This is a genomic window from Zwartia panacis (genome assembly GCF_030410395.1).
Taxonomy (GTDB): Bacteria; Pseudomonadota; Gammaproteobacteria; order Burkholderiales; family Burkholderiaceae_B; genus Zwartia; species Zwartia panacis.
On the sequence record NZ_JAUHHF010000003.1, the window covers coordinates 1 to 57,671 of the forward strand.

Here is a 57,671-nt window from a genome sequence, read left to right on the forward strand (position 1 = left end):
GCGGATGAACTTAAAATGATTCAAGATCGTATTAATCACCGACCACGTAAACGATTAGGTTTTAAAACTCCGTACGAAGTGTTTCACCAGTCCCTAAACCGTGTTGCACTTCGTACTTGAAACCACTAAATTTATTTAATCTAAAATCCCGTTTTTAGAGATAAACGCGCCCTAAACAGCAGAAAAACAATGATAACGACCTTGATATCCAGACAAGTCTCCGCCTTTTTCCTAGCACTCGCCCTGTCATTCGCTGTTCAGGCACAAAGTACTCAACCTGCCGCACTGACGCCCGCTCAACTCAGAGACATGGCAACACTATTGTCGGGGCAGGAGCCTTCGGGAGGCCTTCCCAATCCTGTACGCGACAACCTGAAATGGCAGATCTACACAAAAGAGGTTCAAAACAATTGGGCTGAGTACACCAAAAAAATTGGTGCACCGATGGTCAACTGGGCAAACCAGCATCTCGGAATGTCCACGGATACAGTGTTCTATCCATTTTCCGGACCTGATTTCACCACCGTATATCAACTGTTTCCGCAAACGAAACGCTATGTCATGGTCGCGATGCAACACGCAGGTCGTCCAATGGACCTGAGCGCACACTCTCCACTCATCACCGACCAGAGCCTCGAGCAACTCACCTCCGCCTGGAAACTATTCGGTACACACGGATTTTTCGTCACCGAATATTTGGAGCGTTACTACTACGCCAGCCAGGGCAAAATCGGCGCGAGTACTTTTCTTGCCATTTTTCTCAAACTGCAAGGTTTCGATATTGAGCGCGTCACACCCATCAAAGTCGACACGAATGGCGAGATCGAGGAACTCTCCACTGAAACGCCCCTTTGGAGTTCCGTTCGTTTTAACGCGACTAAAAATGGACAGCCCATCGTACTGGACTACCTCAGGATCGATTTGTCGAATCAAGGACTTCAAACCGTCCCTGACCACTACAAATTCATTCAAAAAATGTCTGTCCACCCGACCCTGTTCAAAGCCGCATCTCATCTGCCTCAAAACAGTAACTTCAACATGATCGCCAAGGCTGTTTTGGACAACGCCCCCCTGGTCGTGCAAGATGAAACCGGACTGAACTACACCGCGCTCAGTCAACAGTTCAACAGCACGTTATTTGGCAAATTCGTCATTGCGCACCAAGCCTTTCAAAACTATCACGGCGATCTCGCACGCGCGTTCGCCCAGCGACAGGATGTGCAACCCCTCAATTTCCGATTTGGTTACTACAAAGACGGTAATTATGTTTTGATGGTGGCTCGGCGCAAATAAATCGGCGACCTAGTCAACGACGATTCACACGGGAAATACCAGCGTAAAGCTGGTATTTTTTTGGTCAGAAGCGACACGAATTGTTCCGCCATGCGCGGTCATGAGCGACTGTGTAATGGAAAGTCCTAAACCTGTCCCGTTGTGCTCAGGGTGGGGCCGAGATTTTTCAGTCCTAAAAAAACGATCGAATAAGCGCGGCATCAACGCTTCGTCGATCGGCGCGCCTTCGTTCTCGACACACAATTCAACAGCGCCGGGCAAGCGTGTGATGATGACTTTCACGACAGAATGTTTGCGGGCATGCCGCAAGGCATTGGAAAGCAGGTTACCAACGGCCCGCTGCACCATCAAGCGATCACCCATGATCGTGGCGGCACCTTGCAGGGAAAGACCGACAGCAGACTCCTCGGCCACCGCCTCGTAAAAATCAAATAGCGCCTGCACCTCGCGCTCAAGCACGACGGGCTCTCGGTTTGGTAACTCAAGACCGTGTTCAGTTTTAGCCAGGTACAACATGTCTGACACCATGCGAGCCAAACGCTGAAACTCCTCGGCATTGGAAGCAAGAATTTCTCGATAGGCGTGCGCATCCCGATCTCGCGTCAGCGTGACTTGTGTTTGTGTGAGCAGATTGGTGATGGGCGTGCGCAACTCATGGGCCAGATCGCTGGAAAACTCGGAAAGTCTCTCAAAGTCACGCTCCAGCCGCTCGAGCATCAAGTTGAGCCCTTGCGCGAGTTCGGCAAGCTCGATCGAACTGTCGGCACTCGGCATCCGTACACTCAGTTGCCGTGCGTCGATTTTCCTCGCGCGCTCGTGCATCACTCTGAGTGGCGCTAGTCCGCGACGCGCCGCCCACCAACCCAACAACCCGCTCAACAAGGTGGCAAAGAGCAAATATACGGCAAGGCTGACATTCAGCTGCGACATGAAATGCGCATGATGGTGCGTGTCGAGCGCCAGCAATAATTGCTCTCCGTTTTCAAGAGGGACCTTGATACCGCGCAGTGTCCGGTCTGCGGATTGCCAGTCAAACGTCTCGGACCCGGACACTTTGGCGGCTCTCAAGGGGGAGAAATCAATGTTCTGAACAACGGGCCCCTGTGACGGGTTCGCATCGAGCGCGACATAGAGTCCTTCATGGCTGTCCATCTGCTGCGACAACAATGCATCCACTTTCGAAGAGTCAGTCACTTGAGCGAGGCTACCCTGCAGAAGGCTCGCCTTGCCTTGCAGGTAGGCCTGATCGAGGTCCACAAAATGCAAGTAGGTCGCCCGCGCGACCATGACACCCAAACCACAAAGTACCAATGCCGAAATCAGTGCATAAAGAATCGTCAGCCGAGTGACAAGAGAAAACCGTCGCATCATCCTTCGTCCTGACCTTTCTCAGTCTGCTGGGCCTCGAGCACATACCCCATGCCGCGCACGGTCTGGATCAATCTGACATCGAACCCCTCATCGACCTTGGCCCGCAATCTGCGCATCGCGACTTCGATGACGTTCGTGTCACTGTCAAAATTCATATCCCATACGAGCGAAGCAATCAGGGAACGGGGTAAGACCTCCCCCTGACGACGCACGAGCAACTCCAGCAAACCGAACTCCTTGGGGGTCAAATCGATGCGTTTTCCCGCGCGCGTGACACGACGCCGTAACAGATCCACCTCAAGATCCCTGACCTGCAACGTTGCGCTCTCCACCGCGGTGCGCCCCCTTCGCAAAACGTTGCGCACCCGGGCCAACAACTCGGCGAAAGAAAAGGGTTTGACAAGATAATCGGCCGCCCCTGACTCGAGTCCGCGTACACGCTCTTCGACTTGATCACGGGCAGTCAGAAAAATCACAGGCGTGGTGATCCCCGCCTGGGTCAAGGCCTGCAGGACACCCCAGCCATCCATGCGCGGCAACATGACATCCAGAATAATCAGGTCCTGATCACCCTCGATGCCGTGATGCAGACCATCCAGGCCATCCTGAATCAAATCGACGGCAAAACCCGCCTCGCGCAAACCTTGGCGCAAGTAATCACCGGTTTTCGGTTCATCTTCGATAATCAGGATTTTCAACTGCCCTCACCCCTTGTTGACCGGATCCTCATGCATCCGCTACTCCGGTCAATATACCCTAGCCCCTTGTGCGCGATCCGCACCAAAGCACGAACATGACAATTTTGTAATCTTCGCGTCACGTCGAATTTGCCCACCAAGCACTACAGTCATGTTTATCTTATCTTTCAATCCTGTTCAGGCAACGATGCGACTGATTCCCGACCGTCCCGGACACGTTCTTCTGCGTCCAGCATTCTTGACATGCGCCGCGCTTCTGGCCGCGATGCTCGTTTCGCACGCACACGCCCATACGCCCAGCGCTTCGGCGCAAGCCGATAGCCAACGCTGGCGCAATGCAAATAGCGATGTCGGACGCTACACACGCGGCCATATCGATTTACTCAAAGCCGAACGTGGTCGCACCGCCGGCGATCCCGCCTTGAATATCGGAGCGTTCAAAGAAGATAGCGCCGCGCCCGAACTCACGCAAGAAGCCGCTCGCAAAGCGTTACTTACCCTCCATGCAGATCTTTTGGCGGAACAGGCTATCAGCGGACTGGAAAAATCCGCCAGAAATATCCAGCTTCTTAGTCTGCAACAAGCCACCCACAAACTCTGGATCGAAGCAGTGGCGGCCAAGGAGCAGTTGAACATCCACAAGCGTCTCGCCGAGGCCTCGAGCGTCTCGCTTGAGCTTGCCAGGCGCATGGAAAAGGTGGGTAACTGGGGACGCAACCGCCTGGTTGAGGTTGAAATCAGTTATCAGTCCGCACGCAATCAACTTCTGCTGGCCGATCAGGCCGCATTCAATGCCAGACAAAAACTGTTCGGGCAGATTGGTTCAGATCAGTGGCGCCTGCCGAACGCCCTGCCCAAACCGACCCATGAAAGCGGAATACCCGAACTACTGATTCCGCTTGAGCAACAACACGCCGAACTGTTGGCCAGACACCCTCAGTTCAGCTTGCTTGAAAAACAAGCACAATATTACGAGCGTATTGTTGGCCCGGACATGCTTGAACAGTGGCGCCAGCAACTCGATCAACTTCTGGGCTCCAGCACAAGCTGGACAAGCACGATCCCGACGCTTGATCGCACCAAGATGCTTTGGAACCACGACCTGGACAAAGCCATCAAGGCACGCGCTGAAGTGCTGCGCATGCGGCTCAAAACGAATAGTGACTTACAACAGGCACGCGAGCACTTACGCGCCGCGCACACACAAGCTTCAGATATCCTGAACAAGTTGCACGCTCTTTACGGAACCGCCGAGGAAGAAGCACTGACCCGCTACAACGGAATGTTCATCAGTACCTGGGAATTGATCGCCAAAGCGCAGGCAAAAATGCAGGCTGAACTTGCTGTTGCTCAAGCCAAACAATCCTTCTGGATTGCTCTGGCCGACATGCGCGCACTGCTGGCTGGCGCACCTTACGCTGGCCCCGGAAGCAGTGCCGGCGGTCCCGAAAGCAACATCTCTTCAGGCAAAGGCCACTAAGACATCATGGAACGCAGAGATTTCATCCACAGTGCGCTAATTGGTCTGGCTGGCACCATGTCAGTCGCCGCAGTCAGCAAACACGCGCTCGCCAGCTTACCCGAGCCCATATACCAACCCAGTGCGGGTACAGCGCCCCCGTGGCGCGGCCCCGAGACTGAAGGCACAGAGGCACGCTACCGTCCTGTTGTCACGCTCAACGGCTGGACGCTGCCCTATCGCATGAACGAGGGTGTCAAAGAATTTCATCTGGTCGCGGAGCCGGTTGTGCGGGAAATGGCGCCAGGCTTCAGGGTCAACATGTGGGGCTACAACGGTCAAAGTCCAGGTCCCACGATTGAAGTCGTCGAAGGCGATCGTGTGCGGATCTTCGTGACGAATCGACTACCGGAAAAAACAACCATTCACTGGCATGGTCAGCGTCTGCCCAATGGCATGGACGGTGTTAGTGGCTTGAACCAAGCCCCCATCCCGGTTGGCAAAACGTTCGTGTATGAATTTATCGCGAAGCGTCCAGGTACCTTCATGTACCATCCGCACGCCGATGAAATGACGCAGATGGCGATGGGAATGATGGGCTTTTGGGTGACGCATCCGAAAGGCAAGCATCCGAACATCAGCGAGGTTGACCGGGATTACTGTTTATTGCTCAACGCTTTTGATGTTGAACCTGGTAGCAAGACTCCAAAAGTCAACACCATGCTCGACTTTAATATCTGGGCCTTCAACAGTCGTGTGTATCCCGGGCTGTCTCCCATGGTAGCCAAACTGGGAGATCGGGTGCGGATTCGAATCGGCAACCTGACAATGACCAACCACCCTTTCCACGTGCATGGAATCGAATTCGAGGTCACGGGCACAGACGGCGGACCTGTTCCTCCCTCGGCGCGCTGGCCAGAGGTCACGACTGACATCGCTGTCGGACAGATGCGGCAAATCGAGTTCATCGCCGATGAGCCCGGAGACTGGGCGGTGCATTGCCACAAAAGTCATCACACCATGGGTGCGATGGGGCATGACGTCCCCACTATGATTGGCATCAATCATCAGGGACTCGTCGGACGTCTCCAAAAAGTCGTACCTGACTACATGGTGATGGGCGAACGCGGCATGTATGACATGAAGGAAATGGAAATGGAATTGCCTCCCAATACCATTCCGATGATGACGGGAACGGGTCCGTATGGTCCGATCGGCATGGGTGGTATGTTCACCACCCTGAAAGTCCGCGAAGACCAAAAACCTGACGATTATTCCGACCCGGGCTGGTACAAGCAACCACCCGGTACTCAGGCCTATGAATACAAAGGCACAACGCCTCCCGTAAGCCGGGAACAAGCAGCAAAGGTCAGTCCCGACAACAACAACGCACAAGTGCGCAAACCGAATAGCGGCTCAGGTGGCGGCCACCAGCACTGAGGCCGCTTCTTTTCATCTTCAAACATTTGATCATCTTCGAACAGGTCACATCATGACGCGAAACATCCTGACACCTCTACTCCTTAGCCTGGCGATATCGGGCGTTGCTCTGCCGGCTGTCGCCCACCAGGCGAATCACCAAGCCCATCGTGCGATGGAGAAGGAACAAAAAGAATGGGGCATCGGCGGCGATGCGAGTGCCGTCACCCGCACCATCGAAATCAAGATGCTCGACACGATGCGTTTCGTACCCGATCAAATCACCGTCAAGCAAGGCGAAACCGTGAGACTCACGGTCATCAATACGGGTAAAGTCATGCACGAACTCGTGATCGGCACCAAGAAAGAACTCGACATGCATGCCGAAATGATGAAAAAACACCCCAACATGGAACATGATGAACCCTACATGGCACATGTCTCACCAGGGAAAAAGGCAGACATCATCTGGAACTTCAATCGAGCCGGGCAGTTTGATTTTGCTTGCTTGTTGCCCGGGCATTACGATGCCGGTATGGTTGGAAAAATCAATGTCACTGCGGGAGCACAACAATGAAGCCTCAACAGTCACTCATCAAGCTGAGCTTGTTTGTGGCAGCCTTGGGCTTCAGTAGCGTCTCTTTTGCTCAAGCAATGGCAGAAGGCGTCGTGCGACGCATCGATCTGGACAACAACAAAATCACGATTCGTCATGGCGATATCAAAGCCCTCGATATGCCACCGATGACGATGGTGTTTGTCGCCAAGCAACCCGCTCTTCTCAAAACACTTTCCCCCGGAGACGAGGTCGTATTTGAAGCGTTTGAATCAAACGGTCAATACTCAGTCGGAAAAATTCAAAAGAAACAGTAAAGGATGCTTTCAAGCATCAAGCTTGAGTGAGTGCGGGATCATCCAGAAAGGAACCCGACCTGAGAGTCATGACCAGGGTGTCACGCCAGCCGTTTCCGTCGAGAGGCTGAATCGGCGTCGTTTCGTGGATGACACGCTCATCATCCAGTAAAAGAACCGACCAGGGTTCGGTGAGGGTAAAACGCTGACCGAAAGGTGTGTTCATGTCGAATACCCTGGTCTCGCCCCCTTTGATGTGATGACGCCCCACCAAAAACACAGCCACAAGATGAACGCCATCCCGATGCGCACCTTCAGGGGTGGGTCGGCCGATGCCATCTGCCGTATCGATGCGAAACTGATGCGCTTCGGCATACCAAGTCTGCGCGCCATGCATCTTGCTGGCGACATGACCCAAAAAACGCAAGAGTGCTTGCCAAGCCGTTGATTGCGAGACATGCGATTCGACAGGCTCAAACCATCGATGCATGCCACCATGCAGTGCATTGTAGGAAAGCGGTTGCCAATGGGCGCGATGCGGCACTGACGAAATTTCCTCGCCACTGATCACATAACTGCCATGGCGTCTGTAGCGATAACGACCGCCGTCTTTGAGATACTGGTCAGGCGCCAAAAATTGCCAGGATGCCTCGAGCGCGCTCAGATCATCGAGACTCGCCCCGCTTAGTTGAGCCACGCTTTGCGGGCTCAGGACAGCAAAGCCTTGTTGTTGAATCGTCTCATTCAATGCAGAAGCTGGTGTCAGTGGAGGCTGTAGTGTTTGGATAGACATCTCGATCTCAAGGGATAGGGACACTCATCACTGAGCGTCTGGCTCGTCTGATGCCGGCGCTGGTGGGTCGAAACACATCTTTTCGCCATCCCAGCGCTGACCGCACCAGCATACCCCTTCCTCGTTGATGATGCAGGTACCCGAACCGCAGCATCGCTGATCTTCTTGCATAGGTTTCCTAAGTTTGATGTATGTCAACGAAATGTTTGTCAACGATGGCGAGCAGGCTGCCCCAGGCAAGCCGTGTGCCTGCCGGAGTCTTTCATCTCTGCGGGACGCCTCGAAGCGTGCTTGGTTCGGCGGCCTGTCACACGCAATCTCCACAGCTTGAATGATGAGAGCTTGAGGTGACTGCGCATCAGCGCAATCACTTGCGCCTCGCGCAACCCGAACTGAAGTTCGATGGCCTCAAAGGGCGTACGATCTTCCCACGCCATCTCGATGATTCTTGAGATTTCGCTCGGATTGTGCGTAGTCTTCATCTTCATCCATCGCGTTGAGAGCCAGCGTGTCCAGCACGGGCTTGAAATCATCCGCCGTCAGCTCCCATTCGAGAGAGAAGTCTATTTCACCTGGACGACCCAGTAACTTCACGAGTGGTACGGATTTTAAGAACTCGTTCTTGATGTGTTCGTATTCGGCTTCGAGCCAGGCCGTGACATGACCGTGCTCGCTGGGTTCAGCGGGAGGCAATTCGGCGCCTCCAAAAATCGACACCACATCCCATACGCTCAAACTATTCAAATCGCCGTCGAAACGATGCCCACCGCGTGGGCCACGATTGGACTTCAGCAGTTGGCGCGTACGCAAACCTTTCAGCAAATTTTCTACATAAGAAACCGACAAATCGAGATGTCGGGCGAGATCTTGCGTGGTCAAAGCCTCACCGTTGGGTAACCCGGCGAGCAATACGACAAGGCTCAGAGCATGCTTGGATTCGTTGGCGCTCATTTTCAATCCTTTGTCATGTGACGAGTAGGTTCAGAACCTTAATATACGTTAATTTCTATTCAATTCCTTCATTTATCTATATTAATCTAATATTTTTTGATAAAAATGTGCTGTAATCTATTCAATATCTATTCAATTATTGATTTTGCAGAGAATCTTATGGCCGTAGACTCAAAAAACCATTGTTATCGGATCGGGACAATCTCAAAACTGGCAGGCATCCCCGTTCCGACACTGAGAGTGTGGGAGTCGCGCTACGGTGCCTTTCACCCCGTTAAAACGGAAGGCCAACACAGAATGTATGGTGAAGAGGATCTCTTGCGGGCGACCCTCATCAAACAACTCTGCGACGAAGGTCACGCAATTAGTACGATCGCGAATATGAGTGCTCAGGCACTGAGTCAGCTGCACAATAAACACCGCAATGGCAAGGCACTCGAGACAAGCCGGCTGCATGCGCAAAGCGTCAAAATCGCCGTGATTGGTCTCGGACTCGCAGGAAGAATTGAGGCCAAGAAGTTCGCGCTCAATTTGCCAGGCAGCAGCCTGGAAATCACTGACATATTTGCAGATCTTGCCGTTGCAAAAATTGGCGCGTTCAAGGACACCACGGAAATCCTGCTGATTAAAGTCAATACATTGCATGAAATCGTGATGCAAGACATTGAAGCCATCAGCGCTCAATTACGCGTCAACCAACCATCAAGCCCGCCTCAAATCATCGTGCTTTACAACTACGGACGCGACCAGGTCGCACACGCCATGCGGGCCGCAGGCATGCTTGTGAGACGCGAACCCATTACTGACTATGAGCTCGCCGAACTGATTCGCTCCGTACTGATGGTGGATGCCAATCATTCATTGCGCGAGGTCACCCCCGGGTCCATGATCCCGCCTCGCAAGTACTCGGACGAGACTCTGGCCCGTGTCGCGGGCATCTCCAACAACGTCTTATGCGAATGTCCGCGTCATGTGGCTGAAATCATCGCCCAGCTTGCCAGCTTTGAGCAGTACAGTCAGGAATGTCTGAATAAAAGCGCGGAAGACGCCCATCTGCACGCATACCTCACTTCAGTCTCAGGTTCTGCCAGGGCACTCTTTGAGCATGCGCTGGAAAAAGTGGCACAACACGAAGGAATCAACTTATGAACGTACTTGGCACCGAACTCATCGCCTGCTCATATGACCCACTGACAGGATATTTCAGAGATGGTTGCTGCAACACGCAAGCTGACGATCTGGGCTCGCACGTCATTTGCGCCAAAATGACACAAGAGTTTCTGGAGTTTTCAAAACAGCGCGGCAATGATTTGACGACAGCTATGCCGCATTACCGCTTCCCCGGGCTCAAACCTGGGGATCGCTGGTGCCTCTGTGCGCTGAGGTGGAAAGAGGCGTTCGAAGCGGGCGTCGCGCCTCAGGTATTTCTTGAGTCCACGCACAAGCGCGCGCTGGACTTCGTGTCGCTTGAGTGGTTGCAGTCTTGTGCCGCCCAGAGTCCACTTCGCTAGACCTGGTTAGGCCTGGTTTTCACGGACCAGTTTCATAAATCTCTCAAAGATCACGCCGAGCTGTTCATTTTCCTCGGCATTTTCAATCAGGGCATCGACATCCTTGCCCTCCGAGAGAAACCAGTCTCTGTTTTTTTCCAGAAACTGACAGATTTGCGTGCGATCCATTTCCGGATGGGGTTGAATCCCCCATACTGGACCATGCTTCCATTTCCAGATCTGATTACCGCAATCCCCGTTGCGCGCCAAAATCAGCATATCCGGATGATCGGCTTTAATCTCATCGCCATGCCAGTGAAATGTTCTGACCCGCTTGGGGAAATCCTTGGTTAAAGGATCCCCTTTGGCGGCGTCCGTAAACTCGACTTCAGAGTATCCCGTGTTGCGTGAGCCACGTTTAAAGACCTGATCGCGGCCCATCAGGGCCGACGCCAAAAGCTGGCTTCCAAAGCACAAGCCCAGCATGGGAACTTGGGCATGCGCAAGCTGACGCACGGAATCGTGCGCTTGAGCGACCCACTCCTCCTGATCGTACGCACCCGCCACACTGGCCCCGACAAACACACCTGAAAAATCTGTCGAGTTCGGGAATTCGCCAAAGTTGGTTCGAAACTCGACTAACGGCAGACCGCTATCGCGAATCGCCCGGTCAAAGCGGGTCGCGGGTTGCTCAATGTGCCAGTTGTTAAGATAAGCGAAAGGCTTCATGCCGAAGGGCTCCAGGTCTCAGATATCAGGCAGTCATTGCCCGACAATAAAAGGTTGCCGCAGCATTCTAGCGCTTTCACCAAGCGGTCTGTCATCACGCTGTCATGATTTTGCAATCTGAGTGTTTTATAAATATTCGGAATCTGGACTGAGCAACGATGGAGAGATGAAAATGAAAGTCGGTATCAATGGAATGGGCAGAATCGGCCGCCTGGCACTCAGAGCGGCCTTTGGAGCTGCTCATCGCCCGATCGATGATCCTCGCCGTGACAATCGGCTCGAGGTCGTGCACCTCAACGAACTCAAAGGTGGAATTGCCGCGACCGCGCACTTGCTGACCTTTGACTCAGTACAAGGTCGCTGGCGAGAGCACATTGAGGCCGAAGGCGATCACACGATTCGTATCGGTCAGCGCGCGGTCTCGTTTTCCTCTCATGCCAACCCCGGCGATATCCCCTGGGGTGATTTGGGAGTCGAAGTCGTCCTGGAATGCACAGGGAAGTTTTTAACGCCCGAGGCCATTCAAGGTCACTTTGACCGGGGTGCCAAACGCGTCATCGTCGCCGCTCCCGTCAAAGTCGGCAATGTGCTCAACGTGGTGGTGGGTGTCAACGAGCACCTCTACGACCCCGCTCAGCACAACATTGTGACGGCAGCCTCTTGCACCACCAACTGTCTCGCGCCCGTCGTCAAAGTCATTCATGAAAGCATCGGCATACGTCATGGCCAGATCACCACTATCCACGATCCGACCAACACCAACCTCGTGGTCGATGCCCCGCATAAAGACCTGAGGCGCGCGCGCAGCGCCATGCAAAGCCTGGCGCCCACGACCACAGGAAGCGCGACCGCGATCACGTTGATTTACCCTGACTTGAAAGGCAAACTCAACGGTCATGCCGTGCGCGCGCCTGTTTTGAACGCCTCGTTGACCGACTGCGTATTCGAGCTCAAACGTGAGACCACCGTCGAAGAAGTCAACGCTTTGTTTGCTCAGGCCGCTGCGGGCGCGCTGGCAGGCATTTTGGGATTGGAGACACGCCCGCTGGTCAGTGTCGATTATGCGGGTGACACCCGCAGCTCCATCGTCGATGCGCTCTCGACCATGGTCACGGACGGAACCTTACTGAAAGTCTACGCTTGGTACGACAATGAAATGGGTTACGCCTGCCGCATGATCGACCTCGCCTGTCATATGCAAGTCAAAGGTATTTAAGCCCATGTCCACACACGCCGCCCGCAACTACGCCATTGTGACCTCCGCCTACTGGGGATTCACCCTCACCGATGGCGCCTTGCGTATGCTGGTTTTGCTTCACTTTTACCGTCTGGGTTACTCACCCTTCACACTTGCATTTCTGTTTTTGCTGTATGAGGCGGCCGGTGTGGTGGCAAATTTGCTCGGAGGCTGGCTGGCCACGCGCTTTGGTATCTCGCGCATGCTGATGGTGGGACTCGTCACACAGATCGCGGGTTTTTTATTGCTCTCGGCCCTCTCGCCCGAATGGACTGCCGCGATGTCGGTGGCCTGGGTCGTTCTCGCGCAAGGGGTGTGTGGTGTCGCCAAAGACTTGACCAAAACAGCCAGTAAATCCGCCATCAAAATCACAGCGGGTCAGGCCTCCGGTCAATTATTCAAATGGGTCGCTTGGTTCACTGGTAGCAAAAACGCCATGAAAGGCGTGGGCTTCTTTCTGGGTGGTCTGTTGCTGGATCAACTGGGTTTCCAGGGCGCGCTGTGGGCGATGGCCGCTTTACTCGCGGTTATTTTGATTGGTGTTGTCTCCTCTTTGCCTCCCATGATGGGCAAGAGCAAAGCCTCCAAATCCGCTAAAGAGTTGTTTGCCAAAAATCGCGGCATCAACCTGCTTGCGGCAGCGCGAGTCGTATTGTTTGGCGCCCGGGATGTCTGGTTTGTGGTGGGCGTCCCCGTCTTTCTCTACGCGTCTGGCTGGACGTTTACGATGGTCGGCGGCTTTCTGGCCGCATGGACGATCGGCTATGGTTTTGTTCAGGCGATCGCCCCCTCACTGGTTCGTCGCAGCGATGACGGACTGAGTACCGAGGTACCGGCCGCACGACTCTGGTCCGCCATATTGGCTGGGGTGACACTTTTACTCTGCGCGCTTGTCTGGCTCGACGTGCGTCATCTTGAGTGGGTCGTCGTGGTCGGTCTGGGTGTGTTTGGATTCGCGTTCGCGGTGAACTCTTCGGTCCACTCATACTTGATACTGGCGTATGCCGGCTCTGAAAAAGCCGCCGAAGACGTCGGTTTTTATTATGCCGCGAACGCCCTGGGCCGCTTCATCGGCACCCTGCTCTCCGGTTTGTTGTACCAATGGGGAGGCCTGCTCTATGCACTGGCGGGCTCCGCACTGATGCTGATTATTTGCTGGCTGGTGACCCTGGCGCTGCCGCTGGCGCGACCCCAGGCACCACCCCAGACACCACAGCACCTTTCTTCAAAAACAACGTGAAGTAACCTTGGGTACTTAATCGCTCAAGACCACTCATCAGGGCCGCAGGCATATAGTCCAGATCAGTAGTCCGAATCGCCACATAGGCCGGCGTAGTCTCCAGTCGCTTGATCAGGGCCTCAGGCGTCTTCTCAAGCTGAGCTTGACCCTGGCTATAGAAAGCCGCTGAAAATGGCCGATGCCCCAGATAAATCAAAGGCAGACCCTTGGGGTCCCTGGACCGATAATCCTCGATCAAAGTCTTGGCGGCAAGATCATTACTGCGCCCCGTAAAAGGCATGCTGACGTTGAAGCCGACCGCCAATAACATCGTCAGGGTCAGACCTAAAGCGAGATTGGTCCGTACGAGGTTTTGATTGACCCGCGTTGTGAGCCAGCCCCCCACCAGTAAAGCCAGCGCCGGCAAACCTGGCATGACATAGGGCCAGATGATGTTTCCGGCCATCGTAAAAAAGACAGCAGGCATAAACGCCCACAACAGGAGGTAATTGCGCCAAGAAGCCGGGGTTGCGGAGCCGGGAGTCGCGCGAGCAGAACCCGTGGCAGCACTGGAAACATTTGTCTGAGCGCTTGCCGAACTCGAAGCTTTCGCATGACGTGTCTGCCATGCGAGGATCGGGAACAGAATCGTCCAGGGCAACACATCAGCCATCATGAACAGCCAAATGGTGCCGTAGGGATAGTCATGCGCCGTTCCGTAAAGATCGCCTTTCCAGCCTGGCGTCACGAATCGATGGAAATGCTCGCCGACGATGAAATAATTGATGAAGCCTGGCGAGCGCAACTCGGCCACGACATACCAGGGCAATGCGATCGCGAGCGTCACCAACACACCCCGTATCCAGGGCAAGTCACGCCAGATCGTAAGCAAACGACCTGACACCAGCGCCCAAATCCCGCATGGCAGACCCGTCAACACCACGCCCACGGGTCCCTTGGCGAGTAAGGCGATCCCTAGGCCGATGAATAGCAGCCAGCGCTCCGAGCCTCTGCGTGCGACCTCTCCGTGCAATCCATTCCAGAAACCACGCATGGCGAGCGTCGTCCCGATCACCAGGGCCATGTCCATCATCACCATGCCAGATGCGACGAAGAACATCACCGAACCCATTAACAACGCGATCGCATAAGTCGCGCCGGTTGGACCGCTGCGTGGCCGCATTCCCCACATGATCCACAGCACCACCATGCCGGCCAGCCAGTGCGGAAAACGGGCGGCGAACTCATTGATGCCGAAGATCTTAAAACTCAGCGCGGACATCCAGAAAGCCAGGGGGGGCTTGCCCCAGAACGGTACATCGTAGGTGAACCAGGGGGTCACCCAGTCGTTGAGCTCGACCATGATCCGTGAAATCTCGCCGTAGCGGGCCTCGGTGGTGTCCATCAGGGGCGAAAAGCCGAGCAAGAGCAATCGCACGACTGCGGCGGCAACAATAAACCACAGTAAATTTCGGTAGGTCATAGCCAATAGGAAAAACGTCGGGTTTGACGAAGCCATATTCGCACATGGCATTCAGAGGGATTCTGGCATTTTAAGCGGATACTATGTCGCATGCGTCCTCACAGTATTTTCGAGCTTTTACTGCTGTCCTTTTTCTGGGGCAGTTCCTTTTTATTGATTCAAATCGGTGTAGCCGAATTTGGGCCGCCGGCCCTCATCTTTTTAAGAACCATGCTCGCCGGGCTGGTGCTTGTATTGATCCTGATCTTTAGAAATGAAGTCAGGCTGCTTGTGCATCATTGGAAAAACTTCTTGCCGCTGGGTCTGCTGGACTCGACGCTGCCTTATCTGTTGTCGGCCTATGCCGCGCTGCATATTCCTTCTGGGACCATCTCGGTCATCAATGCCGTGACGCCGCTCTGGGGCGCACTGGTGGCCTGGTTGTGGCTGGGCATTCACCTAACGCTCACAAGCGCCATGGGCTTGCTAATCGGACTGCTTGGCATCACTTTCCTCGTCTGGGATCGTTTCGAACTGGCGCTGAGCGACTCCACCTTTGCACTGATTGCAGCCGTGTGCGGTCCGGTTTGCTATGCGCTGTCAGCCTGCTATGCCAAAAAGTATTTGTCCGGCTTCAGCCCATTTGTGAATGCGACCGGCTCCTCGCTGACGAGCGGCGTACTGCTTTTGCCTCTCGCCTGGTACTGGTGGCCGACCGAACCTGTCAGCGCGACCGCCTGGAGCGCCGCTTTGGTTTTAGCCGTGCTCTGCTCGGCCGTGGCCTATGTGCTGTATTACCGCCTGATCCAGCACATCGGACCCGCGCGCGCGATGACGGTGTCCTATCTGGTGCCCGTTGTCGGTCTGTTCTGGGGCTGGATGTTGATGGACGAACATTTCACTCTGCGTACACTGCTGGGTGTATTGCTTATATTTTCCGGTCTGGCGCTCGCAAATGGACTTGGCAACAACCTGAGCTTTAAACGTGTCAAATCCGCGCGCGGTTAACCAGCCATACCAGCGATAACATCACAGGGACCTCAACGAGCACCCCGACTACAGTGGCCAGTGCTGCCCCCGAGTTCAGACCGAATAATGAAATCGCCACGGCAACCGCTAATTCAAAAAAATTGGAAGTTCCGATCAAGCAAGCAGGGCCTGCGATGTCTTTAGGAAGCTTGAGCCACCGCGCGCCCAACCAGCCCACCGCGAAAATCCCGTAAGACTGGAGGATGAGCGGGATCGCAATCATGCCGATCACCAAAGGTTGCGCCACAATCGTTCGCGCCTGGAAGCCAAAGAGCAACACCACGGTCGCGATCAGTCCGACAATCGACCACGGCTTGAGCGCGGAAACAAAAGTCGCGACTGCGGTAGGCGAACGCCGCAACAATACCTCGCGCGTCAATACGCCCGCGATCAGCGGCAACACGACATACAACAGGGTGGACAGCAGCAATGTTTCCCAAGGGACTGTCAGGGACGTGACGCCCAGCAAAAACGCCGCGATAGGCGCAAAGGCAAACACCATAATGAGATCATTGACCGAGACCTGAACCAGGGTGTAGTTGGCATCCCCTTTGACTAGCTGGCTCCAGACGAACACCATCGCCGTGCAAGGTGCCACGCCCAGCAAGATCATGCCGGCGATGTACTCGCTGGCGGTTTGAGGATCCACCCATGGCGCAAAAATGTAATCAAAAAACAGCACCCCAAGAGCGACCATCGTGAAAGGCTTGATCAGCCAGTTGACGACCAGCGTCAGGAAAAGTCCGCGGGGTCGTTGACCGACTTGCTTGATCGAAGACCAGTCAATCTGAATCATCATGGGGTAAATCATGACCCAGATCATGACGGCCACGACCAGATTGACATGCGCGAATTCCAGGTCTGCGATCAGCGCGAATGCGTCAGGCGCCAATAAACCCAGACCGACGCCAGCCAAAATGCCCAATCCCACCCAAACTGTTAAAAACCGCTCAAATAAGCCCACAACCTTGCTCCCGGATCACTGACTGACTTTTAGGAAGCTTACTTTAAAAAATCCCTTGCCCGCTGGTACCGCACCCATAGCGTTGGTGCGATTACAATGCAGGGATTGGATATTTTTAAAGCATTGAAATCAATGACCTATAGCGTCAAAGAAATTTTTTACACGCTGCAAGGCGAAGGACTGCGCGCCGGACGGCCCGCGGTTTTTTGTCGTTTCACCGGCTGTAATTTATGGACGGGACGCGAAGAAGACCGCGCAAGCGCAGTCTGCCAATTTTGCGACACGGACTTTGTCGGGACGGACGGTACCCTTGGCGGCAAGTTTCACGATGCAGACGCGCTCGCCGAACAGATCGCCGCGCTATGGCCTATTGGTCATGCTCACCGCTATGTGGTGCTGACCGGTGGTGAGCCTCTCCTCCAGGTCGATCAGGCATTGATCGCGGCCCTCCATGCCAAAGATTTTGAAATCGCTGTCGAAACCAACGGTACGCTGGAGGCTCCTGCAGGCATCGACTGGATATGCGTCAGTCCCAAAGCTGGCGCACCCTGGGTCCAGCGCGAGGGCCATGAGCTCAAGCTCGTCTACCCGCAACCCGCACTCATGCCCGACGATTTAGGCCCGAGCCGCTTTGAGCACTACTTGCTGCAAGCCATGGACGGACCGGATCGCCTGGCCAACACTCGCGCCGCGATTGCGTACTGCCAGAGTCATCCTTCCTGGCGCTTATCGGTACAAACACACAAAGTTTTAGAGATTCGTTAATGCGTGCGACCCAAGCTCAAGATATCGACCCGAACGGGGACACGCCTCGTTATGAACTCTCACAGCGGTTTTACTTTGAGGCTGCGCATACACTGCGCCGCACCATCGAAACCGAGGGCAGTCTGCGGATCCACGGTCACACCTACGAGGCCGAGGTGACCGTCTCCGGTTACGCCGACCCAAAAACAGGCATGCTGGTGGATCTGGGCTACCTGCGTCGAGAAGTCGCCCGCGTTCGGGAGATGCTAGATCATCGCTTTCTCGACGAGATTGAACACCTCGGTCCCGCAACGCTTGAAAATCTCTGTGGCTTCATCAGAAAACAGTTGAAACCCACCCTACCCCAGCTTTCCTCTGTCATGGTCGAGCGCAAAGCGAGTGGAGACCGTTGCGTGTTGCGCGAAAAAATATAACCGCGTCAATTCCAACCATAGCGCGCAGGCTCCAATCACAACAAGAATCACCCCGAGATCCATGATATCCAGAGGCGTGATCTTCAAGACCTCGCGTAACCATGGGATTGCGTAAACTGCGACAAGCACCATCAAAACGCCCAGACTCAAGCGACGCAGCCAGCGATTGGGCACGAGCAATCCTGCAAAAAGTGATCGAGCGTGATCCCGATTGGCCAGAATGATCAGCAAAACGCTGAGCAACAAAGCAGACATGACGATTGTTCGAACCAGCTCTTGAGTCCAGCCTATTGCATCGAGCCAGGCATACGTACCAACCAGCAAAACTGCGACACCAAGCCCTTGGACCAGAGGTGGAAAGACTGCGGCGAACGAAAATGGAGAGTCGCTCGCCGCCCTTGGAGGACGATCCATCACATCACGCTCTTCGGGCTCGGACTCGAAGACCAGCGTACAAGCAGGATCAATCACAAGTTCAAGCAAAACAATATGCGCCGGCATCAACAGCATCGGCCAATGTAAAACCGGAGGGACTAGGGCAAGCGCGATGATGGGCACATGAACTGAAAAAATAAAACCAGTCGCTTTACGAATGTTGTCGTCAATCCTTCTGCCTTGTGCAATCGCCGCGACAATACTCGCAAAACTATCATCCAACAAAACAAGCGCTGCCGATTCCCGCGCCACATCCGTGCCCCGCTCCCCCATGGCCACGCCGACATCGGCTGCGCGCAAAGCAGGTGCATCATTCACACCATCTCCCGTCATGCCGACAACTTCGCCCGAAGCTTGTAATAACTTCACAAGCCTGAGTTTTTGAGTCGGCTTGAGACGCGCGCACAGATTGACTTCTTTTAAGCGTAGTTTGAGCTCTTCGTCGCTTAACTGATCAAGCTCCGGTCCCGTCAAGGTCACTGGCATTTCAGACAAACCGATCTTGCGCGCGATCGCGACCGCTGTCGCTAAGTGATCGCCCGTCATCATCATGACCCTGACACCTGCACGCTGACACTGCGCCAAGGCCTCGGGCACCTCAGGGCGAGGAGGATCCTCAAAACCTACCAGTCCGATGAACTCATAAACGAAATCGCGCTGACTTTCCGGCCATGAAACATGGGAAGCACTAGTCTGCCCGTCTGGTGCCGTCCAGCGCGCCTGCGCCACACCCAATACACGCAACCCCTGCGCAGCCATCTCTGCAACACGCGTATGCACAGCCTCGCGCGCCGATGATGACACTTGACAGAGATCAATAATCGCCTCGGGTGCGCCTTTTGCCGCCAAGAAATACTCACGAGCCTGAGTGGTTTGATAAACCCGCGTCATCGCAAGCAAATCCGCAGACAGCGCGTATTCATGAATAGCGTCTTGACCCGTTTTATTCAGGTGATCCAGTATTGAAGACTCTTGATCTTGTTTCTGAGCGCAATAGACTTGAAGTGCCCGCTCCATGGGATCCACAGTGTCACGCGGACTGGCAAGCAGCGCACATGTCGAGACCTTGCCGGCATCACCATCGATCGCTGCGACGGTCATGCGATTCATCGTCAGTGTTCCCGTTTTATCCACAGCCAGAACAGTGATACCCCCCAGCGCCTCGACAGCCGTGACACGTCGAGTCAGCACCTTTTTCTGAGCCAGCCGCCAAGCGCCCAAAGCCAGGAACACGGTTAAAACGACCGGAATCTCCTCAGGCAAAATCGCCATGGCAAAGGCGATGCCCGACAGAATACTCGGCAACAGTGGTGCCTGATTCCACCAAATATTCAGCGCAATTTGCATCAGTGCCAAAAGCAAAGCCAGGCCACCGAGCCAGCGAATCAGTCTGCGCGCCCTACGCTGTAAAACAGACGGAACCTCCGTGGTTGCCGCCAAATCTGTGCTGATTTTTCCTACAGCGGTTTCCTGCGCGGTCGCGATTACTTTTGCCAGGCCCGCCCCCTTCGTGACGACAGTACTGGCATAAAGCTGAGCATCAGGCGCGCTGTCGCTACTTTGCGGAAGTTTGCTGACAGCGACTGACTCGCCTGTCAGTAAAGATTCATCCACCTCAAGACTGCCTTCAAGCAACAGGGCATCCGCCGCGATACGATCACCCTCCCGCAGCACAAGCAAATCGTCGCGTACCACCTCCAGCCCCGCGATACGCTTTTCCACGCCATCCCGAATCACCAGCGCCCTCGGCGCGGACAGTTCCCTCAACGCTTCGAGCTGTCGCTGGGTTCGACCATGTTGAAAAAGCGTCATGCCAATAATGACAAAGACGACTGCCAGGAGGAAAATCGCCTCCCCCCGGTCACCGAGCGCAAGATAAAGCCCCCCCGCCGCGAGCAACATCAGGAACATTGGCTCAGTGATCACCTCAAACACAAGTTTGAAGGCGCTGACCGGAATGCTCCCCGGCAACAGATTTTGTCCTTCCCGCTGCAAACGATCGGAGGCCTGTGTCGAACTGAGCCCCGCATTGCGAAGCAAACCGGACGACTTTTTAGGTCGGGTCAGCACGTGTTTATGATTCCTTTTCATCTTGGCATGTCCGGAATCCTGTTTATCGAAGCGGTAACCTCGGCATCGTCATGGACTCCGGTTTCAAAATGTCATCGAGTTTTTCAGCGGTCAGCAGCCCGCGCTCCAGCACAATGTCATACACACGCTTACCCGTGACGAGCGCTTCTTGCGCCACCTCCGTCGCATGTTGATAACCGATGTAGGGATTCAAAGCGGTTACCAGAACAATGGATCGGTCAAACAACTCCTTGATCCTTGATTCGTTGGCCGTGATGCCGCGCACACACTTATGCTCGAGCGTATTAAAGGCATTAGTTAAATGCGTCACGCTGCGAAACATCGAATACGCGATGACCGGCTCAAAGGCGTTGAGTTGCAGTTGCCCGGCCTCGGCAGCGAAACTGATCGTGACATCATTACCGATGACTTCATACGCGACTTGGTTGACGACTTCAGGAATCACTGGATTGACCTTGCCGGGCATGATGCTCGAACCTGCCTGGACGGCCGGCAGATTGATTTCTCCAATCCCTGCGCGCGGCCCGCTCGAGAGCAAACGCAAGTCGTGACATATCTTTGAAATTTTGACGGCAATGCGCTTGAGCACTCCCGAGAGTTGCACAAAGGCGCCACAATCTTGTGTCGCCTCGATCAAGTTCGGTGCTGTTTCCAGAGGGAGTCCAGCGATGCTAACCAGATGCTGTCGAACTTTACGCGCGTAATCCGGATGTGTATTGATTCCGGTCCCGATCGCGGTCGCCCCCAAGTTGATCTCGCAAATCAGGGGCAAGGCTTCGCGCAATCTCAACACATCCTCGCCTAGCATCACTGCGTAGGTCCGAAACTCCTGTCCTAATGTCATCGGCACAGCATCCTGCAATTGGGTACGACCCACCTTGATGATATCTTTAAATTCCTCGGCCTTGAGCTCGAAGGCTTCTTGCAGACTGATCATTCTGGTCAGCAAACGCTGACAGCCGCGGTATGTCGCCAGTTTGAGGGATGTCGGATAGACATCATTGGTCGACTGACTCATGTTGACGTCTTCATTGGGATGCAAGAATTGATACTGCCCCCGCTTGTGCCCCAACAGCTCAAGAGCCCGGTTCGCAATCACCTCGTTGGCGTTCATATTGGTTGAGGTGCCCGCGCCACCCTGAATCAGATCGACAACGAATTGTTCATGCAGATTGCCCTGCAAAATCTCCTTGCCAGCCGCCACAATGGCTTCACATTTTTTTGCATCCAGCATGCCCAACTCTTGATTGGTCAGCGCGGCGGCAATCTTGATTTCCGCAAGCGCTCGCACCAGGTCTGGATAGTGTGAAATCGGCAAGCCCGTGATGGGAAAATTCTCGATCGCCCGCAGCGTATGGACACCGTAATAGGCTTGAAATGGAACATCGCGATTTCCGAGCAAATCATGCTCTGAACGCGTATTGTCTGAATCGATGCTAACAATGCTCATGACGAGTCTCCGCAAAGGGACACAACCGACCGACAGCGTTCGGCTGTTTCACCTATGCTAACTCAACCATCCGCATTTCTCTCCAGAAAATCCAGAAACAACTGGCACACTTTTTCTGGCTGTTCCTGCTGGACCCAATGTCCCGCCCCCTCGACCAGATAAGTCCCTTGATAACGCGTGGTCAACGACCCCTCTACACGCTCCAGACCGCCAGGCGTCTGGTATACCCCCCAGTCCTGCTGACCGCCTATGAATATGGACGGCACATCGATTGTTTTACCCGCGAACACTCCTAGGTCCTTGTCACCCGGATTGGTTCGGTAACCTTGCAGGCCTCCCTGAAATCCCGTGCGAGCATATTCATCGACATAAAACTTCAGCTCAGTCTCGGTGAGCCATTGGCATGCCGAGATTGCCTGAGCCGAAGGCATTTCTGGCGCGACAGACTCGGCCATGCCCTGATCCAGATCCATCACGTAATAACGCGGCAGTTTTTCCCACTCGCTTGCCGTCAGTCCCTTCAAACGAAATGGTTTGTTCTGCTTCCAGTCCGCACTTTTCATGTGATAGTAGGCGCGCAAAAAATCATGCAAGCCGTGTTTCGCATGCCACATGTTTTCGTTTGCTGGTTCAGTTGCGTAGTAACGCATGTAATACTTTCTGGGAGGATCGAGCTGTTTGAGCTCCTCGTCAATCTGGCTGGGTGCAAAGGGCTTGACCCCCTCATTGGCCGTATTGAATGGGAGCGCCACGGGTCCGCCACGAAACGGGGAACTCATCATCACCACGGAACGAAACACATCGGGACGCATCAACGCGCACCAACCGGCAAGCGGCGAGCCCTGATCATGTCCAATGATGGCGGCAACGCTGCGATAACCCAACGCAGCAACCAATGACAGGACATCATGGGCTTTATTCAAGGTACTGAAGGGGCGCAAATCATCGTGATAAGACACCCCCGCCCCGCCGCTTTTTCCGTAGCCACGCACATCTGGGGCCACGACGTGATAGCCCTGACTCGCGAGCGGCAGCATCACCTTTCGCCAGCTGTAAGCCAGCTCGGGAAAACCATGCAACATCACGACAAGCGGGCGGCCAGGCACGTCATACCCGGCCTCCAAGATATGCAGGGTAATGCCATTGACATCGTGAATCAGTCTGGAACGGATACCCTCTGGCAGCATATCAATTGCGCTCTAAATTGATCGCGTCTGCTGTTTTTTTCCAAATCTCAAGTTGAGACTTGTTGAATGCAGCCATTTCCTGTGGGGTTGAGCTTTGCAGTTCAAATGCAATCCGGTCAAGCTGCTCGCGCACGTCCTTGCGGGCAGCGACCTCTTTCATCGCTTTTGCCACACGATCAACCACATCTTTGGGTAAACCGGCCGGTCCGAATAAGCCCGCCCAAGGCACGATCGTCATCCCCTTGATGCCCAACTCGTCAGCAGTCGGCACATCAGGAACCAAGGGACTACGACTGGGCAACAAGGCCATCAATACTCTCAATCGCCCCTCTTGCACCATTTGCAGAGCGTTTCCAGGCGTGGCCAGCAGGACCTGAATTCGTCCGGCAATCAAATCAGCCGTCGCGGGAGCATCACCCTTGTATGGTACATGCACCATTTTGAGCTTGGACTCTTCAGCGAACTGGGCTGTCGTCAAAATACTGGTTCCATTGCCACTTCCATAATTGAGCTTGCCCGGATTGGCTTGCGCATAGGCAATCAGCTCTTTCATCGTTTTGGCGGGCACATCTGCGTTCACAAACATGAAAAATCCGAATTTTCCAACCATGGAAATCGGCGTGAACGCAGTCAAAGGATCATATGGAGGCACTTTGCGCATCGTGGGCGCGCCGTTCAAGCCTGTGGTCGTCGCGAACAGGAGCGTGTAACCGTCCGCGGGAGCGTTCATCGCCGCCAACCCTGCAATCGCCCCGTCAGCGCCAGCCTTGTTGTCGATAATAATAGGCTGTCCGAGACTTTCGGATAAAGCCTTCATGACGATCCTTGCCGTCTGGTCCGCGGCGCCAGCAGGAGGGAACGGGACGATCATGCGAATAGGCTTGTTGGGATAGCTTTGCGCAAGGGCGCCAACGCTCACCCCCAACACACAGGCACCCAACACCAGCGACTTAAGAAATCTCTTCATTTTTTAGTCCTCTTTTTGATTTTGTAAGGCAGCAATGCGCATTGATAAACCGCCCCATCAATACTGTCTACAAGGGTTATCCCCTGAAGAATCCTGAGTTTGTTCTCGCGACCTGCGCGAAAGCCATAAAATGACAAAAAACCCTCTACCCTTATCGGAAATTCCTCTCGACATGACTCAGCCACGCAACATCGCAATTATTGGAGCAGGTCTCGCAGGTTTGAGTTGCGCCCAGGCGCTGACCGCGCAGGGACACCTCGTCCAGCTTTTTGAAAAAAGTCGTGGCGTGAGCGGCCGCATGAGTACCCGAAGCTTCGAATCCTGGGCCTGCGATCACGGTGCCCAATATTTCACGGCAACAGACCCCGCCTTTCAACGTCAAATCGAGGTCTGGCAAGCGGCAGGCGCCGCGGCGCTGTGGGATGCGCAGATCACGAGCTATGACGCTCAGGGCTGGCAGCCTGTCAAACCCTCAATGGGTCGCTATGTCGGCACACCGTCGATGACAGCGCCAGCTAAATTTTTGGCGAAAGATCTGACGATCCACTTTTCGACCACGATCGATCAGCTGCTGCGCGAAGGCAAAATCTGGAAATTACATTCAAAAGAACACGGCCTGCATGAAACCCGCTTTGACATCGTCATACTCGCAATCCCCTCTAAACAAGCCGAGCCGCTGGTGCAACCGCACTCGAATCTCCTGTTTGACCGCTGCAGGGATGCTGTCATGGTCCCGACCTGGGCCTTGATGGTCTACGCGCACAAGCGTCTGGCCCTTGATTTTGATGCTGCCTTTATCAATACGGGCATGTTCAGCTGGATCGCCAGAAGCTCAAGCAAACCCAAGCGACAATCCGAAGAAGCCTGGATCGCGCATGCGACCTCGGACTGGAGCCGCGCGCACGAAAATCTGACCAAGGACGAAGCTGCACCTTTACTCACAGAGGGTTTTGAAAAGCTCACCGGTATTCGACCAGAAATCTATCAAACCCATCTGTGGCGATACGCAAGACTCGGCCACGCCACGCACCATGGGCATATTTTCGACCAATCTCTGCAACTGGGTTTATGCGGAGACTGGACCAGTACAGAAAAAGTTGAAGGCGCCTGGCTCAGCGGTCGGGCTGTGGCACTTGATATCGCCCAACAATCTGAGGCCGCCTCGCGATGACACGCGCTGCACATTCTTTAAAAGATCGGATGTACACACTGATCTTTACCAATGAAACGGCGGCAGGTCGACTTTTTGATAAAACGCTGATCGCATTGATCTTGCTCTCCCTTGTGATTGTTATAGTCGACAGCGTGGAGCAAATCGCCCGCTCTTTTCACTCCTTGCTCTTTGGGCTGGAATGGCTCTTTACTGCGATTTTTACAGTGGAGTATGCGGCTCGCCTGTATTGCGCAAAAAACCGCAGAAAATATGCAACTAGTTTTTTTGGACTGATTGACCTGCTCGCGATCTTACCAACCTACCTTGCTTTGTTTTTCCCCGAGCTGCATGCCTTGATCGATGTACGGGTGCTTCGCCTGATCCGGATCTTTCGCGTGTTTAAGCTGACCGCCTACATGCAGGAATACTCGCATTTGGCCAATGCGCTGAGCGCCAGCCGTAAAAAAATTCTTGTTTTCCTCTCGTTTGTCTTGATGGTAGTTTTAGTGATGGGCACGCTCATGTATGTGGTGGAAGGTCCCGAACATGGCTTCACGAGTATCCCCATCGCAACCTACTGGGCTATCACAACTATGACTACCGTCGGTTTTGGCGATCTCACTCCCAAGACCGATCTGGGCAAACTGATTGCATCGACCATGATGCTCATGGGCTGGGGCACACTCGCGGTACCAACTGGCATCGTCACCGCTGAAATGTCTCGCACACGAAACCATCGCAGACATAGCCAAGTCACTTGCCCCGAGTGCGAAGCCGATCATCTGGATAAACAAGACCACTTTTGTCGGGACTGTGGCGCCAAGCTCTGAGCATCGGTTGCGAGAGGTCCAAAACCTCTCAATTACTCGCATTTGAGAGCTCGTTTCCGGATATTCCACGCTCAACCGAATGAGATACGGGAAAATGGCATGTGATTTAAACGCACCTGCCACCAACACTCATCAAGAAGAGCAATATGTTTAAGAAACTCATTTTGGCGCCCATCGCGGCGGTCGTCGCGCTGTCCGGCTGCGCTCCCACCGGATCATCGTCATTCAGGGACATGTCAGCGGCCTATCGCGAAGTCCTTGAAAGCTACGCGAACGATAACGTCTTACTGAACATTGTGCGTTCATCCAAGAACATGCCGGTCAGTTTTCTCGATATGCCTTCGGTTATCGGCACAGGCAGTGTGGGCGTCAATGCGGGTCTGGGTACCAACATTTACAGCAACGCGCCTGGTTCGGTGAGCGGATTCTTCTCTGCGGACCCGTCAGCTGGTCTGTCGACCTTTGCCCCAAGCGTCGGCTTGAGTGTGAACAGTGGCTTTAACTTTACGCAGTCTTCGCTGGATAACTCGCAATTCATGAGCTCTTTCCTCAGCGACATCCGGCCTGAGGTTGTCGCGAGCCTGACGAACAATCAAGTCGGTCCCAAGTCCATTTTGTACTCTTTGGTGATCGACACGATTGAATTGCGAGACAAGAATAACGTCGTCATCTCCAAGTACTTCAACAATCCCTACCTGCCGAACTACGAAGAGTTTCAAAAGGCGCTCTATACATTGATTGAAGCGGGCCTCAGCACTGAGATTGTGATGGAGAAACACGTCGTGTCGGCGCCGATGAGTGCCGATGCGTTAAACAGAAACTTGGTCGCAGCAGTTGCTGCGCAAGCACAGCCTGGCGTGATGGTGATGCCTGTCAAAACTGGAGGCGTCACTCAATATCAGATGGTGCGAATGGTGCCAACCACACGCATGTGCCTAAACAAACAATCTGAAGAAATGGTGTTGGGACACACCTTTGCCGAGTCAGCATTTTGCAATAGCGAGGCAGTCGGTATCCTTCCCAAGAAAGCATTAATGCCTGCGACAGCTGCGGCGCTCAGCTCGGCCGGGGTCAACAAGGATAGTCGTCTAGTGATCAAGTTACGCTCTACACGTAATGTCTTTGATTTTCTTGGCACACTGGTCAACCTACAAAACGGAAACCCTCCGCGCATGATCAAGATCATGAACTCGGATGCCATCGCACTGAATCCTAGCCTCATAAACGATAATTCTTCAGCGATACCTCTATTTATTGTTGAAAAAGGCCGAACCTCGAGACATGCCATCACATCCGTTTCCTACCAAGGACAAACGTATTCGGTACCCTCAGAGTCAAACAGCTACACGAGGGAAGTGCTGACTCTGCTTTCTCAGTTACTCACCCTAAACAAAGTACCCGGTTCAATCCCAGCCTCTCCTGCGGTACTCATTAAGTAAAATGGGACAAACCACCGTCAAACATGGTTCTTGGCTGATATCTCTGACGCCATCAAAAGCCGGAAATGTATCTTTGTTTTGTTTTCCATATGCGGGCGCGGGAGCGTCCGTTTATCGAAGTTGGAATAAGCTTCTTTCCGATGACATTGATGCGTTCGCTATTCAGGCACCTGGTCGAGAAACACGCTTCCTCGAACCATTTGTCAGCAGCATCAATGATCTGGCTAATCAAGCGGCACAGGCGATCCTGCCAGAAACTGATAAGCCAATCATTTTATTCGGACATAGTCTGGGAGCGGTTTGCGCATATGAAACCGCAAGGGTGTTAGAGCGTTTAGGCCGCTCACCCGAATTATTGATTATTTCCGGGCGGCAATGCCCCGGAACAGCTTCAAAGCGCGCTCCGATCGGACATCTTTCCGACGAACAATTTCTTGAGCACGTCCGAACATACAAAGGAACACCTTCAGCCGTTCTTGAGAACAAAGAACTGATGGAGCTACTACTTCCTTTGTTACGTGCGGATTTTAATTTGTCAGAACAGTATCGTCCCAAGCTGGAGCCGATGCTGTCCTGTCCGATACTCGGGCTGGGCTCATCGCAGGACGAGTGGCTGGATCGCGAAACACTACAGGCTTGGGGAAAGCTTACTCGAGGCGGTTTTGATACGCACTGGTTTGAAGGTGATCATTTTTATCTGAACCAACAAACTGAAGGGCTTTTAAACGTTATCAAAGAAAAGATTTCAACGCGTTTACGCGAAGTGAATTATTTACCTTGATTTGTAAACCGACCGATCACTTCACTGGCAGGAGCAGTCAAATGTCTCGAACGATCACTCAAAAACAAAATACATAAGCCCGTGACAGCAGGCGTTACCGCTAGGGACACGAGCACAACACCCCAGTATCCCAGTCGACTCCATCGGCCGAGGAATCCAACCAGCAGGGACAACAAAACGTAAAGAGCAGCGGTGTAGACCATCAATCCCTCAATCGTCAAATGTTAAGATCGCAACAAGAGTTCTTTTCACAATTATTGCCATTAATAGAGTTTAACCAGAGAAAGACATATCGTATGCATTTGTGGAAAAAATTATTTGGGACCGGTTCTCTTGTGATGCTTGGCATGATGATGCCTGCTCTTGCCTATGCGCAAGGTTCACTTCACACAAAAAAAATACTGGCATATGAACCGATACCGGAAAAAACCCTCGCTCAGGACCAGCGCAAACTCAACGCAGACTATGACTCGACAATCAAATATGCTGTCAACTGCACAATCTATGCACTGAGTCATCACATTTTGAGTGTCACGATAAATGTCCTATCGACCTACAAAATCAACGCGTGCGATCCTGATTTATTCCGCGCCACGACCGCAGCCTCTATCAAAGCCCAACTCAACACATACCAATCAATTGATCGCATCATCCCGATCGGTCCGCATATCCAGCTGATGGATAGAAATACCAGCACCGTATCCAATCCATACATGTCGATTGGATTAATGAATTATTCGAAAATCGCGAGCGCGCACATCGGAGTCAAAGACATTTTCACCAACCTCAGCACCTGGCGCAAATGGCATAGCAAAGTCACTGTCTATAATCCAATCAAAATGGCGGAAAGTGTGAATTATGTTTGGCAGCCCGGCTCAACGGTTTACACGTTGACCAGTGACCAGGGTGTTGAATATGTGATGACCCATTTTCAACCTGCGACACTTGATTTGCAGGTCAAAGAAATCGAAGAAACTGCATCGACTTTGGCTCAGCGCCTGAATCTTCCAGCTGGCTGGCGTTATTCGGTCAAGACACTGAATAAGATTATGTCGATTAGACGACAAGAAGAGCTCGGTTATACGACACTGCGGGTCTTTGATGAAAACGGCAACGTTTACATCGCGGTCGATGAACCCATCGAATAAGCTCTGAAAGCTTAGTTAAACCTCCATTCCGATTATTTACGAATTAATGCGCCGGCATCGCCTGACGTTCCTCCCAAGATTAAAGGCAGGCCTCCTGTAGAAGTCCCGAACATGATAATTTTCGAATTATCGGACTTCGCGAGGCTTTCACTTGCTTCGATGCCACGGTAACGCAAATAATTTTCTGTCATGCCCGCGTTGACAATGTCCTGGAAATCTTTAATTCCTTTGGCCTCGAGTACTTTTCGCTGAGCCTCTTTTTCAGCTGTCTGTAATTTATAGATATAAGACTCTGAAACCTGAGCTTGAGTCAGTTTATCTTCAATCGCTTTTTGAATTTCGCTCGGGAACGTGATTGACTCCAACTGAACAGCACTGATTCTAACTAGACGAACTTCAGTCAGGCCCGGAGGACTCAGCTTGTCAATAATCACCCGATCAGCGGTAATCGCAATATCTCGAACAACTTGATTGATCCCTTCAGTAAAGGCCTGTGTTGAACTCAATCGTCCAAACATTTCACGCGTGACAGAAGTGACTTCGGGGATCACCATGGTCTTAACGTAATTCGGCCCGACAAACTTATGCAATAACGGAACCGTCAAGCGGTTCACCTCGAACTGGAAATTGAGTTTGACCTTTGACTTCAACAGGTCAGATGTCAAAACATCGAGCTCTAGGCTCTGAACCTGAATCCTGCTGTTGTATTGGGAAACCGAATTCCAGGGCAGTATCAACGTGACACCTTCAGGAACAACCTCATCAAGCGCAACACCACCATCAAGAGCCCGATACATGACACCCACTGAACCAGCCGGGACTAGAATCACGATGCGCGGATACAAGATCACAACGCCGCCAATAAACAAAAACAAAATGATCAACATCGGGATAAGGTTGATCACTACCCAATCAGAGAATTTTTGATACACATTTCTTATAAATCTCATCATCGTTCCGTCTATCAGGAATTAATTGGTTTGCCGTTCGCCATGAACAAGACATGATCCGCTCTGTCATAGTAGTGGTCATCGTGCGTGATCGCGATGACGGTCTTACCCATCGCGCGTAGCTTCGGAATAATATTTTCGTAAAATTCCTGTCGGAACTCAGGGTCTTGGTCTGCCGCCCACTCATCCAAAATGATGAAAGGCCGATCTTCGAGCAACGCCACAATCAATGCCAGACGCTTGCGCTGCCCAGTTGAAAACTGCAAGGAGCTGAACTGTCCATTTTGAACGCTGACCTTTCCCTCCATCTGAAAAACTTTGAGCAAGTCTTCCAGGCGGCGCACATCATCGGCGGGTAGGCCATATAACGTTTTAAATAAATGAAAGTCGCTAAACACGACTGCAAACATATCTCGATAGGCGCCAGTGGTCGGCTCTGAAATCGGATGACCATTGACCAAAATACGTCCAGAACTAGGCTGATACAGACCAATCAAAATCCGCATCAACGTCGTCTTACCGGAACCGTTGTTACCGCGAATGAAATAGACCTTGCCAGAATCAAACTGGTAGTTAATCGGCCCAAGCATAAATCCACTACGTTTCTCTTGACTAGGATGCTGATAGCAGACATCTTCTAGTGTGATTGAGTGAATCTGATCATAGATTTCCTCACGATCAACGGGTACTTGCTGGGCGCTTTCAGCCAAGCGTTTAGCCAAGCCCTGCAATGTACGCGCAGCGACGTTTGCTTGTGAAAGATTTGGAATATTGACAATAATGCCTGAGAGAGAGCCTGCTAAAAACAAAGCAGTCGTTGCAGCGGTTGTCACGTGAGGCGCAAAATCAGCGGAGATTGCTGGTACGACGAACACCATAATGCCCACAATGACGTACAACAAAATTTGAAGATTATTGAAAAAATTTGTAATGGTGACAACGAGCTCGCCCTTCTCTTCGTTGACTTTCTTGGACTCCTTGACCATTTGACGCGTGATTTCATACGCGCGGTCGGAGTTCATCTTGATCTCTTTATAACCGCTCAAGTAATCTGCATAAATGGCATTGACTTGACCTTCACGCTCTGCAACTCTTTGTAGTTTTCCAGTGACTTTGAACAGCTCAGTGACACCCACAATGAGAATTAGCGTCGTCGAAGCAAAAATAATCAGAAAAGCGGTCATCGAGACCGTGGCCATATAAAGCGTCAAAAACAACAAGGTGGCGATCGCTTGACAGGTTGTGACCGTGACACCCACAGCTGTGGAAACAGACTGTGTATCACGCGCCAAAACCTCCATAATGTAGTTGCGTCCAATTTCGTCGATTTTTCCAAGATTCGACTTGAATACATCGCTCATAATCTTGATCTTGAAACGATAGATCAACTTCTGTGCGCTGTGAATATTTTCATCGTTAGATCGACGCGTCACCAGCAGCAGTAACACAAGCATTGCAGCAAAAGCGAAAAACTGCCAAGTCACTGATTCGCCGTTGGTCACATCGGTGGCAGCCATGTTGATCAGACCGATCAATGCTGTGTTGGTAATACCGACAAAAACGGAAAGCCATATCATGCGCCGTAGCTCGCGCGGACTCTCTCGACTCAAAAAGTCAAAAAGATCGGACTTCAACAGACTACGCATAAACAGTTCGCATCATTGACAGAGATTGATTCAGCATGGATTATGCAGTGGGCGCGCGTTTTTTGCTGAGAAAGAGCTTTTTACCTTTTTGAAACTGCTCAGCGGCATAATCCTTCATTTGTTCGCCTTTGAAAGTCATCAGATTGCCATTTGCTTCAAAATGGCGCACAAATGTAGCACCGATAGCGTAGGTCGAGCCAAAAGATAATGCGGGCTCGACTGTCCAATTAAAGATTTGTCCCGCAATTGGCACATTTCGCATCAGCGAACGAGTGATTCCGGCAGCGATTGTGGAGGTTGCCGTACCACCTACTAGACCAGCCGCAACCGCAATCGCGACTTTATGCTCGAAAGGCACATTGTAATGTTTGCATAGCAATTGAATCAGTTTGATCTGCGTGCCCGACAGTGCGAGTGTGTCCATTAGGGGAACAGGTGTCATCCCGGCGACCACAGCCCATTGCGACCATGTTTTGACAATCGCCATTGCTTCTCGGTGACGATCGGAGACTTGCAGTTGCTGAGATTCAGGTACGTGAGAAACCTGCACCTGTTGGCTATCAACACTCTTGGCGGCTTCGGGCTCATCACGCCTGAGCTGTTCCTCAAACAAAGCTTCGGTATCTTTCACAGAGCGTTTAACCCGCGCTGCCGTACCGTGTGACTGTTGCGGCAATTGTGACTCAGGATTGGAAATGACCGGCTTTGGTTTATTCGCACGCTTTGGCTTCGCAACATCCTTCTCTGCAGGCGCTTTGTCCATCGCAGACGCACTGATCTGATCAGATTTTGAGTTTTTTATTGAATCCGGTTTCAAGGGATTCGTTCCGATTGTACTGGGGCGCCTAGTTGCCATACATAAACCTTTTATCGCGTGAGAGACAAAACTTCTAGCGTCAGAGCGCGATAATCATCGGCCGCACCTGACTTGGGGCGATATTGAAAAATACTTTCTTTGAATGAAGGAGCTTCGGCTAGCCTAATATTTTCACGAATGCGTGTTTTGAGGAGTTTTTTACCAAAACTCTCCTCGAGTGCACCGATCACATCTTGGGCATGGAGTGTTCGCATATCGACGCGTGAAGGGAGCAAACCCAGCAACTCAAGTTGTGGATTCAAATTTTCACGAATTTTATCGACCGTTTGCATCAGCTGTGCCACGCCAGACAGGGATAAAACTTGTGTCGTCACAGGCACCAGCAATTGATCGGCAGCTGTCAAAGCATTCAAAGTTAGAGAGCCCAGAGTCGGAGGAGTGTCTAAAATCACATCGTCCCATTGCTTGGTCGAAAGTGTCGCAAGCCGTTTTTTCAGAACGGTTTCAGGGTCAGACTTCGTGAGTAACAATCGATCCAGCGTGGACAGCGCTCCCGACCCAGCCATCACGGATACCCCCTTTGTGGCTGATGGCGTAATCAGTCCATCCAGAGCCTGAGAGGTCGTAAAAATCTCCAGACTGCCGACATTTGCCTCTGCGACACCCAACCAGTCACTTGCGTTACCTTGGGGATCCAAATCGATTAAAAGCACAGTTCGACCCGCCTGGGCCAGGCCAGCCGCGAGATTGACTGCTGTCGTCGTCTTTGCGCAACCACCCTTCTGATTGGAAATCGCAATTATCTGCATGTCGTCTGATAAAAAAATAGAAAAATCACGGACGCTTAGGCGCCGTGATTTTTCGGCTCCGAGTGGAATAGGGTCGTTATTTGCCTGAAGCGGCTTTCACAAACTCTTTTTTAAGTTCGGCCTGAAGCTTAGCTTCACCAAGATTAGCCATCGTGCCACCATTCTCAAAATGACGCACAAAAACCTTACCAACCGCATAGGTCGCTGCGGCTCCAAAGGCCGCCATCGAAACCGAGCCAATGATCGTACCGATACCAGGGAAAAACTTAACAGTCGCCCCTACGGTGGCATGCGCAGCACCCACAGGCACTAAGGTACCCAACAAGACTGAAATCGCCCCAGAAACGACTTCTTTGGACGCTTTTTCCCCGTAAAGCTCTGAAAGATCCATCACCAACTTAGTTTGAACACCAGCCAAAGCCGCCATGTCTACATAAGGCACAGGGATCAGGGCTGCGGCAAGACTCCAACGGGAAGCTGAAGCAATCAGCTTGCCCGCACTGTCCAAACGCAAGGTTTGTTCCGTATCAGGAAAAACTTCGACTGCTTCGGTATCGATTGTGGTGGTCATTCTTAGTCCTATCAAAAATCACACATCCACATTGTCACCGGCTGTGGATAATAACTCTCACAATTCCTCGCAATTACTCATAATTCACCCTTAAAAATGCTCGTCCAAAACACTTGATTTAAGTGTGAGCTTTCACGAGGTTTATTCACCATGTCTGAGCAGGCTTGATCCATACTTCACGCCTGAATACGCTTGGCTTTCAAAACCAACAGCCGTGCTCAGATCATTCTTTACTCAACTTACGGAATCAAATTCATGACATCCAACACCCCCACCACCGTCAATGCTTACACAATTGACGGCGATCTGTTTAAAGTCCTCAAAAATGATGAGGGGCAATACTCACTGTGGCCAGCAAAAAAAGCGACCCCAGCAGGCTGGACAGAAACAGGCTTTTCAGGATCAAAGGTCGAAGCTACAGAATATGTGGATCGTGAATGGACTGACATGCGTCCATTGAGCCTACAGAAGGCGATGGCGACACAGAAGTGATGCGTGATTCAAAGATGCGTGTACCGCTCACCAGTGCCCAGCGTTTTATCTGGTACCACCAGCTCATTAATCCCTCGTGCCCAGCATACAACGTTGCTCAATTCATTCGGATTAAAGGTCCCGTTGATCTCTCAGCAATGAACAGCGCACATGACTGCATCGTACGCGGCACTGAGATTTTTCGTCTGAGATTTGGTAGCGAGCAAGGCGAGCCGTATCAGTACGTCGTCCCAGCCCGAGGTACCGAGCTCGAGCGATGGGATCTGCGCGCATCGAACGAACCTGAAGCGGATGCCAGAAAGCTATTAGAAAAACTTGAACTCGAACCGATTGATCTGGAAAACGGACCGCATTGCCGGTTTGGACTGATCAGAGTCGCCGATCAAGATTGGATTTACTACTCGCTCTTTCATCATCTCATTATTGACGCAGCCGGAGCGGCGTACTTCACTGAAGCAATGGCCGAGTGCTATCGAACACGCGCCACTGAATTTATCGATCGAAACATTAGCTGGACCGAAGCTGTCGCTCAGGATGCCCACTACAAATCAAGTCCCGTCTGGAACGAGGACAAAGTATTCTGGAAAGAAAAACTCGCCGGTGTTTCATCACCCGCCACATTGTGCTCCAAACCCCTCAAGCGACTCGATCTGTCCAGGCCCCTCTCGGTCTCGATGGATATGCCTCGGGCTCTTTACTCCGAGATCACGCAATGGGGTGTCTCAACCAGCCGAAGCGCCTACGCGACCTTTGCAACCGCCGTCATGCTGTACCTCTCCAAGATGACAGGAGGGAGCGATATTTGCGTTGGAACACCCACTGCAGGACGCATCAAAAACACTCGAACAATCATTGGAATGCTGGCCAATGCGGTGGCACTTCGCGTACCAGTCTTAGGAACAGAAACGGTATCCGAACTCACCAAGCGTATTGCGCGTGAAACGCGCATTGGTTTGAGACACAATCGCTTTCCCTACGGCGAAATCAGTTCGATGTATCGCCAGATGAATCTGGACGCACCTTTTACTTTCTTGATCAACCACCTTGTATTTAATCAGCTAATCAATTTTGGAGATGCCACTGGTTTAGTTGAAACAAGAGGTGCCGGCGCGATCGCCGACGTCGAGCTGCAAATCTTTGATCGCTCCGATGATGGTCCTGTGCAGATCAGACTCGATTACAACGCCGAACGTTACAGCGAAGAGCAGGCACGCGATCACCTTTTACGCCTGTATCGGCTTCTAGCGCGATTACCCTCTTTGACCGATACGCCAATTGCCTCGATCGCGGTCCTGGATTCTGATGAGCAATCTCAAGTACTCAGGCAATCGTCAGGCACACCGTTCGAACTCGATCCTGCAATTCAGCACCTCCCAGCGCTGTTTGAAACACAAGTTTTGAAGCAGCCAAATGCCGCCGCGCTCATGTACGAGGACCAAGGCAGGCTGGCAGAACTCACCTACGCCGAGCTTGATGAGCGCGCCAATCAGCTCGCACGCTATCTCATCAGACAAGGTGTGGGCACCGAGCAAACAGTCAGCATCCTGTTGAGACGTTCTCCAGAGTTGATCGTGGCCATGCTTGCGATCCTCAAGACTGGTGCGGCATATCTGCCCTTGGATCCAGACTACCCCGCAGAGCGCTTGAAGTATCTGATCGAAGACAGCGCGTCGCAACATGTCATTTCAATTTCAGAATATCTGCAGGTTCCTGAACTGGAAGAGGCGCTCGGTGATCAAAAGCGCATCGACCTCGAGGACTTTGCGGTCAGTCTCAATATTCAAACGCTTGACGCGAGTACGATCACTGATTCTCAACGCCTCAGACCGCTTCTGCCGGACAACCTGGCTTACATCATCTATACCTCAGGGTCGACTGGCAATCCCAAGGGCGTTGGCGTACCACACCGCGGCGTGTTGAATATGGCGCATGCCAAGGATCTATATCTGGACATCCAGTCTGGAGATCGTGTGCTGCAGTTCGCCTCACATGCATTCGATGGAAGTGTTCAGGAGATCTGGTCTGCTTTTGCGGCAGGTGCCACACTCGTGCTTCCCGCCAATGCGATGCGCATGAATACGGCCGCCAATATCGCTGAACACCTTGAGCAGTTTAGTGTCACACATGCGACACTCCCGCCTGCCTTGGTCAAACTTTTAGATGAAAGCGCGCTCGCGCCGCTGCGCACACTTTGCGTTGCGGGTGAAGCCTGTCCTCCCGAGCTGGTAGAACGCTTTGCCGGGAACCGGCGTATGGTCAATGCCTACGGCCCGACAGAGGTCACAGTCTGTGCGGCAATGAGTCCACCACTCGCACCTCTCCACTCGCTAACAGTCAGCGATTCCGTGCCGATTGGCGCGCAGATTCCAAATGTTGACGATTACATACTGGACGCCTCACTGGAGCTTGTTCCCGACGAAACAGTTGGCGAACTTTACGTTGCGGGTGCAGGCGTGACACGTGGCTACCTGGGTCGCCCTGGACTGACTGCGGAACGTTTTATTGCTTGCCCGTTCGGCACTCCAGGACGTCGCATGTATCGAACCGGCGATCTTGTGTTGCGCAAGAAGAATGGCTCGATGGTGTATGTGGGGCGCGCAGATACCCAAGTCAAAATTCGAGGCTTCAGGATTGAGCTAGGTGAAATTGAAAAAACCTTGCTTGCCAAGTTTCAATCGCTTGCACAAGTCGCTGTGATCGCCAGAGAACTCTCAGGAGAGCTTAGACTGGTTGCCTATCTGGTGGGACACTCCGGCATTGAGCAACCAGAGCAAAGCCGCCTGCGAGCCGAACTCTCGGGATCACTTCCCGAATACATGGTTCCAGCCTACTTCGAATATCTGGATGATTTGCCCCTCACTGCCCACGGGAAACTCGACGTCCGCGCTCTGCCTGAGCCAGGTGCTCAAACCGACCGAAACAGTTTTAAAGCTGCCAGAAATGCAACTGAACAAATTATTTGTAATCTGTATGGATCACTGACCGGGACGACTCCGATCGGTATCGAAGACGACTTTTTTGCTATTGGCGGACATTCACTGCTCGCCATCAGCCTTGTGACTCAATTGCGCGAACAACTTGGATGCGAAGTTACCCTGGACAATGTTTTTGAATATCCGACGCCAGAAGCTCTCGCCTTACAAGTCACTCAGAAAATACGAAACGATGCTCCCACACCTTCTCAAGCTGAGCCCGGTAAAGGACAGCTCGGAGAAGGACGCGTTGTTTTATCTTTGGGTCAAAAAAGGTTCTGGACGCTGAGCCAACTCGATCACGCAAAGTCCGCCTATAACTTACCCTTTGCCGTTCAGCTTCAAGGTCCTCTCAACCTGGATGCGCTGAGGCTCGCCCTGTCTGCTTTACTGGAACGACATCAGCCCTTGCGCACTCTGATGCAAGAGACGAGTGACGGACAGATTATTGGAACCTTGTATCCTGAGGAAACATCGAAAAATATTCTCCAGATATTCACACCCTCTGAATTTTTGCAGCAAACACAAGACAGGCAATACTCAAAACAGGTATTCGAGACAAGTGATCATTCACTCATCGAGTCTTTTATCGATTACGCGAACAACGTGCCTTTTGATCTCGCGCGCGACTTGTCATTACGCACCATGTTGCTAGAGCTCGCGCCACATGATTACGTTTTAGTCGTGACGCTTCATCATCAGGCAGGAGATGGGATTTCGAGTGTTCAACTCTTTGCTGAACTCGAACAGGCGTATCAGGCTTTCTTGGATGGTCGAACTCCTGACTGGGCGCCACTCAATATTCATTACAGCGACTGGGCAGCCTGGCATCACGAAACGCTCGAGTACGGGCTGCACGAAAAAATTGAACGCGCCAAAGCACGACTCGCTCACGCACCCGAGTACCTGAGCCTTCCCGTGGATTATCCGCGAAAAAACAGCCGTGAAAAACGTGCCGGCTATGTTCGCCAACAACTTCAACCCTCGGTCGTTCAGGGCTTAGAGACACTTGCTCGTACGGAACAAACCACCCTGTTTGCGGCGATATTGTCTGGATATGCCGCCTTGCTGTCGCGCCTGTCGCGTCAAGAGTCTGTGGTCATCGGCTCGCCTGTCGGTGGCAGAACTTCACGCCAGGCTGAATCTCTGGTGGGCTACTTTGTCAATACGGTAGTGGTCCCAGTGACGGTTTCTCCGAGCGAAACCGGCATTGACCTACTCAGACAAACACGTAGCAATCTCACCGCGGCACTGAGTGATCAGGAGTTGCCTTTTGAAAGACTGGTCGAGGAACTGAATATTCCTCGGTCGCTTGGTCAAACACCCGTGTTTCAAGCGATGCTCGCCTTTCAGACCGATCAACCCCTTTCACTTAATTTAGCTGGATTGCAATGCGCGACACAGCCCGTGAAACTGGCGCACGCGAAATTTGATTTAACGCTTTATCTAACGCCTCTTGAAAACGGCGCGATGGAATGTGTTTTTGAATATGACGCAGATCTTTTCGCGCAAGTCAGCGTAGAGCGCTGGGCACAAGCTTTTATCCAAATACTTGACGGTTTGCAACAAACTCCTCAGCACCCAGTCGTCCAACTGAACTGGATGACGGTTGAGGAAACTCAAGAAACGATTCAAAAGAGTGCGGGAAAACTGTGTGAACTGACACCCGAGCCACTCACACTCGTGTCCAGGTTTAATGAACAAGTCAAGCGTACACCTGATGCTGTTGCGTTGATGTACCAACCGTTTCATCAACAGTCTGATACTTTGTCCGCGGACTCTCTCTCTACCCTCACCTATGCCCAGCTCGATCAGCGTTCCAATCAATTGGCGCGGCATCTTTTGGGACAAGGCATTCAAAACGACAGTATTGTCGCGATCCTGATTGATCGCGATCCCTCAATGATTGTGGCGATGCTTGGGGCGCTTAAAGCCGGTGCAGGCTATCTTCCGCTAGATCCAGAGGTGCCCGACGAGCGCCTGGCCTTTATGCTGCGTGACAGTCGAGCTCAGGCTCTTCTGACGACGACCGCACAGCTCAAGCGCCTTGATCAAATGACTGGCGTGACGCAAGTAATTGCTCTGGACAGTCCTGAGATCGAGACAACCATACGCACAAAGGACAACACACCATTAGACGATCAGGAACGTTCTGGTCCTCTATTGCCCGAACAGCTCGCTTACCTGATTTATACCTCTGGCTCGACTGGTACGCCCAAAGGCGCAGGGAATACCCATCGGGCGATTGTTAATCACATGGACTGGGTTCAGTCTGAAATGCGCCTCACGTCCGGCGACCGTGTTTTGCAAAAAACGGCGATTGGTTTTGACGTTGCTGTGTGGGAGTGGTTTGCTCCACTGATGTCAGGCGCCACACTCGTGATTGCAAAACCGGGCGGTCAAAAAGATGCTGCCTATTTGCATCAAGCGATCGATGCATTTGGTATCACGATGATCCATTTTGTCTCCTCGATGCTTGAGCTGTTTCTTGAGGAGCAACAAGGACTCGAGCACAAATCTTTACGGTTGATCGTCACCAGCGGCGAAGCCTTGAGCGGCACCCTCCAAGACAAAACTCTCAAAGCGTTTCCACATGTCGCTTTTTGGGATCTTTACGGACCCACCGAGGCTGCCATTCACGTGTCGGCATGGCCTTGTCGCGCGCAGGACGGTATCACTCCGCCACCAATTGGTCTGCCCGTCTGGAATACCCATTTATTTATTTTGGATCCCGCGCTGGAGCCCGTTCCTGATGGCGTTGTGGGAGAGCTATACATAGCCGGTGAAGGTCTGGCACGCGGCTACCTTGGCCGTTCAGCACTGACCGCGGAAAGGTTTATTGCCTGTCCATGGCTTCGACCCGGCTCACGCATGTATCGCTCTGGAGACTTAGCTCGCAAGCGCGCTGATGGGGCGATTGAGTATCTTGGACGTGCTGATGATCAGGTAAAAATTCGTGGTTTCAGAATTGAACTGGGCGAAATCGAAGCAGCCTTGCTGTCAACCTCGCCGGAAATCAGCCAAGCGGCTGTCGTGACGATCTCAAGCGGCTCAGAAGCCCGCCTGGTGGCATACCTTGTCGCACATCATGCCCAGCAACATGCCATTCCGGATACTGCCACCCTGCGTGCTCGCCTCAGCAATCGCCTGCCAGACTATATGGTGCCCGCGCACCTCATGTTTCTGGATGCTCTGCCCCTCAATCCGAACGGTAAACTCGACAGGCGCGCCCTGCCTGCGCCTGATCTAAGCCTCAAGACAGAAAATTATGTCTCGCCAGTGACCGACACAGAAAAGCATTTATGTCGGCTCTTTGGCGAAGTCACAGGCCTGCAAAACGTCAGTGCAGACGCCAGTTTTTTTGCCATTGGTGGACAATCGCTCACTGCAATGCGTCTGGTCGCCAGAGTGCGCAAAGAATTGGGCGTGGCACTCCCTTTACGATTGTTGTTTGAGCACACCACGCCACAAGCTCTTTCCCCGCACCTTGAGAAACTCACCCGCGAAATTGGCATTCCACTGACAGCCGGGCTGGGTCAAAGAGCAAATGACGAGGTCATACTTTCCTTTGGGCAGCGCCGCCTGGGCACTCTGGACCGCATTGATGGTCCTTCACCCGCCTACAACATGTCCGTCGTCTTGAGTTTGAAAGGCAAAATTTCATTCGAGGCACTGGGACAGGCATTCGTGAATGTGATTGAACGACACATGCCTCTTCGCACCGTCATGAAAGAAGATGATCATGGTGTGCTGTTCGGTCATTTACTGCCCGTCCCACTCATGAATCAGGTTTTAACTGTTGAGACAGCATCAAACGCCGAATCACTTCGCTCAAGACTTAAAACAGAAGCAGCGCGTCCCTTTAGGTTGGATCATGACTACTCTTTACGCGCGCTCTTAATCACGCAGGAACCCGAGAACGCCAGCTTGCTGATCACAGTGCATCATCAGGCAGCAGACGCGATTTCTGTCGGGATTTTGGCCCAGGAACTGAACCAAGCCTATCAGGCCCATTGTCAGGGTTTTACGCCAGATTGGAGTGAGTTATCGATCTCCTACGCAGACTGGGCCGCATGGCAACAGATCAATCTAGAGGCCAGCGCAAAGTCACGAATCGATAAGATCAGACTTCGTCTGTCTGATTATCCTGAACTCCTGACACTGCCGCTCGACCGTCCAAGAATGACGAATAGCACTCGTCCGGCAAAACATACACCGATCAAGATCGACGCAGAAAAATCAGAAAAACTACGCACTCTTGCTTCACAGCACGACACTACATTGTTTGCGACGCTGTTAGCCTGCTATGCCGCAACACTGGGTCGCCTATCTGGTCAAAACGCAGTCGTCATTGGATCGCCGGTTGCCGGACGCCAGCACATTGAAACAGAGGGGTTGATCGGCTTTCTGCTTAACACACTGCCCATCCCCATGCAGCTTCCTCCACTCATGACTGGTTCCGCACTGATTGAGCAAAGCAAATCAAGTGTCAATACTGCGTTGGTGGATCAAGACATTCCCTTCGAGCGTTTGATCGAAGACCTTGGGGTGACGCGATCTTTGCATCACAGTCCTCTGTTTCAAGCGATGTTCGCATTCCAGGCGGATGCCGCTACACCTTTTACGTTAGGAAACCTGCTGACTGAGCAAGAAATTCTTGGATCAGCCTCAGCAAAATATGATTTAACTTTGCACCTGCGACCTGCAGATGATGGCAGTCTGGTTGGTTCGTTTGAGTATGATTGCGACCTCTTTGATACTGAAAGTGTTGAGCGCTGGGCACGCGCTTTTGAATCATTGACGTACGCGCTTGCTTCACAGCCCGAGTCCCCGTTGCTATTACTGCCGCTGATGGACGAAGTCAGCCGCACACACACCCTCGCCGCCGGTCGCGGCGCGCAAGTGATGCTGGACGAGAGTGAGCTGACACTTTCTGGCGCTTTTGAAAAGCAAGTGTTACTGACGCCCGCAAACATCGCACTCGAATTTCAAGATCAGCGACTGACGTATCAAGAGCTCAATGCGCGCGCCAATCAGTTGGCACACTATCTGATTCACGCTGGTATTCGTTGCGACGATGTTGTCGCCATGATGCTTGACCGTTCGCCAGACATGATCGTGGCCTTGCTCGCCATCAACAAAGCGGGTGCCGGTTATTTGCCGCTTGATGTTGATTATCCTGTCAGCCGTCTAGCCTATATGACTTCCGACAGTCGGGCCAAGATCGTGCTGACCCAGACGCATCATCTTGATATGATCCGCGAGGTAATCGCTCAGCATAGCCTCGGCACACAAACACTCTGTCTAGATCAGAAAGAGCTTTGCGAAGAAATTTCAACACAGTCGAAAAAAGACGTCACGAATCGAGATCGCAGTGTGCCTCTGACACCGGACCAACTAGTGTACATGATGTATACCTCAGGCAGTACTGGTCATCCCAAAGGTGTCGGCTTTTTACATCGTTCCTTGATGAATCTCGTGAAATGGCAACATGCTGTGATTCCCAGCCATGCGCTGCGCGTCTTGCAGTATTCACCCATCAGCTTTGATGCCTCCGCGCAGGAGATTGCCTGGGCATTTTCAAAAGGCGCCACACTGGTACTGGTAGACAATGAAACGCGTCGGGATAGCCGCGCACTCGCGCAATACATTCATGATCACAAGCTTGATCATTTGTACGCGCCCTTCGTGGTCCTCAATAATCTCGCGGATGCTAAACAAAGCTTCGAAGTTGAGGGATGGCCTGAGGCTGTCTTTACCGCAGGCGAACAGCTTCAGATTACGCCCGCCATTCGGGCCGCTTACCAGGCACATCCGAAATCTCGCCTGCACAACCTGTACGGACCCACAGAAGCCCATGTCGTCAGCTACTACTCGATGGATGAGGATCAGACAAAGTGGGAAGAGTTCCCTCCGATCGGCTATCCCATCTGGAATACTGATCTCTACATTCTGGATGCCTCACTAGAGCCCGTGCCGGACGGCATTCTGGGAGAGCTTTACCTGGCAGGCGTCGGATTGGCGCGCGGATACTTTAATCGCCCGGGACAGACCGCCGATAAATTCATCGCCAATCCATTCGGTGAACCAGGCTCCCGCATGTATCGCACCGGCGATATCGCTGTGCGATTGCCCAACGGTGCCATTCAATTTTTAGGTCGCGCCGACGAACAAGTCAAAATACGTGGCTTCCGTATCGAACTCGGTGAGGTGGAAGCAGTCCTGCTCAAGATATGTCCCGCCCTGAGTAAAGTTGCTGTCGTCGCCCGACAAGTGGGTGAGACTAACAAAGACAAACGGCTCGTCGCCTATCTCGTGGGTCAACCAGGCCAAACCCTACCAGACGCGTCACAACTTCGTCTTGCCTTGCTCCAAACACTGCCGGACTACATGGTTCCAGCGCATTTTGTCGTTTTGGAAAAATTGCCGCTCAGCCCGGCTGGAAAACTCGACAGACGCGCTCTACCCGACCCCGTGAGCATGAATGGAAGCGGCGCGATTGAAAAAACACGCATTGCTGCCAGTACAGACAGCGAACGTCTTCTGGTGCGCTTATTTCAGGAAATCACGGAATGTCACGAGGTCAGCGCTGACGACAGTTTCTTTGCGATTGGCGGTCATTCATTACTTGCAATGAAGCTTGTCGCCAGAGTTCGACAGGAAACTGAAAAAACTCTACCACTCCGCTCCATTTTTGAACATCCAACTCCCCAACAACTGGCGGTTCACCTGGATGGCATCACCAAACAATCTAGACGCCGCATTCAGTCAGGCATGGGAAGAATTCGTAATGACAACTAAGCTCACATTGTCCTATGGTCAACGTCGCTTATGGGCACTGGATCGCTTGGAAGGCTCCTCCGCGAGCTACAACATGCCCTTGGCCATTCGAGTCAAAGGGATATTAGATATCGAGGCCCTTAGAAAATCATTTGTCGCGCTCTGCACCCGTCATGAGGCGATTCGCACAGTGATGCGTGCCTCGGAGAGTGGTGAACCGGTCGGATATCTTCTTGATCCGCCAACAACGCAGGACATCATTGAGATTATTGATTTACGAGATCTTAATCATGCCGATCCCGAGCGTGCCGAACGATCCGTGTCCCAACACATTCGCGAAGAAGCCGCAAAGCCATTCGATCTGGAACATGATCTTTCCTTGCGCGCCGGTCTGATTCTATTGAGTTCGATTGAATCAGTATTGATGCTGACCATGCATCATCAAGCTGGCGACGGTATCTCACGTAACATCATTGCTCGCGAACTCGATGAAGCCTATTGTGCGTTTTCACAAGGCAAATCGCCCGACTGGGCCGAACTGGAGATCCAATACAGTGACTGGGCCGCTTGGCAACAGGATAACCTCCAAGACGGTCTCGCCCCTGCTGTAGAACGCGCCAAATCGCGATTGAAAGACATTCCAGAGTTACTGACCTTGCCATTGGATCGCAGTAGGCATCCGGATCGTGCTCGTCGCGCTCAAGAGGTCAAGCTTTCAATTCCAGCAGAAACAGTCTCTGCGCTGGAAGCTCTTGCACGCCAGCAGAACACTACGCTTTACACCACCCTGCTATGTGCCTACGGTGCAACCCTGGCCAAGCTCGCAAGACAGAATGCGGTTGCGATTGGTTCACCTGTATCGGGTCGTGACGATGTCGATACCGAGTCAATGGTGGGCTTTTTGTTGAATACGGTTGTGATGCCCGTTACTGTGTCAGATGTCCAGACTCCATCACAACTGATCGCGCAGACACATCGCACTGTTCAGGATTGCCTCGCGGACCAGGACCTCCCTTTCGAGCAACTTGTCGAGCATCTAGGCGTCAGCCGCTCGCTGTCTCACGCGCCTGTGTTCCAAGCCATGCTCTCCCTTCAAACACAGGGCGAGACGAGTTTTAAACTGGGTAGCCTGCGCTGCACACCCGAGTCTGTCGGTCTACCGACCGCCAAACTTGATCTGACGCTTTATCTCACTAAACAGTCCAATGGTGCACTTGCTGGAAGCTTTGAGTATGACGCGGATTTGTTCGAAGCGTCGTCTGTCAATGTCTGGGCTCAAGCCTTTGCTCACTTGCTCCAAGGTTTTGTCGAACAGCCCGACGCTGCGCTGGTCACGCTTCCGGTCATGGATCCATTCACGCGAGAGACAGTCCTGTCGCACTCTGCAGGTGCTCACATTGCGATCAACGCATCGCACACCTCGCTCATGGAAAGGTTCACAGCGCAATCTATCCTGACACCTGATGCTCCAGCACTTATCGCCGGCTTGGACACAGACACCAAGACCATCACTTACGCTGAACTGGATCGTGCATCGAATCAGCTCGCACGGTTTTTAATCGCGAAGGGTTTGGGACCGGACAAGATTGCTGCAGTTCTACTGAACCGCGGTCCGGAAATGGTGATAGCCATGCTGGGTATTCTGAAGGCGGGTGCAGCATATCTACCCCTTGACCCCGAATATCCGCAGCAACGTTTGGACTTCATGTTGACGGATAGTCAAGCTGTTGCTCTTCTGACAAGCACGGACAGACTAGAAAGCTTTAGCCAAACTGCAAGACCCGGTCTGGTGATAGAAATGGACTCACCAATCTCGGGCGAACAGTTGAGTCAATATGCTGATTCGACCCTCATCCGATCTGAGAGAAATCAGCCCTATCACCCCGAGCAACTTGCATACCTGATTTACACCTCTGGCTCGACCGGCACACCCAAAGGCGCGGGTAATACACATCAGGCCCTGACAAACCGTCTGGACTGGATGCAGGACATTCTCAAACTCAATGCAAAAGATCGCATCCTCCAAAAAACTGGCATTGGCTTTGATGTCGCAGTTTGGGAATGGCTGCTACCTTTGTTGACTGGCTCAGCACTGGTGATGGCGCGTCCCGGAGGTCAAAAAGAACCTGAGTATCTCGAGCAAATGATCGATGCACACAAAGTATCGGTCATGCACTTCGTGCCCTCCATGTTGGCGGTATTTTTACAAAGCATTCATTCACATACTTGTTCAAGTCTTAAACAAGTGGTCATGAGTGGAGAAGCCTTAAGCGCCACGCTTCAAAATCAATATCTGACACGTTTTCCTCAAGCCACACTGTGGAATCTCTATGGTCCGACAGAAGCTGCGATTGATGTGTCGTTTTGGAAGTGTCTGCGCAGTAGCGCCACACTCCCGCCTCCGATTGGTCGTCCAATCTGGAACATCCAACTTTACGTGCTGGATCCCGGACTCGAGCCCGTAGCACCGGGTTCAGTTGGTGAGCTTTATATCGCAGGTGAAGGTCTCGCACGCGGCTACCTCAGCCGTCCGGGACTGACGGCCGAGCGATTCATCGCCAATCCGTTCGCAAGTGCAGACAAACTTGGATCGCGCATGTACCGGACTGGCGATCTGGCCCGCTATCGTTCAGATGGCGCGATCGAATACTTTGGCCGTGCAGATGATCAAGTCAAAATTCGAGGTTTCCGAATCGAACTTGGAGAAATCGAAGCTGCCCTGATGAACAAAGTCGAGGCGCTTGCCCACGTCGCTGTCCTGGCGCGTGACATGCATGGAGATAAACGCCTCGTTGCCTACTTGGTTGCACGCGAAGGACAGGCGATCCCGGAAGAAGCATTATTGCGTGGAGCTTTAGCCTCGAGCTTGCCCGACTACATGGTGCCAAGCTATTTTGTCGTACTGCCAACATTGCCAATCAATGCCAATGGCAAACTCGATCGTAAAGCCCTACCTCTTCCAGAGGCACAGACCTCCAATCAATTATTCAGGGCGCCTCAAACCACCAAAGAATCACTCGTTTGCTCCTTATTCTCGGAGGTGACAGGACTCGCTCAGGTAGGTTTGGATGATGGTTTTTTCAGTATCGGCGGGGATAGCATCTCAGCCATACGCCTGGTGAGTCGAGCCCGCGCGCAAGGTTTGGTCTTTAGTGTCAGGGATGTCTTTAAACATCAGACACCCGAGGCACTCGCCGCGGCCGCTACCTTTGCTTCGGCTCAGACCGCTCAAACCGTCTGGGTCGAAGAAGGCGAGTTCTCTCCACTGCCCATTGCCCAAGACTACCTCTCGCTCAAAGGCTCGCTCAAACGCTTTAATCAGGCCGTCTGCCTGCGTGTGCCCGCCGGACTCACCCACGCCCAGGTGCTCGAAGCGCTCGAGCGTCTGCGCAATCATCACGGCGCGCTGCGCTTGCGCGCACTCTCCGACCACGGCCCCAATCCCGGCTCCCGCATGGTGATCGAGCCAACCTCGGCCCTGCCCCCCCTGATGCTGCCCACGCTCGACCTCACCGCGCTCAGCGCAGAGGCGGCCCAGCAGTCCATGGTCCAGACCTTCCAGAATCTGAGCAACGAGCTCGACCCGCAACAGTCCGGCGGCATCATGGCCGCGCGCTGGGTCCTGCGCCCACAAGCGCCCTCCCTGCTCTTACTCGTGATTCATCACTTCGCGATCGATGGCGTGTCCTGGCGCATCCTGATGGAGGATCTCGCGACCTGCACGCTCACACCCGGCGCGTCCCTGCCCGCGCGGACCATGTCCCTGCGGGCCTGGGCCGAGTCGCTCGTGCGCCAAGGCGCCGAAGGCGCACGCCGCAGCGAACAGTCACTTTGGCTCTCACAGCTCCAGGGTGCGCAAGACCTGCCCTGCGACCGCATCATCGAGCCCAGTCAAAACACCCTGGGCAGCTCCGCGCATGTGGGTGGACAGCTCAGTCAGGCCGACACGCAACGTTTATTGCGCGCACCCGCCGTCTATCACGGCGCCATCAACGACGTGCTGCTCACCGCCCTTGGCATGGCGCTTTGCCAGTGGAGTCAACAGAGTTACCAGCGCGCGCTCGGTGATCCACTGGTCGCCCTCGAGGGCCACGGGCGCGAGACCGACGAGGATCTGACACGCACGCTCGGCTGGCTCACCAGCCTGTTCCCCCTGCGCTTGCGAGTCGGTCAGCTCGACTGGTCCACGCCTGAAGCCCCCGGTCACGCCCTGCGACAGATCAAGGAGGATCTGCGCGCCCTCCCGGACAAAGGGATAGGCTATGGCGTGCTGCGTCACTTTGATCCGGAAACCAAACACCTGTTCGACGGATGCCCGCAGCCTCAGATCGTGCTCAACTATCTGGGCAAGTTCGAAGGTGAAACATCAGAAATCACATCGCACAACCAATCCTGGTCGATCGTTGAAGCCGTGTCGGGCATGTCAGGTGACGACCCCGCGCGTCAACGTCCGCACCTGCTGGAAATTAACGCACTGTTGCGGGCTGACGGCAGTCTGAGCTTTCAAATCTCATATTGCTTGCACGCGCACGATGCGCAGTCGGTATCACACCTTGCAAGAGCGTATGAACAAGCGCTATTGCAAGTGACTCAGCATTGCCTGGAGCAACCTCTCGAGATCACACGCACGCCCTCGGACTTTCCCTTAGTTTCGACCGCCAACAGCGTGCTGAGCCAACCTCTGGGTCAGGCCATCATCGATGCCCTGCTTCGTCAATATCCAAATCTTGACAATATCGTCCCGCTCACACCCGCACAGCAAGGCATGGCGTTTGAGAGCCTGGCGCGTGAACCCGGCACAGCCGATCCATGTCACATTCAAATCGCACTGGTTTTACGTGGCGACTTGAATGTTCAAGCCATGCAGCAAGCCTGGCGCAACATCGTCGCGCGGCATGATGTCTTGCGTCTGGTTCTAGCCCCTTCGCGACTCGCTCCTGGCATCGCGGTCATTCGCGAGCACGCCGCACTTGATATGCGCGTCATTGAGCTGCAGGGCTCCACCGAAGAAAGAGTCAAACAACTCAAGTCCCTCGATCTCGACGAGCCGTTCGATCTCGAAAAAGGTCCGTTGATTCGTCTGAGCATCGCGGATCTCGGTCACGGCGAGCACGCCGTCATGTTGTCAAAACACCATGTCATTCTGGATGGCTGGTCTTTGATGGTGATTCTGTTTGAGCTTGCACAAGCTTACAGTGACCAACTCAAAGGCGACATCACTGCGGTCAAGCATAGCCTATCGTGGCCCGCACACCTAGAGTGGCTCACGTCGCAGGATGTCACTCCCGGACAACAATTCTGGCAGCAGCACTTAAACGCAGTCACCACGCCTAGTCGGGTCAAGTTTCCGACACCTGCCACAATGGGACGAGGAAATGGAGAAATCTATCGTCTGCTTTCGACAGAAACACTGGCCACGCTCGATCACTTTGGCAAACAACACGGCCTGACTCAAGCCACGATCCTGATGGGTCTCTACGCGCTTGTTCTCGCTCGCATCAGTCGCATGGAAGAGATTGTGTTGGGGAGTGTGCATAACGGACGCACCGTCTCCATCGATGGCATCGATCAGGCCGTGGGTCTCTTCATTGACACGCTGCCTCACTACATGGCCATACCAAGCGGTCAGAAACTGATCGACTGGCTTGCTCTGCAACAGCAAGTCCAATCGGAGCAAGATGCGCATTCGCACATCGGTCTACTCGGTATCCAGGCTCAATCCAAAATCAAGGGACAAGCTCTTTTTGAAGCACTCTTTGTCTTTGAAAACTTCCCAACGGATCCCTCAAAAACTGCAGTAGGCAACCTCCAAGTCCAACGCATCGAAGGTCACGACGGCACAAGCTATCCTGTCGCCCTGGGTGTATTGCCTTCGGATCAGGGACTGAGCCTGCGCTTTACCTACGATCAAAGTCGCATCGATGCCGCTCAAGCCTCGGCATTTTTGGAGCGTCTCTGCGCACTGATCGATGAGCTCCCAGAGCTCGCCCACCAACCTCTAGCGGCACTCAAACTCACACGTGGCGCTGAACGCGAGACTCTTTTAGCGCAATCAAATGGTCCAGCGTTGTCAATCCTCCCTCCAGAGCTTGATTTGCCCACACTGTTTGAAGAGCAAGTCACCGTTCGTCCGGACGCACCCGCATTGATTGAAGATCAAACGTCCGGTCCCGAGATACAAACATATGCCGAGGTGGAAGAACGCGCCAATCAACTGGCACGCTATCTGATCAGCCAAGGGGTTCAAGCCGATGATGTCGTGGGCGTCATGCTTGAGCGTTCGCCTGATTTATTTATTGCGATTCTGGCTGTACTGAAAGCGGGTGCGGCATTTTTACCGCTTGATCCGTCGTATCCATCCAATCGGCTCGGATATATTTTGCAAGATAGCCAGGCCAAATGTGTCCTGAGCGTTGCCAGCTTGTATGAAACGCTTGAAATGGCGATCGACACCCCCCTGCCCAATCTCATTGATCTTGACGATCAGATTCTCGATATTCGCTTGAGCGTTTTATCTGGAGCTCATGTCTCCCAACAAGAACGGATTCTCCCCCTCTCGCCGGACAACTTGGCGTATCTAATCTACACCTCAGGTTCAACAGGTCTGCCCAAAGGGGTGTGCATCACACACCGGACAGCCGTCAACCTCGTCTTTTCTCAACGAGCCTTGTTTGGCTTGAATCATACAGATCGGGTCCTACAGTTTGCCTCTCAAGCTTTTGACGCGAGCGTCTGGGAAATGCTGAATGCCTTTGGCGCAGGCGCCGCTCTGGTGATCGCGACCCAGGCATTACGGACAGATGCCGCCACGAATCTAGGCCCCTGCCTCGCGCGTTGCGGCGTCACCCATGCCACCCTGCCTCCGGTACTGGTCGCCGCCCTTGAGGTCGACGCACTGGACACACTCAAGACACTCGTCGTAGCAGGTGAAGCTTGCCCGCCCTCTATTGTGTCTCGTTTCGCAGGTCGACTGAGGATGTTTAACGCCTATGGTCCGACTGAAACGACTGTTTGCGCGACCATGAGTCACCCTCTGGACCCTGCCCGAGATGGTTTGAGCAGCTCCGGCGCGATCAGCATCGGCACTGCCTTGCCGAATATGCAGGCTTATCTGCTGGACGCTAACCTAGAGCCAGTCCCACAGGGTGTCCCGGGCGAACTCTATATCGCAGGCGGAGGTCTTGCGCGTAGCTATCATCACCGTCCGGGATTGAGCGCCGAACGCTTTTTAGCCTGTCCCTTTGGTCCCCCCGGTGCACGCATGTACCGAACCGGCGACCTCGCGCTCAAGCACCCCGATCAGTCCATTGAGTTTCTCGGTCGGGCAGATGATCAAGTCAAAATTCGAGGCTACCGGATCGAGCTCGGTGAGATCGAAGCTGCGATCACAAAAGAGTTTGCCTGGATCGCACAAGTTGCAGTCAATGCCCGCACCATGGGCGAAGACACCAAACTGATCGCCTACTTGGTCCCTAAAGACGGCGAAACTATGCCAGATGCAGTAGAACTCAGCGAACAGATCGCGACGGTTCTGCCTCTGTACATGGTGCCTGCCTACTTCATGGCGATCGATCATCTGCCACTGACCCCCAACGGCAAGGTTGATCGACGGGCATTGCCAGAGCCCAAATCCTCAAGTGAAGAAAGCAATTACCAACACCCTCAGACTCCTGCACAAGAACTGCTGTGCAATTTGTTTAGCGAGCTCACTGGCGTTACCCGAGTGGGTCGACTAGACGGCTTCTTTTCAATCGGGGGAGACAGCATTTCGGTCATCCGACTGGTCAGCCGCGCACGCGCGCAGGGGCTATCCTTCTCTGTCCGCGATGTGTTTAAACATCAAACGCCTGAAGCGATTGCGCAGATCGCTCAGGACGCAAAAGTTGAGGAAAATTCAAGTGAGCTGCAAACCAGCGGCCACCACTCAGCCTTTGCGCTTTCTGAAAACGGTGATTTTTTCGCATTGCCTGTGTATCGAGCATTTTTAGAACTTGGTGGCTCGATCAAGCAGTTCAATCAGGCGATCTGCCTGCGTGCGCCTCTTGGCATGACCCACGCCAAAGCGCAACGCGCACTCAACCAGCTGATCGCCCACCACGGTGGGCTGAGATTGCGGATGATCAGCGGCAGCGCATCTCGAGAGTTTGTCATTGATACGCCTGATCACACACCTGAACTCTCCCTGCCAAGCCTGACGTTGACTGGCAGCACAGAGACGGAAAACAGGGAAGAGCTCGTCGCTGCTGTCTTGCCCTTGAGTCGCCAACTTGATCCCGAGAAGCCTGGCGGCATGCTCGCCCCACTTTGGGTCACCGCGCCAGATAAACCTGCTCTGTTGGTGCTTGTCATTCACCACTTTGCGATAGACGGCGTGTCCTGGCGAATTCTAATAGATGACTTCAGAGCGCTCTCCAAAGACCCATCTCATTCGCTTGAGACACCCGCAGTATCACTGCGCGCCTGGGGCGCATTCCTGAATGAGCAGGGCCAGAAAGGATTACGTCGTCACGAAGAAGCGCTCTGGCTATCTCAAGTTGAGGGAATCAATACCCTCCCAACCGATCGTGCAATTGTGCAGGCGAACAATACCTTGTCACGTGTCGCACATGTTCAGAGTGAAATTTCAACATCTGAAACCGAGCGCCTCTTGCGCGCGCCCGCTGTCTATCACGGTTCGATCAATGATGTTTTGCTGGCCTCACTGGGTTTGGCACTGCGTCAATGGTCAAAGGATCGCTATCAAACTGAACTTGGTGACCCACTCATCGACCTCGAAGGACATGGTCGAGAAACTGATGCCGATCTGACCCGGACGATCGGTTGGCTCACGACTCTGTTCCCCGTTCGACTGCCTGTTGGCGACATTTCCCTTGAGGACGTCAACAGCCCCGGTCTGGCCATTCAATCCGTGAAGGAAAACTTACGCGCTCTGCCAGATAAAGGACTGGGTTATGGCATTTTGCGCTATCTCGATCCTGCCAGTCAGCTCTCGAGCGGACGACATGCGCAGGCACAAATTGGTTTTAATTATCTTGGACGTTTTGAAAATAAAGCCGTTGCAGACCCCATGCAATGGGAGATGACTGAAGATGGCCTGATCGGTGCCGAAGACGATGAGAACCGTCCACGGCTACACCTCCTGGATATTAATGCCGTGATCTCTCACGATGGCGCGCTCAGCTTTACCATTTCATATTGCGCCGATGCTTTCGACAAGGCATCCATTGAGGCACTGACGGCGATTTTCAAGCAAACCTTGCAAAAAACTGCCGAGCATTGCGAGCAGGCTCCGCTGGCCTGTCGTTTCACGCCATCGGATTTTGCCTGGTTAAACAAGCACCGCATCACCCAACAGCAACTCAACCGTGTCGCGCAACTTCATCCAAATTTCAGCGATCTGGTGACACTAACGCCTTTGCAGCAAGGTCTGGGCTTTGAGTCATTGGCACTCGCGCAGGGCAAGCAAGATCCATATCACGTTCATCTCGTCTTGACGTTTGAGGGCAACTTCAATCTTAAAGCCATGCGAGCCGCCTGGGATGAGCTTATCCGTCGTCACGACGTTTTGCGCCTTGTGATGGCTCCCCCAGCCGAACTCCACGGACTCGCTGTCATTTTGTCCCCTGATACTAATGACTTCCGTACCTGCGCATTAACAGGCTCAAAGACTGAACGTATTCACGCGCTCAAACAGCTCGACTTTGACGATCCTTTCGATCTCGAGAAAGGACCGTTGATCCGCGTGACCTATTGCCAACTTGGTCAAAATGAGCATGCGCTCTTGGTGTCAAATCATCACATGATTCTGGACGGCTGGTCACTCCCAATCTTGATGGGTGATTTAGCCGATGCCTACGTTGCGCATTGTGGTGCGGCTCAACGTCATGCCGCACCTGTGTTTTCCTGGAAAGAGCATCTGCAGTGGCTCGAGGCACAAGATACTGAAGCCACGCATCAATACTGGCGTCAGCACCTGAACAGTCTGACTGAGCCCAGCCGATTGAGCTTGCCTGCGCCGCAGGACACCCGCGGCGGCATGAAGAATATCGAACGACTCGTCTTACCAGATACGCAACGCGCGCTCGAGCGATTTGGTCGGCAACACGGCCTGACTCAAGCCTCGGTGCTTCAGGGACTGTATGCCTTGGTACTGGGACGCACTTGCCATTTGAATGAAGTCGTCATAGGAAGTGTGCGAAATGGTCGTTCAAGCGAACTCCGCGGCGTTGATCGCGCACTCGGTCTATTTATCAACACACTTCCTCTCTATATCGCCATACCTGAAACCATCGCGCTAAAAGATTGGCTGCGAGATCAGCAAGTCACTATGGCTGAACAAGACAGCTTCACGCATATCGGCTTGCGTGAAATCCAAACCCTGGCGGGTTTTGGTGGAACGGCCTTGTTCGAGGCAATGTTTGTTTTTGAAAACTATCCAGTCAGCCACCCGGACAGCACACTTGCCGAAATCAAACTCACGCACGCGGAAAGTGAGGATGGTAATCATTACCCTGTCGGCCTTTCAGTCATGACAGGTGAAAAGCTCGCCTTGCGTCTGGGCTTTGACCAGGCACGCCTGACCACTGCTCAGGCCGAACGTTTAGTCGATAGTCTGATATTCCTGCTGGAAAATCTGGAACGATTCGCTGATACCGCTCTAAGCGCTGTTCCGATTTATGAGCCCTCAAGCCGTCAGGCCTTGATCGAAACATCCTCCGGCGCCTGCGTGGAGCTGGATGACGAGCAAGATTCATTATTAGCCATGATCGCGCGACAAGTCCAACAGCACCCTGATGCACCCGCGCTGACTGGAGGCCGCGACGCGCAGTCCTATAGCATCTCGTATCGAGAGCTCGATGCGCGAGCAAACCGTCTGGCGCGTCATCTGATTGCACATGGTGTAGGCCCTGACACCATCGTTGGTGTCATGCTGGAGCGCACGCCCGAGCTCGTGATTTCGATGCTCGCCATCATGCGAGCTGGCGGCGCATACCTGCCTCTTGCTCCAGAATATCCTGCTCAACGACTGTCCTTCATGCTCAAGGATAGTCGCGCCAAGCTACTGATTGCCTCGACAGTACATTTCGATGCCTTAGTCGACACGCTGGCTGTTCAAGAACAATCAAATATCGCGCACGACTTTGAACAAGCGCGCAAAACAGTTCGACAATCTTTACCCTCCCTACTCGACCCGAGTGCGGCGAGTTTGAATGCTCAGTTGGAATGCCTGTCGACTTCAACAATCGACTCGTCAGAACGGCGCGGTCTCTTGCGAGCGGATAACCTGGTGTATCTGATTTACACCTCAGGTAGTACCGGCTTACCAAAAGGCGTCATGCTGTCTCACCACGGACTGACAAACTACCTGAACTGGGCGCTTGACGCCTACAAACTCGACGCTGGTTGCGGCGCTCCCATCAATACCTCGATCGCTTTTGATGCGACGATCTCTAGCCTTTGGCTACCGCTTGCCAGTGGTCGCAGTGTGCACCTGCTGGCGCAGGAAAACGAAATCGAAGTGTTGGCGGATTATTTAAACCAGCAAACCGGCTACTCCTTGGTCAAGGCCACACCCGTTCACATGGATGCGCTGCGGCATTTGCTCAAACCGGAGGTGCTCAAACAACAAAGTCATGCATATGTGATTGGCGGGGAGCAACTCAATGCCTCGACCGTCGCGCTTTGGCGAGAATTCGCACCCGAAACACGTTTGATCAACGAATATGGCCCCACTGAGACCGTTGTGGGTTGCTGCGTCTATGAAGTTTCTGAAAGTACCAGCCACGAAGGGGTGATTCCGATCGGACTCCCCATCTGGAATACCCAGCTTTATATTCTTGATCCCAACCTGGAGCCTGTCCTGGATGGTGCGGTCGGTGAGTTGTATATCGGCGGCGAGGGTCTGGCACGCGGTTACTTTGCCCGACCAGGCCTAAGTGCAGAACGATTTATCGCCTGTCCGTTTGCTCAACCTGGCGCGAGGATGTATCGCACTGGCGATCTAGTTTTTAGACGTGCCGATGGCGTCTTGATCTATCTCGGCCGCGCCGACGATCAAGTCAAAATTCGTGGTTATCGCATTGAACTCGGAGAGATTGATGCGGCTCTGCTCAGCATCTTCTGCGAGATCGCCTATGCCGCAGTCATTCCCAAGACGGTCAATGATGAAAAACGACTGGTCGCTTATCTCGTCGCTCAACCAGGACAATCTCTGCCAAGCCCTGAGGTGCTGCGCGAAAAACTTGGCATCAAATTGCCTGACCATATGGTTCCGACGCATTTTGTGACTCTCGATGCGCTTCCCTTGACACCAAACGGCAAGCTGGACCGTAAGGCTCTGCCAGAACCTCAAACACATCTGGGCGATCGTCCCTACGATCCCCCGCAAAATGCTTCAGAGTCGTTGCTGTGTCAATTGTTTGAAGAACTGACTGGTAACGTGAAAATTGGTCGACAGGAAAGTTTCTTCGCGACAGGTGGCGACAGTATCCTGGCCATACGCCTGGTGAGTCGAGCCCGCGCGCAAGGTCTGGTCTTTAGTGTCAGGGATGTCTTTAAACATCAGACACCCGAGGCACTCGCCGCGGCCGCTACCTTTGCTTCGGCTCAGACCGCTCAAACCGTCTGGGTCGAAGAAGGCGAATTCTCTCCACTGCCCATTGCCCAAGACTACCTCTCGCTCAAAGGCTCGCTCAAACGCTTTAATCAGGCCGTCTGCCTGCGTGTGCCCGCCGGACTCACCCACGCCCAGGTGCTCGAAGCGCTCGAGCGTCTGCGCAATCATCACGGCGCGCTGCGCTTGCGCGCACTCTCCGACCACGGCCCCAATCCCGGCTCCCGCATGGTGATCGAGCCAACCTCGGCCCTGCCCCCCCTGATGCTGCCCACGCTCGACCTCACCGCGCTCAGCGCAGAGGCGGCCCAGCAGTCCATGGTCCAGACCTTCCAGAATCTGAGCAACGAGCTCGACCCGCAACAGTCCGGCGGCATCATGGCCGCGCGCTGGGTC

At 53.2% G+C, this 57,671-nt stretch carries 39 protein-coding genes and 1 pseudogene (1 of these 40 running past the window's edge); 21 read left to right on the top strand and 19 right to left on the bottom strand.

The genetic code is table 11. The features are described from left to right. Together QWY30_RS04865 and QWY30_RS04870 are read left to right on the top strand one after the other, a co-directional pair. Nucleotides 1-120, top strand: a pseudogene (locus tag QWY30_RS04865) (IS30 family transposase); the annotation flags it as partial. A 69-nt stretch (nt 121-189) separates the two neighbouring features. Next, nucleotides 190-1,293: a hypothetical protein gene (locus QWY30_RS04870; RefSeq protein WP_290238750.1), complete on the top strand. Its 1,104-nt coding sequence runs from the start codon at nt 190-192 to the stop codon at nt 1,291-1,293. 24 nt (nt 1,294-1,317) lie between these two features. On the opposite strand, the gene QWY30_RS04875 is transcribed toward QWY30_RS04870, so the two are convergent. Then, nucleotides 1,318-2,664, bottom strand: coding sequence for a heavy metal sensor histidine kinase (locus tag QWY30_RS04875; RefSeq protein WP_290238752.1), 1,347 nt, complete (start codon nt 2,662-2,664; stop codon nt 1,318-1,320). Further along, nucleotides 2,661-3,362 carry a heavy metal response regulator transcription factor gene (locus QWY30_RS04880; protein WP_290238754.1) on the bottom strand — a complete coding sequence of 234 codons (702 nt, stop codon included), beginning with the start codon at nt 3,360-3,362 and terminating at the stop codon, nt 2,661-2,663. The genes QWY30_RS04875 and QWY30_RS04880 overlap by 4 nt, the downstream gene beginning before the upstream one ends. 151 nt (nt 3,363-3,513) lie before the next feature. On the opposite strand from QWY30_RS04880, the gene QWY30_RS04885 reads away from it, so the two are divergent. From QWY30_RS04885 to QWY30_RS04900, 4 genes are read left to right on the top strand one after another with little or no spacing between them, the layout of a single operon-like run. Beyond that, entirely contained in the window at nt 3,514-4,842 is a 1,329-nt protein-coding gene (locus QWY30_RS04885) for a TolC family protein (protein WP_290238756.1), read from the top strand. 6 nt (nt 4,843-4,848) lie between these two features. Continuing rightward, complete coding sequence (locus QWY30_RS04890) at nt 4,849-6,261, top strand: multicopper oxidase family protein (protein ID WP_290238758.1); 1,413 nt, start codon at nt 4,849-4,851, stop codon at nt 6,259-6,261. 52 nt (nt 6,262-6,313) lie between these two features. Further along, nucleotides 6,314-6,817, top strand: a complete 504-nt coding sequence (locus QWY30_RS04895) for a cupredoxin domain-containing protein (RefSeq protein WP_290238761.1) — start codon at nt 6,314-6,316, stop codon at nt 6,815-6,817. After that, complete coding sequence (locus tag QWY30_RS04900; RefSeq protein ID WP_290238763.1) at nt 6,814-7,113, top strand: copper-binding protein; 300 nt, start codon at nt 6,814-6,816, stop codon at nt 7,111-7,113. The genes QWY30_RS04895 and QWY30_RS04900 overlap by 4 nt, the downstream gene beginning before the upstream one ends. Before the next feature lie 16 nt (nt 7,114-7,129). Here QWY30_RS04900 and QWY30_RS04905 read toward each other — a convergent pair whose 3' ends face one another. From QWY30_RS04905 to QWY30_RS04920, 4 genes are read right to left on the bottom strand one after another with little or no spacing between them, the layout of a single operon-like run. Beyond that, nucleotides 7,130-7,885 (bottom strand): 2OG-Fe dioxygenase family protein, encoded by a 756-nt coding sequence (locus tag QWY30_RS04905; RefSeq protein ID WP_290238764.1) that lies wholly within the window; start codon nt 7,883-7,885, stop codon nt 7,130-7,132. Between the two features lie 27 nt (nt 7,886-7,912). Then, nucleotides 7,913-8,056 (bottom strand): hypothetical protein, encoded by a 144-nt coding sequence (locus tag QWY30_RS04910; protein WP_290238765.1) that lies wholly within the window; start codon nt 8,054-8,056, stop codon nt 7,913-7,915. 38 nt (nt 8,057-8,094) lie between these two features. Then, nucleotides 8,095-8,322, bottom strand: a complete 228-nt coding sequence (locus tag QWY30_RS04915) for a TIGR03643 family protein (protein ID WP_290238766.1) — start codon at nt 8,320-8,322, stop codon at nt 8,095-8,097. Then, nucleotides 8,294-8,836 carry an RrF2 family transcriptional regulator gene (locus QWY30_RS04920; protein ID WP_290238767.1) on the bottom strand — a complete coding sequence of 181 codons (543 nt, stop codon included), beginning with the start codon at nt 8,834-8,836 and terminating at the stop codon, nt 8,294-8,296. The genes QWY30_RS04915 and QWY30_RS04920 overlap by 29 nt, the downstream gene beginning before the upstream one ends. 159 nt (nt 8,837-8,995) lie before the next feature. Here QWY30_RS04920 and QWY30_RS04925 point away from each other — a divergent pair, with 159 nt between their 5' ends. Then, on the top strand, nt 8,996-9,985 hold the full coding sequence (locus QWY30_RS04925; protein ID WP_290238768.1) for a MerR family transcriptional regulator: 990 nt from the start codon (nt 8,996-8,998) through the stop codon (nt 9,983-9,985). Further along, complete coding sequence (locus QWY30_RS04930) at nt 9,982-10,347, top strand: DUF2237 family protein (protein WP_290238769.1); 366 nt, start codon at nt 9,982-9,984, stop codon at nt 10,345-10,347. The genes QWY30_RS04925 and QWY30_RS04930 overlap by 4 nt, the downstream gene beginning before the upstream one ends. Nucleotides 10,348-10,353: 6 nt before the next feature. Here the strand turns inward: QWY30_RS04930 and QWY30_RS04935 are convergent, their stop codons facing one another. Then, complete coding sequence (locus QWY30_RS04935) at nt 10,354-11,055, bottom strand: type 1 glutamine amidotransferase (RefSeq protein WP_290238770.1); 702 nt, start codon at nt 11,053-11,055, stop codon at nt 10,354-10,356. Between the two features lie 172 nt (nt 11,056-11,227). Here QWY30_RS04935 and QWY30_RS04940 point away from each other — a divergent pair, with 172 nt between their 5' ends. Together QWY30_RS04940 and arsJ are read left to right on the top strand one after the other, a co-directional pair. Continuing rightward, entirely contained in the window at nt 11,228-12,271 is a 1,044-nt protein-coding gene (locus QWY30_RS04940) for an ArsJ-associated glyceraldehyde-3-phosphate dehydrogenase (protein ID WP_290238771.1), read from the top strand. Nucleotides 12,272-12,275: 4 nt separating this feature from the next. After that, entirely contained in the window at nt 12,276-13,532 is a 1,257-nt protein-coding gene (gene arsJ / locus QWY30_RS04945) for an organoarsenical effux MFS transporter ArsJ (protein WP_290238772.1), read from the top strand. On the opposite strand, the gene QWY30_RS04950 is transcribed toward arsJ, so the two are convergent. Further along, nucleotides 13,441-15,030, bottom strand: coding sequence for an ArnT family glycosyltransferase (locus QWY30_RS04950; protein WP_290238773.1), 1,590 nt, complete (start codon nt 15,028-15,030; stop codon nt 13,441-13,443). The genes arsJ and QWY30_RS04950 overlap by 92 nt on opposite strands. 54 nt (nt 15,031-15,084) lie before the next feature. On the opposite strand from QWY30_RS04950, the gene QWY30_RS04955 reads away from it, so the two are divergent. Continuing rightward, a complete protein-coding gene (locus QWY30_RS04955) occupies nt 15,085-15,981 on the top strand; it encodes a DMT family transporter (RefSeq protein ID WP_290238774.1) in 897 nt (298 codons plus the stop codon). On the opposite strand, the gene arsB is transcribed toward QWY30_RS04955, so the two are convergent. Beyond that, entirely contained in the window at nt 15,962-16,966 is a 1,005-nt protein-coding gene (gene arsB / locus QWY30_RS04960; RefSeq protein ID WP_290238775.1) for an ACR3 family arsenite efflux transporter, read from the bottom strand. The genes QWY30_RS04955 and arsB overlap by 20 nt on opposite strands. Nucleotides 16,967-17,098: 132 nt before the next feature. On the opposite strand from arsB, the gene queE reads away from it, so the two are divergent. Then, nucleotides 17,099-17,731 carry a 7-carboxy-7-deazaguanine synthase gene (gene queE, locus QWY30_RS04965; protein WP_290238776.1) on the top strand — a complete coding sequence of 211 codons (633 nt, stop codon included), beginning with the start codon at nt 17,099-17,101 and terminating at the stop codon, nt 17,729-17,731. Continuing rightward, nucleotides 17,731-18,144, top strand: a complete 414-nt coding sequence (locus QWY30_RS04970; RefSeq protein ID WP_290238778.1) for a 6-pyruvoyl trahydropterin synthase family protein — start codon at nt 17,731-17,733, stop codon at nt 18,142-18,144. The genes queE and QWY30_RS04970 overlap by 1 nt, the downstream gene beginning before the upstream one ends. Here the strand turns inward: QWY30_RS04970 and QWY30_RS04975 are convergent. From QWY30_RS04975 to QWY30_RS04990, 4 genes are all read right to left on the bottom strand, one after another. Further along, nucleotides 18,070-20,670 carry a cation-translocating P-type ATPase gene (locus tag QWY30_RS04975; protein WP_290238780.1) on the bottom strand — a complete coding sequence of 867 codons (2,601 nt, stop codon included), beginning with the start codon at nt 20,668-20,670 and terminating at the stop codon, nt 18,070-18,072. The genes QWY30_RS04970 and QWY30_RS04975 overlap by 75 nt on opposite strands. Before the next feature lie 22 nt (nt 20,671-20,692). Continuing rightward, nucleotides 20,693-22,120 carry an aspartate ammonia-lyase gene (gene aspA, locus QWY30_RS04980; protein WP_290238782.1) on the bottom strand — a complete coding sequence of 476 codons (1,428 nt, stop codon included), beginning with the start codon at nt 22,118-22,120 and terminating at the stop codon, nt 20,693-20,695. 62 nt (nt 22,121-22,182) lie between these two features. Further along, the gene (locus QWY30_RS04985) at nt 22,183-23,307 is read right to left on the bottom strand and encodes an alpha/beta fold hydrolase (RefSeq protein ID WP_290238785.1); all 1,125 of its coding nucleotides are present in this window, start codon (nt 23,305-23,307) and stop codon (nt 22,183-22,185) included. 1 nt (nt 23,308) lies between these two features. Further along, nucleotides 23,309-24,274 (bottom strand): Bug family tripartite tricarboxylate transporter substrate binding protein, encoded by a 966-nt coding sequence (locus QWY30_RS04990; RefSeq protein ID WP_290238787.1) that lies wholly within the window; start codon nt 24,272-24,274, stop codon nt 23,309-23,311. A 130-nt stretch (nt 24,275-24,404) separates the two neighbouring features. Here QWY30_RS04990 and QWY30_RS04995 point away from each other — a divergent pair, with 130 nt between their 5' ends. The 4 genes from QWY30_RS04995 to QWY30_RS05010 all read left to right on the top strand — a co-directional run bounded on the left by QWY30_RS04995 (nt 24,405) and on the right by QWY30_RS05010 (nt 28,477). Further along, entirely contained in the window at nt 24,405-25,445 is a 1,041-nt protein-coding gene (locus QWY30_RS04995; protein ID WP_290238789.1) for an NAD(P)/FAD-dependent oxidoreductase, read from the top strand. Continuing rightward, the gene (locus tag QWY30_RS05000) at nt 25,442-26,257 is read left to right on the top strand and encodes an ion transporter (protein ID WP_290238791.1); all 816 of its coding nucleotides are present in this window, start codon (nt 25,442-25,444) and stop codon (nt 26,255-26,257) included. Before QWY30_RS04995 ends, QWY30_RS05000 begins: the two co-directional genes overlap by 4 nt. A gap of 146 nt (nt 26,258-26,403) precedes the next feature. Next, a complete protein-coding gene (locus tag QWY30_RS05005) occupies nt 26,404-27,696 on the top strand; it encodes a hypothetical protein (RefSeq protein WP_290238794.1) in 1,293 nt (430 codons plus the stop codon). Between the two features lies 1 nt (nt 27,697). Beyond that, nucleotides 27,698-28,477, top strand: a complete 780-nt coding sequence (locus QWY30_RS05010) for a thioesterase II family protein (protein ID WP_290238796.1) — start codon at nt 27,698-27,700, stop codon at nt 28,475-28,477. Here the strand turns inward: QWY30_RS05010 and QWY30_RS05015 are convergent. Further along, the gene (locus tag QWY30_RS05015; RefSeq protein ID WP_290238798.1) at nt 28,465-28,680 is read right to left on the bottom strand and encodes a hypothetical protein; all 216 of its coding nucleotides are present in this window, start codon (nt 28,678-28,680) and stop codon (nt 28,465-28,467) included. The two genes, QWY30_RS05010 and QWY30_RS05015, sit on opposite strands and share 13 nt — an antisense overlap. Before the next feature lie 93 nt (nt 28,681-28,773). Here QWY30_RS05015 and QWY30_RS05020 point away from each other — a divergent pair, with 93 nt between their 5' ends. Further along, nucleotides 28,774-29,625: a hypothetical protein gene (locus QWY30_RS05020; RefSeq protein WP_290238800.1), complete on the top strand. Its 852-nt coding sequence runs from the start codon at nt 28,774-28,776 to the stop codon at nt 29,623-29,625. Between the two features lie 32 nt (nt 29,626-29,657). On the opposite strand, the gene QWY30_RS05025 is transcribed toward QWY30_RS05020, so the two are convergent. The 5 genes from QWY30_RS05025 to QWY30_RS05045 form a co-directional block, all read right to left on the bottom strand. Continuing rightward, nucleotides 29,658-30,530 carry a prohibitin family protein gene (locus QWY30_RS05025; protein WP_290238802.1) on the bottom strand — a complete coding sequence of 291 codons (873 nt, stop codon included), beginning with the start codon at nt 30,528-30,530 and terminating at the stop codon, nt 29,658-29,660. A 59-nt stretch (nt 30,531-30,589) separates the two neighbouring features. Further along, nucleotides 30,590-32,152, bottom strand: coding sequence for a cyclic peptide export ABC transporter (locus tag QWY30_RS05030; protein ID WP_290238804.1), 1,563 nt, complete (start codon nt 32,150-32,152; stop codon nt 30,590-30,592). A gap of 109 nt (nt 32,153-32,261) precedes the next feature. Then, nucleotides 32,262-32,984 (bottom strand): YcjF family protein, encoded by a 723-nt coding sequence (locus QWY30_RS05035; protein ID WP_290238805.1) that lies wholly within the window; start codon nt 32,982-32,984, stop codon nt 32,262-32,264. A 104-nt stretch (nt 32,985-33,088) separates the two neighbouring features. Then, nucleotides 33,089-33,847 carry a ParA family protein gene (locus QWY30_RS05040; protein ID WP_290238807.1) on the bottom strand — a complete coding sequence of 253 codons (759 nt, stop codon included), beginning with the start codon at nt 33,845-33,847 and terminating at the stop codon, nt 33,089-33,091. 76 nt (nt 33,848-33,923) lie between these two features. After that, the gene (locus QWY30_RS05045) at nt 33,924-34,418 is read right to left on the bottom strand and encodes a YcjF family protein (protein WP_290238809.1); all 495 of its coding nucleotides are present in this window, start codon (nt 34,416-34,418) and stop codon (nt 33,924-33,926) included. Between the two features lie 255 nt (nt 34,419-34,673). On the opposite strand from QWY30_RS05045, the gene QWY30_RS05050 reads away from it, so the two are divergent. The 3 genes in view from QWY30_RS05050 to QWY30_RS05060 are tightly spaced (each overlapping or abutting the next) and all read left to right on the top strand, a layout consistent with a single transcriptional unit that may run on beyond the window. After that, a complete protein-coding gene (locus tag QWY30_RS05050) occupies nt 34,674-34,910 on the top strand; it encodes an MbtH family protein (protein WP_290238811.1) in 237 nt (78 codons plus the stop codon). Next, nucleotides 34,910-44,683 carry a non-ribosomal peptide synthetase gene (locus tag QWY30_RS05055; protein ID WP_290238812.1) on the top strand — a complete coding sequence of 3,258 codons (9,774 nt, stop codon included), beginning with the start codon at nt 34,910-34,912 and terminating at the stop codon, nt 44,681-44,683. The genes QWY30_RS05050 and QWY30_RS05055 overlap by 1 nt, the downstream gene beginning before the upstream one ends. After that, nucleotides 44,673-57,671, top strand: partial view of a non-ribosomal peptide synthetase gene (locus tag QWY30_RS05060; RefSeq protein ID WP_290238814.1) — the 5' portion only. Its footprint extends 6,348 nt past the window's final position; only the first 12,999 of its 19,347 coding nucleotides appear in the window; the start codon lies at nt 44,673-44,675; its stop codon lies beyond the right edge, outside the window. Before QWY30_RS05055 ends, QWY30_RS05060 begins: the two co-directional genes overlap by 11 nt.

Coding starts and splice junctions, on each gene's coding strand:
- arsJ (WP_290238772.1), top strand. CDS start 12,276: ATGTCCACACACGCCGCCCGCAACTACGCCATTGTGACCTCCGCCTAC.
- QWY30_RS04890 (WP_290238758.1), top strand. CDS start 4,849: ATGGAACGCAGAGATTTCATCCACAGTGCGCTAATTGGTCTGGCTGGC.
- QWY30_RS04990 (WP_290238787.1), bottom strand. CDS start 24,274: ATGAAGAGATTTCTTAAGTCGCTGGTGTTGGGTGCCTGTGTGTTGGGG.
- QWY30_RS04995 (WP_290238789.1), top strand. CDS start 24,405: ATGACAAAAAACCCTCTACCCTTATCGGAAATTCCTCTCGACATGACT.
- QWY30_RS05015 (WP_290238798.1), bottom strand. CDS start 28,680: ATGGTCTACACCGCTGCTCTTTACGTTTTGTTGTCCCTGCTGGTTGGA.
- QWY30_RS04900 (WP_290238763.1), top strand. CDS start 6,814: ATGAAGCCTCAACAGTCACTCATCAAGCTGAGCTTGTTTGTGGCAGCC.
- QWY30_RS05035 (WP_290238805.1), bottom strand. CDS start 32,984: ATGGACAAAGCGCCTGCAGAGAAGGATGTTGCGAAGCCAAAGCGTGCG.
- QWY30_RS05030 (WP_290238804.1), bottom strand. CDS start 32,152: ATGATATGGCTTTCCGTTTTTGTCGGTATTACCAACACAGCATTGATC.
- QWY30_RS04910 (WP_290238765.1), bottom strand. CDS start 8,056: ATGCAAGAAGATCAGCGATGCTGCGGTTCGGGTACCTGCATCATCAAC.
- QWY30_RS04920 (WP_290238767.1), bottom strand. CDS start 8,836: ATGAGCGCCAACGAATCCAAGCATGCTCTGAGCCTTGTCGTATTGCTC.
- QWY30_RS04905 (WP_290238764.1), bottom strand. CDS start 7,885: ATGTCTATCCAAACACTACAGCCTCCACTGACACCAGCTTCTGCATTG.
- QWY30_RS04885 (WP_290238756.1), top strand. CDS start 3,514: ATGTTTATCTTATCTTTCAATCCTGTTCAGGCAACGATGCGACTGATT.
- QWY30_RS04870 (WP_290238750.1), top strand. CDS start 190: ATGATAACGACCTTGATATCCAGACAAGTCTCCGCCTTTTTCCTAGCA.
- QWY30_RS05000 (WP_290238791.1), top strand. CDS start 25,442: ATGACACGCGCTGCACATTCTTTAAAAGATCGGATGTACACACTGATC.
- QWY30_RS04955 (WP_290238774.1), top strand. CDS start 15,085: ATGCGTCCTCACAGTATTTTCGAGCTTTTACTGCTGTCCTTTTTCTGG.
- QWY30_RS05005 (WP_290238794.1), top strand. CDS start 26,404: ATGTTTAAGAAACTCATTTTGGCGCCCATCGCGGCGGTCGTCGCGCTG.
- QWY30_RS04875 (WP_290238752.1), bottom strand. CDS start 2,664: ATGATGCGACGGTTTTCTCTTGTCACTCGGCTGACGATTCTTTATGCA.
- QWY30_RS05050 (WP_290238811.1), top strand. CDS start 34,674: ATGACATCCAACACCCCCACCACCGTCAATGCTTACACAATTGACGGC.
- QWY30_RS04940 (WP_290238771.1), top strand. CDS start 11,228: ATGAAAGTCGGTATCAATGGAATGGGCAGAATCGGCCGCCTGGCACTC.
- QWY30_RS05045 (WP_290238809.1), bottom strand. CDS start 34,418: ATGACCACCACAATCGATACCGAAGCAGTCGAAGTTTTTCCTGATACG.
- QWY30_RS04915 (WP_290238766.1), bottom strand. CDS start 8,322: ATGGCGTGGGAAGATCGTACGCCCTTTGAGGCCATCGAACTTCAGTTC.
- QWY30_RS05020 (WP_290238800.1), top strand. CDS start 28,774: ATGCATTTGTGGAAAAAATTATTTGGGACCGGTTCTCTTGTGATGCTT.
- QWY30_RS04950 (WP_290238773.1), bottom strand. CDS start 15,030: ATGGCTTCGTCAAACCCGACGTTTTTCCTATTGGCTATGACCTACCGA.
- QWY30_RS05055 (WP_290238812.1), top strand. CDS start 34,910: ATGCGTGATTCAAAGATGCGTGTACCGCTCACCAGTGCCCAGCGTTTT.
- QWY30_RS04975 (WP_290238780.1), bottom strand. CDS start 20,670: ATGAAAAGGAATCATAAACACGTGCTGACCCGACCTAAAAAGTCGTCC.
- QWY30_RS04985 (WP_290238785.1), bottom strand. CDS start 23,307: ATGCTGCCAGAGGGTATCCGTTCCAGACTGATTCACGATGTCAATGGC.
- QWY30_RS04925 (WP_290238768.1), top strand. CDS start 8,996: ATGGCCGTAGACTCAAAAAACCATTGTTATCGGATCGGGACAATCTCA.
- queE (WP_290238776.1), top strand. CDS start 17,099: ATGACCTATAGCGTCAAAGAAATTTTTTACACGCTGCAAGGCGAAGGA.
- QWY30_RS04935 (WP_290238770.1), bottom strand. CDS start 11,055: ATGAAGCCTTTCGCTTATCTTAACAACTGGCACATTGAGCAACCCGCG.
- aspA (WP_290238782.1), bottom strand. CDS start 22,120: ATGAGCATTGTTAGCATCGATTCAGACAATACGCGTTCAGAGCATGAT.
- QWY30_RS04895 (WP_290238761.1), top strand. CDS start 6,314: ATGACGCGAAACATCCTGACACCTCTACTCCTTAGCCTGGCGATATCG.
- QWY30_RS05010 (WP_290238796.1), top strand. CDS start 27,698: ATGGGACAAACCACCGTCAAACATGGTTCTTGGCTGATATCTCTGACG.
- QWY30_RS04930 (WP_290238769.1), top strand. CDS start 9,982: ATGAACGTACTTGGCACCGAACTCATCGCCTGCTCATATGACCCACTG.
- QWY30_RS04970 (WP_290238778.1), top strand. CDS start 17,731: ATGCGTGCGACCCAAGCTCAAGATATCGACCCGAACGGGGACACGCCT.
- QWY30_RS05040 (WP_290238807.1), bottom strand. CDS start 33,847: ATGCAGATAATTGCGATTTCCAATCAGAAGGGTGGTTGCGCAAAGACG.